Source organism: Kribbella sp. NPDC003505 (assembly GCF_040610875.1).
Lineage (GTDB): Bacteria > Actinomycetota > Actinomycetes > Propionibacteriales > Kribbellaceae > Kribbella.
Genome location: NZ_JBEXNA010000001.1, coordinates 552,058 through 607,487, shown reverse-complemented (window position 1 = coordinate 607,487; position 55,430 = coordinate 552,058). Strand labels below are relative to the sequence as shown.

General features: G+C 68.4%; 60 protein-coding genes (2 of these 60 only partly in view). 24 read left to right on the top strand and 36 right to left on the bottom strand.

Annotated features, from left to right (window positions below; translation table 11 throughout):
* The 3 genes from ABZX12_RS02795 to ABZX12_RS02785 all read left to right on the top strand — a co-directional run.
* A protein-coding gene (locus ABZX12_RS02795; protein ID WP_355689211.1) for a hypothetical protein crosses the window boundary here: on the top strand, window positions 1-180 show its end. It extends 435 nt beyond the left edge of the window; the window shows 180 of its 615 coding nt (coding positions 436-615); the start codon falls outside the window, past its left edge; its stop codon occupies window positions 178-180.
* Between the two features lie 385 nt (window positions 181-565).
* The gene (locus tag ABZX12_RS02790; RefSeq protein ID WP_355689209.1) at window positions 566-1,054 is read left to right on the top strand and encodes a hypothetical protein; all 489 of its coding nucleotides are present in this window, start codon (window positions 566-568) and stop codon (window positions 1,052-1,054) included.
* A gap of 218 nt (window positions 1,055-1,272) precedes the next feature.
* Complete coding sequence (locus ABZX12_RS02785; protein ID WP_355689207.1) at window positions 1,273-2,226, top strand: cyclase family protein; 954 nt, start codon at window positions 1,273-1,275, stop codon at window positions 2,224-2,226.
* A gap of 91 nt (window positions 2,227-2,317) precedes the next feature.
* Here the strand turns inward: ABZX12_RS02785 and ABZX12_RS02780 are convergent, their stop codons facing one another.
* The 13 genes from ABZX12_RS02780 to ABZX12_RS02720 all read right to left on the bottom strand — a co-directional run bounded on the left by ABZX12_RS02780 (window position 2,318) and on the right by ABZX12_RS02720 (window position 11,237).
* The gene (locus tag ABZX12_RS02780) at window positions 2,318-2,800 is read right to left on the bottom strand and encodes a hypothetical protein (protein WP_355689206.1); all 483 of its coding nucleotides are present in this window, start codon (window positions 2,798-2,800) and stop codon (window positions 2,318-2,320) included.
* Window positions 2,801-2,877: 77 nt separating this feature from the next.
* A complete protein-coding gene (locus ABZX12_RS02775) occupies window positions 2,878-3,423 on the bottom strand; it encodes a DUF2231 domain-containing protein (RefSeq protein WP_355689204.1) in 546 nt (181 codons plus the stop codon).
* Window positions 3,424-3,529: 106 nt separating this feature from the next.
* Window positions 3,530-4,120 (bottom strand): AAA family ATPase, encoded by a 591-nt coding sequence (locus ABZX12_RS02770; RefSeq protein WP_355689202.1) that lies wholly within the window; start codon window positions 4,118-4,120, stop codon window positions 3,530-3,532.
* Between the two features lie 32 nt (window positions 4,121-4,152).
* Window positions 4,153-4,512, bottom strand: coding sequence for a YciI family protein (locus ABZX12_RS02765; protein WP_355689200.1), 360 nt, complete (start codon window positions 4,510-4,512; stop codon window positions 4,153-4,155).
* Between the two features lie 167 nt (window positions 4,513-4,679).
* Window positions 4,680-5,165, bottom strand: a complete 486-nt coding sequence (locus ABZX12_RS02760; RefSeq protein WP_355689198.1) for an AAA family ATPase — start codon at window positions 5,163-5,165, stop codon at window positions 4,680-4,682.
* A gap of 5 nt (window positions 5,166-5,170) precedes the next feature.
* Window positions 5,171-5,725: a dihydrofolate reductase family protein gene (locus tag ABZX12_RS02755; protein WP_355689197.1), complete on the bottom strand. Its 555-nt coding sequence runs from the start codon at window positions 5,723-5,725 to the stop codon at window positions 5,171-5,173.
* 134 nt (window positions 5,726-5,859) lie between these two features.
* Window positions 5,860-6,291: a GNAT family N-acetyltransferase gene (locus tag ABZX12_RS02750; RefSeq protein WP_355689195.1), complete on the bottom strand. Its 432-nt coding sequence runs from the start codon at window positions 6,289-6,291 to the stop codon at window positions 5,860-5,862.
* Window positions 6,291-6,893 (bottom strand): D-Ala-D-Ala dipeptidase VanX, encoded by a 603-nt coding sequence (gene vanX, locus ABZX12_RS02745; RefSeq protein ID WP_355689194.1) that lies wholly within the window; start codon window positions 6,891-6,893, stop codon window positions 6,291-6,293. The genes ABZX12_RS02750 and vanX overlap by 1 nt, the downstream gene beginning before the upstream one ends.
* Window positions 6,890-7,957 (bottom strand): D-alanine--(R)-lactate ligase, encoded by a 1,068-nt coding sequence (vanA, locus tag ABZX12_RS02740; protein ID WP_355689192.1) that lies wholly within the window; start codon window positions 7,955-7,957, stop codon window positions 6,890-6,892. The genes vanX and vanA overlap by 4 nt, the downstream gene beginning before the upstream one ends.
* Window positions 7,950-8,942: a D-isomer specific 2-hydroxyacid dehydrogenase family protein gene (locus ABZX12_RS02735; RefSeq protein ID WP_355689191.1), complete on the bottom strand. Its 993-nt coding sequence runs from the start codon at window positions 8,940-8,942 to the stop codon at window positions 7,950-7,952. The genes vanA and ABZX12_RS02735 overlap by 8 nt, the downstream gene beginning before the upstream one ends.
* A gap of 9 nt (window positions 8,943-8,951) precedes the next feature.
* Window positions 8,952-9,515 carry a VanZ family protein gene (locus tag ABZX12_RS02730; RefSeq protein WP_355689190.1) on the bottom strand — a complete coding sequence of 188 codons (564 nt, stop codon included), beginning with the start codon at window positions 9,513-9,515 and terminating at the stop codon, window positions 8,952-8,954.
* A 4-nt stretch (window positions 9,516-9,519) separates the two neighbouring features.
* On the bottom strand, window positions 9,520-10,647 hold the full coding sequence (locus ABZX12_RS02725) for a peptidoglycan bridge formation glycyltransferase FemA/FemB family protein (RefSeq protein ID WP_355689188.1): 1,128 nt from the start codon (window positions 10,645-10,647) through the stop codon (window positions 9,520-9,522).
* Window positions 10,644-11,237, bottom strand: coding sequence for a M15 family metallopeptidase (locus ABZX12_RS02720; protein WP_355689187.1), 594 nt, complete (start codon window positions 11,235-11,237; stop codon window positions 10,644-10,646). The genes ABZX12_RS02725 and ABZX12_RS02720 overlap by 4 nt, the downstream gene beginning before the upstream one ends.
* Window positions 11,238-11,324: 87 nt before the next feature.
* Between ABZX12_RS02720 and ABZX12_RS02715 the strand changes: the two genes are divergently transcribed.
* Window positions 11,325-11,999: a response regulator transcription factor gene (locus ABZX12_RS02715; protein ID WP_355689185.1), complete on the top strand. Its 675-nt coding sequence runs from the start codon at window positions 11,325-11,327 to the stop codon at window positions 11,997-11,999.
* Entirely contained in the window at window positions 11,992-13,086 is a 1,095-nt protein-coding gene (locus tag ABZX12_RS02710) for a HAMP domain-containing sensor histidine kinase (protein WP_355689183.1), read from the top strand. Before ABZX12_RS02715 ends, ABZX12_RS02710 begins: the two co-directional genes overlap by 8 nt.
* A 3-nt stretch (window positions 13,087-13,089) precedes the next feature.
* Here ABZX12_RS02710 and ABZX12_RS02705 read toward each other — a convergent pair whose 3' ends face one another.
* A complete protein-coding gene (locus ABZX12_RS02705; RefSeq protein WP_355689181.1) occupies window positions 13,090-13,737 on the bottom strand; it encodes a dihydrofolate reductase family protein in 648 nt (215 codons plus the stop codon).
* A gap of 310 nt (window positions 13,738-14,047) precedes the next feature.
* Between ABZX12_RS02705 and ABZX12_RS02700 the strand changes: the two genes are divergently transcribed.
* The gene (locus ABZX12_RS02700; protein ID WP_355689179.1) at window positions 14,048-15,337 is read left to right on the top strand and encodes a family 43 glycosylhydrolase; all 1,290 of its coding nucleotides are present in this window, start codon (window positions 14,048-14,050) and stop codon (window positions 15,335-15,337) included.
* Window positions 15,338-15,344: 7 nt separating this feature from the next.
* Window positions 15,345-16,499 (top strand): hypothetical protein, encoded by a 1,155-nt coding sequence (locus ABZX12_RS02695; protein WP_355689177.1) that lies wholly within the window; start codon window positions 15,345-15,347, stop codon window positions 16,497-16,499.
* Window positions 16,500-16,539: 40 nt separating this feature from the next.
* Here ABZX12_RS02695 and ABZX12_RS02690 read toward each other — a convergent pair whose 3' ends face one another.
* From ABZX12_RS02690 to ABZX12_RS02665, 6 genes are all read right to left on the bottom strand, one after another.
* Window positions 16,540-18,027, bottom strand: a complete 1,488-nt coding sequence (locus ABZX12_RS02690) for a sulfatase-like hydrolase/transferase (RefSeq protein WP_355689175.1) — start codon at window positions 18,025-18,027, stop codon at window positions 16,540-16,542.
* Entirely contained in the window at window positions 18,024-19,031 is a 1,008-nt protein-coding gene (locus ABZX12_RS02685) for an aliphatic sulfonate ABC transporter substrate-binding protein (protein WP_355689174.1), read from the bottom strand. Before ABZX12_RS02685 ends, ABZX12_RS02690 begins: the two co-directional genes overlap by 4 nt.
* 8 nt (window positions 19,032-19,039) lie before the next feature.
* On the bottom strand, window positions 19,040-19,834 hold the full coding sequence (locus ABZX12_RS02680) for an ABC transporter ATP-binding protein (protein WP_355689172.1): 795 nt from the start codon (window positions 19,832-19,834) through the stop codon (window positions 19,040-19,042).
* The gene (locus ABZX12_RS02675) at window positions 19,831-20,649 is read right to left on the bottom strand and encodes an ABC transporter permease (RefSeq protein WP_355689170.1); all 819 of its coding nucleotides are present in this window, start codon (window positions 20,647-20,649) and stop codon (window positions 19,831-19,833) included. Before ABZX12_RS02675 ends, ABZX12_RS02680 begins: the two co-directional genes overlap by 4 nt.
* Window positions 20,633-21,904 carry an ROK family transcriptional regulator gene (locus ABZX12_RS02670; RefSeq protein ID WP_355689168.1) on the bottom strand — a complete coding sequence of 424 codons (1,272 nt, stop codon included), beginning with the start codon at window positions 21,902-21,904 and terminating at the stop codon, window positions 20,633-20,635. The genes ABZX12_RS02675 and ABZX12_RS02670 overlap by 17 nt, the downstream gene beginning before the upstream one ends.
* A gap of 196 nt (window positions 21,905-22,100) precedes the next feature.
* The gene (locus ABZX12_RS02665) at window positions 22,101-22,775 is read right to left on the bottom strand and encodes a DUF4097 family beta strand repeat-containing protein (RefSeq protein ID WP_355689166.1); all 675 of its coding nucleotides are present in this window, start codon (window positions 22,773-22,775) and stop codon (window positions 22,101-22,103) included.
* A 138-nt stretch (window positions 22,776-22,913) separates the two neighbouring features.
* On the opposite strand from ABZX12_RS02665, the gene ABZX12_RS02660 reads away from it, so the two are divergent.
* Both ABZX12_RS02660 and ABZX12_RS02655 read left to right on the top strand, forming a co-directional pair.
* The gene (locus tag ABZX12_RS02660; protein ID WP_355689165.1) at window positions 22,914-23,849 is read left to right on the top strand and encodes an ATP-binding cassette domain-containing protein; all 936 of its coding nucleotides are present in this window, start codon (window positions 22,914-22,916) and stop codon (window positions 23,847-23,849) included.
* Window positions 23,846-24,589 carry an ABC transporter permease gene (locus ABZX12_RS02655; protein WP_355689163.1) on the top strand — a complete coding sequence of 248 codons (744 nt, stop codon included), beginning with the start codon at window positions 23,846-23,848 and terminating at the stop codon, window positions 24,587-24,589. The genes ABZX12_RS02660 and ABZX12_RS02655 overlap by 4 nt, the downstream gene beginning before the upstream one ends.
* On the opposite strand, the gene ABZX12_RS02650 is transcribed toward ABZX12_RS02655, so the two are convergent.
* Together ABZX12_RS02650 and ABZX12_RS02645 are read right to left on the bottom strand one after the other, a co-directional pair.
* Complete coding sequence (locus ABZX12_RS02650) at window positions 24,573-27,686, bottom strand: BTAD domain-containing putative transcriptional regulator (RefSeq protein ID WP_355689161.1); 3,114 nt, start codon at window positions 27,684-27,686, stop codon at window positions 24,573-24,575. The genes ABZX12_RS02655 and ABZX12_RS02650 overlap by 17 nt on opposite strands.
* A gap of 58 nt (window positions 27,687-27,744) precedes the next feature.
* On the bottom strand, window positions 27,745-28,167 hold the full coding sequence (locus tag ABZX12_RS02645) for a DUF1801 domain-containing protein (RefSeq protein WP_355689160.1): 423 nt from the start codon (window positions 28,165-28,167) through the stop codon (window positions 27,745-27,747).
* Window positions 28,168-28,310: 143 nt separating this feature from the next.
* On the opposite strand from ABZX12_RS02645, the gene ABZX12_RS02640 reads away from it, so the two are divergent.
* On the top strand, window positions 28,311-28,841 hold the full coding sequence (locus ABZX12_RS02640) for a cupin domain-containing protein (RefSeq protein ID WP_355689159.1): 531 nt from the start codon (window positions 28,311-28,313) through the stop codon (window positions 28,839-28,841).
* The gene (gene sigJ / locus ABZX12_RS02635) at window positions 28,838-29,725 is read left to right on the top strand and encodes an RNA polymerase sigma factor SigJ (protein WP_355689157.1); all 888 of its coding nucleotides are present in this window, start codon (window positions 28,838-28,840) and stop codon (window positions 29,723-29,725) included. The genes ABZX12_RS02640 and sigJ overlap by 4 nt, the downstream gene beginning before the upstream one ends.
* Here sigJ and ABZX12_RS02630 read toward each other — a convergent pair.
* Entirely contained in the window at window positions 29,716-30,105 is a 390-nt protein-coding gene (locus ABZX12_RS02630; RefSeq protein WP_355689156.1) for a VOC family protein, read from the bottom strand. The two genes, sigJ and ABZX12_RS02630, sit on opposite strands and share 10 nt — an antisense overlap.
* 37 nt (window positions 30,106-30,142) lie before the next feature.
* Between ABZX12_RS02630 and ABZX12_RS02625 the strand changes: the two genes are divergently transcribed.
* On the top strand, window positions 30,143-30,652 hold the full coding sequence (locus ABZX12_RS02625) for an NUDIX hydrolase (RefSeq protein ID WP_355689155.1): 510 nt from the start codon (window positions 30,143-30,145) through the stop codon (window positions 30,650-30,652).
* Window positions 30,653-30,786: 134 nt separating this feature from the next.
* Here the strand turns inward: ABZX12_RS02625 and ABZX12_RS02620 are convergent, their stop codons facing one another.
* The 5 genes from ABZX12_RS02620 to ABZX12_RS02600 all read right to left on the bottom strand — a co-directional run bounded on the left by ABZX12_RS02620 (window position 30,787) and on the right by ABZX12_RS02600 (window position 34,779).
* Window positions 30,787-31,593, bottom strand: a complete 807-nt coding sequence (locus tag ABZX12_RS02620; protein ID WP_355689154.1) for a MauE/DoxX family redox-associated membrane protein — start codon at window positions 31,591-31,593, stop codon at window positions 30,787-30,789.
* Between the two features lie 10 nt (window positions 31,594-31,603).
* The gene (locus ABZX12_RS02615; RefSeq protein ID WP_355689152.1) at window positions 31,604-32,206 is read right to left on the bottom strand and encodes a cell wall protein; all 603 of its coding nucleotides are present in this window, start codon (window positions 32,204-32,206) and stop codon (window positions 31,604-31,606) included.
* A 13-nt stretch (window positions 32,207-32,219) separates the two neighbouring features.
* On the bottom strand, window positions 32,220-32,453 hold the full coding sequence (locus ABZX12_RS02610; RefSeq protein WP_238350537.1) for a septal ring lytic transglycosylase RlpA family protein: 234 nt from the start codon (window positions 32,451-32,453) through the stop codon (window positions 32,220-32,222).
* Window positions 32,454-32,737: 284 nt separating this feature from the next.
* Complete coding sequence (locus ABZX12_RS02605; protein ID WP_355689150.1) at window positions 32,738-34,234, bottom strand: MFS transporter; 1,497 nt, start codon at window positions 34,232-34,234, stop codon at window positions 32,738-32,740.
* Entirely contained in the window at window positions 34,231-34,779 is a 549-nt protein-coding gene (locus ABZX12_RS02600) for a helix-turn-helix domain-containing protein (RefSeq protein WP_355689148.1), read from the bottom strand. Before ABZX12_RS02600 ends, ABZX12_RS02605 begins: the two co-directional genes overlap by 4 nt.
* Before the next feature lie 275 nt (window positions 34,780-35,054).
* On the opposite strand from ABZX12_RS02600, the gene ABZX12_RS02595 reads away from it, so the two are divergent.
* A complete protein-coding gene (locus ABZX12_RS02595) occupies window positions 35,055-36,041 on the top strand; it encodes a TerC/Alx family metal homeostasis membrane protein (RefSeq protein ID WP_355689146.1) in 987 nt (328 codons plus the stop codon).
* Here the strand turns inward: ABZX12_RS02595 and ABZX12_RS02590 are convergent.
* On the bottom strand, window positions 36,025-37,266 hold the full coding sequence (locus ABZX12_RS02590) for an MFS transporter (RefSeq protein ID WP_355689144.1): 1,242 nt from the start codon (window positions 37,264-37,266) through the stop codon (window positions 36,025-36,027). The two genes, ABZX12_RS02595 and ABZX12_RS02590, sit on opposite strands and share 17 nt — an antisense overlap.
* A 351-nt stretch (window positions 37,267-37,617) precedes the next feature.
* Here ABZX12_RS02590 and ABZX12_RS02585 point away from each other — a divergent pair, with 351 nt between their 5' ends.
* The 9 genes from ABZX12_RS02585 to ABZX12_RS02545 all read left to right on the top strand — a co-directional run bounded on the left by ABZX12_RS02585 (window position 37,618) and on the right by ABZX12_RS02545 (window position 47,419).
* Window positions 37,618-37,800 carry a hypothetical protein gene (locus tag ABZX12_RS02585; protein WP_355689142.1) on the top strand — a complete coding sequence of 61 codons (183 nt, stop codon included), beginning with the start codon at window positions 37,618-37,620 and terminating at the stop codon, window positions 37,798-37,800.
* A gap of 345 nt (window positions 37,801-38,145) precedes the next feature.
* Window positions 38,146-39,144 carry an ABC transporter permease subunit gene (locus ABZX12_RS02580; RefSeq protein ID WP_355689141.1) on the top strand — a complete coding sequence of 333 codons (999 nt, stop codon included), beginning with the start codon at window positions 38,146-38,148 and terminating at the stop codon, window positions 39,142-39,144.
* A complete protein-coding gene (locus ABZX12_RS02575) occupies window positions 39,141-40,091 on the top strand; it encodes a carbohydrate ABC transporter permease (RefSeq protein WP_355689139.1) in 951 nt (316 codons plus the stop codon). Before ABZX12_RS02580 ends, ABZX12_RS02575 begins: the two co-directional genes overlap by 4 nt.
* A 28-nt stretch (window positions 40,092-40,119) precedes the next feature.
* On the top strand, window positions 40,120-41,781 hold the full coding sequence (locus ABZX12_RS02570; protein WP_355689138.1) for an ABC transporter substrate-binding protein: 1,662 nt from the start codon (window positions 40,120-40,122) through the stop codon (window positions 41,779-41,781).
* On the top strand, window positions 41,782-44,076 hold the full coding sequence (locus tag ABZX12_RS02565; RefSeq protein ID WP_355689136.1) for a glycoside hydrolase family 95 protein: 2,295 nt from the start codon (window positions 41,782-41,784) through the stop codon (window positions 44,074-44,076).
* A 100-nt stretch (window positions 44,077-44,176) separates the two neighbouring features.
* Window positions 44,177-45,190, top strand: coding sequence for an iron-siderophore ABC transporter substrate-binding protein (locus ABZX12_RS02560; protein WP_355689135.1), 1,014 nt, complete (start codon window positions 44,177-44,179; stop codon window positions 45,188-45,190).
* A gap of 116 nt (window positions 45,191-45,306) precedes the next feature.
* Window positions 45,307-45,936: a VOC family protein gene (locus ABZX12_RS02555; RefSeq protein ID WP_355689134.1), complete on the top strand. Its 630-nt coding sequence runs from the start codon at window positions 45,307-45,309 to the stop codon at window positions 45,934-45,936.
* A gap of 62 nt (window positions 45,937-45,998) precedes the next feature.
* A complete protein-coding gene (locus ABZX12_RS02550; RefSeq protein ID WP_355689132.1) occupies window positions 45,999-46,277 on the top strand; it encodes a carboxymuconolactone decarboxylase family protein in 279 nt (92 codons plus the stop codon).
* A 161-nt stretch (window positions 46,278-46,438) separates the two neighbouring features.
* Window positions 46,439-47,419: a hypothetical protein gene (locus ABZX12_RS02545; RefSeq protein WP_355689130.1), complete on the top strand. Its 981-nt coding sequence runs from the start codon at window positions 46,439-46,441 to the stop codon at window positions 47,417-47,419.
* A gap of 66 nt (window positions 47,420-47,485) precedes the next feature.
* Here the strand turns inward: ABZX12_RS02545 and ABZX12_RS02540 are convergent, their stop codons facing one another.
* Entirely contained in the window at window positions 47,486-48,100 is a 615-nt protein-coding gene (locus tag ABZX12_RS02540) for a hypothetical protein (protein WP_355689128.1), read from the bottom strand.
* 152 nt (window positions 48,101-48,252) lie between these two features.
* On the opposite strand from ABZX12_RS02540, the gene ABZX12_RS02535 reads away from it, so the two are divergent.
* Window positions 48,253-49,248, top strand: a complete 996-nt coding sequence (locus ABZX12_RS02535) for an endonuclease/exonuclease/phosphatase family protein (protein ID WP_355689126.1) — start codon at window positions 48,253-48,255, stop codon at window positions 49,246-49,248.
* Here the strand turns inward: ABZX12_RS02535 and ABZX12_RS02530 are convergent.
* The 6 genes from ABZX12_RS02530 to ABZX12_RS02505 form a co-directional block, all read right to left on the bottom strand.
* Window positions 49,237-50,076, bottom strand: a complete 840-nt coding sequence (locus ABZX12_RS02530; RefSeq protein ID WP_355689124.1) for an alpha/beta hydrolase — start codon at window positions 50,074-50,076, stop codon at window positions 49,237-49,239. The genes ABZX12_RS02535 and ABZX12_RS02530 overlap by 12 nt on opposite strands.
* A complete protein-coding gene (locus tag ABZX12_RS02525) occupies window positions 50,070-50,927 on the bottom strand; it encodes an acyl-ACP desaturase (protein ID WP_355689122.1) in 858 nt (285 codons plus the stop codon). The genes ABZX12_RS02530 and ABZX12_RS02525 overlap by 7 nt, the downstream gene beginning before the upstream one ends.
* 13 nt (window positions 50,928-50,940) lie before the next feature.
* A complete protein-coding gene (locus ABZX12_RS02520; RefSeq protein WP_355689121.1) occupies window positions 50,941-52,101 on the bottom strand; it encodes a hypothetical protein in 1,161 nt (386 codons plus the stop codon).
* 97 nt (window positions 52,102-52,198) lie between these two features.
* On the bottom strand, window positions 52,199-52,843 hold the full coding sequence (locus ABZX12_RS02515) for a response regulator transcription factor (RefSeq protein WP_355689119.1): 645 nt from the start codon (window positions 52,841-52,843) through the stop codon (window positions 52,199-52,201).
* The gene (locus tag ABZX12_RS02510) at window positions 52,836-53,948 is read right to left on the bottom strand and encodes a histidine kinase (protein ID WP_355689117.1); all 1,113 of its coding nucleotides are present in this window, start codon (window positions 53,946-53,948) and stop codon (window positions 52,836-52,838) included. Before ABZX12_RS02510 ends, ABZX12_RS02515 begins: the two co-directional genes overlap by 8 nt.
* Window positions 53,945-54,430 carry a hypothetical protein gene (locus ABZX12_RS02505; protein ID WP_355689116.1) on the bottom strand — a complete coding sequence of 162 codons (486 nt, stop codon included), beginning with the start codon at window positions 54,428-54,430 and terminating at the stop codon, window positions 53,945-53,947. Before ABZX12_RS02505 ends, ABZX12_RS02510 begins: the two co-directional genes overlap by 4 nt.
* 159 nt (window positions 54,431-54,589) lie before the next feature.
* Between ABZX12_RS02505 and ABZX12_RS02500 the strand changes: the two genes are divergently transcribed.
* Window positions 54,590-55,430, top strand: partial view of a sodium:solute symporter family protein gene (locus ABZX12_RS02500; protein ID WP_355689115.1) — the 5' portion only. The gene runs 839 nt beyond the window's last position; 841 of the gene's 1,680 nt are visible here — the first part of the coding sequence; it begins with the start codon at window positions 54,590-54,592; its stop codon lies beyond the right edge, outside the window.

Below are 55,430 nucleotides of genomic sequence, written 5' to 3'. Positions count from 1 at the left end.
GAGTTCGGGTTGTCGGTGGTGCAGCCGGATGGGCAGCGGGACGTGCTGACAGGGGTGTTCAGCCTGGCCGTGGCCGCGATGGACGGGCCGGCGGCGCGTGAGCAGTCGTGGCTCGATCTTGGTGAGACCATCGATCAGGCCGGGCCTCTCCTGGAAGAACGGCTGCTGTCGCTCGGCTGAACGAAGTACCCCCAGCGCTCGTAGAGAGCTTCAAACGCGCGGGGATGTCGAGCTGACGGCAGCGTGGCCGCCGTGACGGGGTGAGAGCGAGGCATTGGTCGGCGGTACGGCGAATGCGGGGCAGTCTTTCGCCAGGGCGAGCTGGTGGCGCGGCCGGCGCAGCGCGTCCGCTCTGCACGCGAATCTCCTTGCGCTGAGGGAACATGGCTTCGAGGGGCGCCGGTACCGGTCGGCCTCACGGACGGTGGCTGTGAGAGCTGACTTCATCCCCGGCGACGTGCCTCTGCCGCCGTACCCGGACTGGGCTTGCTCTCATCGAGCAGGCCACGGATGTATGCCGAGCGTTTGTCGCGGCACGCGTGGCCGACAGGGTGCCCACCGCTAAGTGGCCCAATCACCGGAGCACCGCCGGGTACTCTCGCTCTTCGACCCGGTGGCGGCCGAGCGAGGGCTGCCGGCCGACGCCGCACGTCGTACCCGCGAGGGCCTTGCCCAGTTCTCCGAGCAGGCGCACTCCGCGAGCTGGCTCGACGGGAGCGACTTGGCAGCGATCGACCTCGACGAGCCCGCGGTACGGGTCGATGCCAGGATCCACAGGTACACACGCGGCGCCGATAGCACGTGGGTGTACCACTCCAAGGCCGGTCAGGATCCCGCGTGGGCCGCTGCGACGGGTCACAGTCTGGATCAAGACGGCTCTGCGTTTCCCGAGGGCACCGAGTGGTTGGTCGGTGATCGCCTGTACCGAGTGGAACGCCTGCGCCGCCGCGACGTGATCGGCGGCGAGTGGTCACCCGTGTTCGAGGTCATGCGGGTCCTCGCCGGTCTGCACGGACCCCGCAACGTCCGGCTCGTGGTCTGGTTCGACGCCTGACCGACGGCGTGAGAGCGGACGTCAGACGAAGTGCGGCGAGCATCCAGATGTTCGAGAGTTCCCCGCTGCATCTCAGCCTCGCCGCACATCGTCGCAGGCTTCGAGAGGCGCTCCAGCGGTGGCGGCTGACCCGGTGGTCTGGTGTTGTGTCAGGGGAAGTGAGCGGCGGGGATAGCCTGCGTGCGGTGGTGCGGTGGTGCGGGAGCGGAGGAGTTGGGATGACGGCTGGGCGAGTGGTGCCTACTCAGGATGAAGTGCTCGGGTATTTCGACACGTTGTCCAACTGGGGACGGTGGGGTGAGGACGACGAGCTCGGGACGTTGAATCTCATCACGGACGACGTACGGCTCGCTGCGGCTCGGGGAGTGCGGTATGGGCGGAGTGTGTCGTGCGCGTGGGAGGTCGCCGTACCGGAGGAGATGGAGCGGGCGACCACGACGTGCCCGTGTGCCGCGGAGATGCCGGGTGCGGAGCACATGCCGGCGGCGTTTCACGCTGATCGGCATTGGGGGTTCTCCAACGAGCGGCTGGGGATCCTGTTCCACGGCAACACGATCACGCACCTCGATTCGCCGTGTCACATCTACTGGGACGGCGAGATGTACAACGGGCGCTCGCATTCGCTGGTCGACGCCGAGACGGGATCGGCGTGGGGCGCTGTGACGGCGGCGGCGGACGGGATCGTGACCCGTGGTGTCTTGCTGGACGTTGCGAAGGTTCGTGATGTGCCGTGGCTGGAGCCGGGGCAGGGTGTGTTCCCCGACGACCTGGAGGAGGCTGAGCGCCGCCAAGGGGTGCGGGTGCAGCCAGGCGATGCGGTGCTGCTGCGGACCGGGTACGGCCGCGCTCGGCACGAGTCCGGTCCATCGGGCGGTATCACGCAGGCCGGCTGGCATGCGTCCTGCCTGCCGTGGCTGCATGAACGCGGAGTCGCGCTGATCGGCGCTGATACCCCGCAGGATGTTCAGCCGTCGGGGTACGACGCCGTACTGATGCCGGTTCATGCCGTGAGCCTTGTCGCGATGGGGCTGTGGTTGCTCGACAACTGCGACCTGGAGGCGTGCGCGGCGACGGCTGCCGAGCTCGGTCAGTGGGACTTCCAGTTCGCGGTCGCACCGGTCCGCTTCGCGGGCACCTCCGGCAGCCCGGTCAACCCGATCGCGACGTTCTGATGGCAGTACGGCGCATCGAGAGGGCTGAACTCGGTGGTCGCCGCCGGTACCGACTGTGCCGCTGTCGGCAACGAGTTCACCAACACGTACGTCAGCCGGTCGTCGGCTGTGCCTGGTTGTAGTATCCGGGCCCGGCGACCAGTACGGATTCAAAGTAGTTGCCTTCGGCATCGTCGGGATCTTCGGGGGTCGTCGAGCGCCAGACGGCGAGCAGCAGCTCCGGCGCGGTGTACGAGTGTCCGTTCTCCTCTTCGACGACTCGGGTCGTGCGGCGCAGGGCTTCCACGAGATCCGCGGCAGGGGTCCGGAAGATGTCCAGGCCGCCGTACGTCACGGTGACACCCGGGTCCGTCGGTCGCCCGAGCTCGATGGCCTCGGCACGATCGTCCGCGTCGAAGTACGCGCTGAGGAACAAGCCGCTCGGATGCATCACGCACCAGCCCGCTCGGTCACCTGCAGCTCGGCAGAGCACCTCCGGGTCACCGAACTGCCTCATCGTCGCGATGACTTCGTCGCCGGTCGCGCCGAGTTCGAGCGGGCCGGCGGACCTCGGTGGGTGCAGCTTGATGATCACCAGCGCATCATCTCCGCTGGCTGCCGCTGCGCGGAGCGGGCGCCGCGGCGGATGGCGGGCGAGTGTGTTCGGGATGGCTAGTCAGGGTCGGCGGCAGGAGCTCGGCGGGCGGTTCCGCGGTGTAGGGCGAGGTGGCCGCCGAGGAATCCTGCGCCGGCTATGACCGCGTTGCCGGCCAGGGCAAGTCTGGCGCCGGTCCCGTGGTTGCCGCGGAGGCGTGCGACGAGGGAGCTGGTGAAGAGGAGGATCGCGGTGTCGGCGCCGAGGGCGTGAACCGCGCCGATGCGGCGTTCGGGGCCTGAGAGGCCGGCCCAGTCCGCGGCGCCTGCGAAGGCGGTCGGCAGAGACGCGAGTACGCCGAATCCGGCGAGCAGGGTCGACGCGCGACGCGAACCCGCTCCGCCGGCAATGTCCAGCAGGGACGTGCTGAGCCAGCAGCCCGTGGTCACGTCGGTGAGCGGTGGATGGAGTGAGTGGCCGAGTACGTCGCTGTGCAGCGGGCTGCGCTGCATCCGCTCGGTCAACCGCCCGTACGCCAGCTCCTGGGCGCGAGCGATCCGCTCGGCGACCGAGCTTTCCCCGACCGCTCGAGCTACGCGTTGCGGCAAGGACTTCGATGCCACGATTTCACGATAGCGCCGGGCGGCTCTGCCGTGGAAGGAGTCGGGATCCCGGCTCAGTGAAGCAGTGCGGCCGCGTGGCGTGCTGCACCGGTTGATCTGGCGTCGATCAAGGAGTTGCGCGTGCCGCGGTCAGGATTTGGTGGGCGGAGGTTTCTGGGGTCTGGTTGGTGGTGTCTACCCAGAGGTCGTAGTGCATTCCGTCGTGTACGCGTGCCTCGGACCAGCGGGAGAGGCCTGCTGGGCTCTTGCGGGTGACCTCTCGGCGTTCGAGTTCGGCCAGGTCGCAGCGGACTCCGACCGTGAGTACGTCGAGGTCTGCCAGGGTTGTGCGCCAGTGGTCTCTCACTTCGGGGCCGAGCATCATCTCGTCGACGATGACCGGATTGCCTGCCTGGACGAACTCGCGGACGGCGCGATGGAAGCCTTGCAGCATGCGTAGTCCGATCGGCCCGTACGCGATTCCGCAGACGGGTTTGCCGTTGTCGTCGGGCAGGTCGACGTACTGGAAACCCTGCGCGCGATGCGCCCCCATCGAGCCGCCGGCCCATTGGGAGGGGACCATCGCGAAGCAGGTGTCCAGACCCATCAGCAAGTACGGCTCGTCGAGGGCGTCTTGTAGTGCGGTGCCGAGCGTTGTCTTGCCGGCGGACGAGGCGCCGTTGAGAAAGATGACCGAAGGCTTGGAGGTTCGCGTCACACGCAGGAGGATATCCGCGAGGCGCGATCAGCTCAGATGTCCAGCTCCGGGTCGCGCATGAACTTGCGGACGTCCTGGGCACAGCGGCAGGCAGTGGCCTGCTTGGCGGCCCACTGCAGCGCGTCGTCGCGGGTGGGGACCTTGACGATCATGAAGCCGCCGATGAGCTCCTTGGTCTCCGGGAACGGGCCGTCGGTGATCATGCCGTCGGTGGCGACGACGGCATGCTCCACGTCGTTGTTCTCGTAGTCCAGACCGCCGCCGAACACGTACACCCCGGCGTCGATCGCCTCCTGGACCACCGCGTGCGCGGCCTTGCCCACCACGGGCCAGTCCTCCTCCGCGAAGTGGTCCATCGAACCCTTCTCGAACGAGATCAGGTAATGCGGCATCTCATCACTCCTGTCCGGCGGCCGATCCGCGCCCGCCTCTCACCTGTGCAACGAACGCCGCACTGCGAATCCGACATGCTGCCGGCCGGACACGCGGGCGGTTGCGGGTTGATCTGCCGGGCGCTACCAGTACATCCGGGTACGCCGTCGTACGGCTGCGGCCGCGATCAGGAGCCGGCGAGCTCCAGGACGGTGTCGACAACTTCGCTCAACGGGCGGGCGGTGTCGATGATCGTTCCTTCCGGCACGCCTGCTCTGGTGGCGTGCAGGCGGAGTATGAACTCCCTTTGCTGGGCGTCTGCACCCCAAGCGCCCCGGTTGCGGAGTCTGTGCTCGAGTGTCTCGGCGTCCACGTCCAGCACGATCACGTTGTCGAAGAGGTCGAGGAACTTGTGGAGGTTCCGCGATCCGCCGCAGAAGAAGGTGACGTCGTTCGTTGTGTCGGCGGCGATTTCGCGGACCTTGGCGACGTCCCAGATGTGGTGCTCGTAGCGGATGTCACCTTCGGTCGGCGTGCCGGTGTCCGGGTCTCCCTGATACGCCAGCTCGTTGTCGCCGTCGACGGCGTTGTACCCGCGCCGCCGGAGTTCTTGGCAGACCGAAGTCTTGCCGGTCCCGGAACCTCCTTCGACGAGGTAGTTGCGCTTCGCCATGCGCGTCATCGTAACGACCGGCGGTAGCGTTCGTAGATCAGGCGGGTGGCGACTGTTCTGGTCTCGATGAGGTCCAGGGGGATGGGCTTGGTGACCGGGGGGAGGAACGGGGTGCCGCCGCCGATGACGACCGGGTGTCGGAGCATGCGTAGTTCGTCGACGAGGTCGAGCTCGATGGCTGCCGCGGCCAGGGCGGCGCCGCCGATACCGACGTGCTTGTCGGTCGCGGCTTGCGCGGTGGCGATCTCGTCGGCCAGTGGTGCGGTGGCAAGCCGGGCGTTGCCGTCAACGCTGTCCAGCGTGCGGCTGAAGACGACCTTCGGGAGAGCGCACCAGACCTCGGCGAAGGCGGCTCCTCGTTCGGTGTCTCTGAGCGATTTGTCCGTGTCCCAGACCAGCATGATCTCGTACAGCCTGCGGCCGAGCAGCATGCAGCCCAGCTCGCTGGTCTCGGCGATGTGGAAGCGGTACTGCTCGTCGTTCGTGTCTCCCCAGTCGAGCCCACCGTCACGGTCGGAGATGTAGCCGTCCGCCGACACACCCATCGAGTAGATCAACATGCCACCACTCCTAGTCTCCGGCAGCCCGCTTCCGGCCACCTCTTACCTGTACTACGAACAGCCCGGCCCTGATCCGACAAACCCGCCGGATCCCAGATCCTCGGAGGTACGAAAGCCGTGGGGCCGGGTGCGGCCTACGTGAGGGTCCTCAGGAAGCGGGACGAGGTTGTGGACTGGTCGGTGTAGCCGTGGGATTGGTAGAAGGTGTGGGCGGGGGCGCGGTGGTTGGAGCTGGTTACTTCCAGGCGGAGGCAGCCTCGGCTTGCGGCGAAGGATTCGGCGGCCTCCAGGAGCAGGGTGCCTACGCCGTGGCGGCGGGCTCGGGATGAGACCACCAGGGCCACGATGCGGGCCCAGGTGCCTTCGCGTTCGAAGAACGGGATGACGTGGACGGCGATGACGCCGAGGAGACGGTTGTCTGCCTCGGCGACGTACGCCGCGCCGGCCGGGTCGTCGGCCCACGCCCGCAGGCGGGCTGCGGTGACGGCTGGGTCCGGTTGCGGATAGCCGAGTTCTTCGAGCAACGCGTCGACGGCGTCGGTACTGCCTGCCGGTCGGATCCGCATCACACGATCGGGAAGTCGAAGTACGTGTCGGGATACGGCTCGTCCCGCAGCGTGTAGTGCCACCACTCGTGGGCGCAGCCGACGAAACCGGCGGCCTCCATGACGGCACGGAGGTGTTGCCGGTTCTGTGCCTCGATACCCGAGATTCCGGGTGCGCCGTGGTGTGAGATCGGGTCCATCAGGTCGTGGCCGCCGCCCATGGCCGCGAGTTCACCGGTCTCCGACGAGTACAGCGTCAGGTCGACGGTGCTGCCCCGGCTGTGGCCGGATTTCGCGGCCACGTAGCCCGACGAGATCATGTCGGCCCGTGCGATGTTCGGGTAGTGGCGCGCCTTCGTCCTGCCGTCCTCCGGCTGCGACGACCAGCGCAGGAAGTGGTCCACGGCGCGCTGCGGGCGATACCCGTCCCACAGCAGCAGACCGAAGCCGCGCGCCGCGGCCTTTCCCGATGCCGTTTCCAGTGCCGCGCACAGCGCCGTGGTCCCGACGATGCGATTCACCAGATACCCGTCCACGGGTTTCCCGACGAAGTTGTCCCAGGTCGCGTACTTCGCGTCCCACCGGATCCCGGGCACGTCGACGTACCCGAAGTCGGTGTTCACTGGAGTTTCCCGGTCAGCGTCACCGACACCAGGCGGTCGATCACCTCGCCGAGCGGTACGCCGGCCGCCGCCATCATCCGCGGATACCGGCTGTACGAAGTCATCCCCGGGAACGTGTTCACCTCGTTGAGCACCGCCCGCCCGTCCGTCGTGAGGAACATGTCGACACGCGCCAGCCCGCGGCAGCCGAGCGCGCCGTACACCGCCTTCGCCGCCTCCTGGACGAGCACCCGTGCCTCGTCCGGGATGTCGGCGGGAACGATCGGCGTCGAGTTCTCGGAGCCGCTCTCCGGCGAGTCCTCCTGGTGGATCTTGAAGAACCCGTGGGTCAGCGCGATGTGGTCCAGCTCGCCCGTCATCAGATCCAGGTCGTTGCCCATCACCGCGCAGCCGATCTCACTGCCGACGACCGCTTCTTCGATCAGGATCTTCGAGTCGAACTGACGCGCGGTCTCCAGCGCACCCTGCAGCTCGTCACGATGCGAGACCTTGCTGACTCCGAAGGACGAGCCCGACCGGGCCGGCTTGACGAAAACGGGGTAGTTGAACTGCTCGGCCTCGACCGGCTGATCGGCCGTGACGATCCAGAAGTTCGGCGTCGCGATCCCCGCGCTCCGGGCGACGGTGTACGTCAGCGCCTTGTCCATGCACTGCACGGAGCTCTGGATGTCGCAGCCCACGTACGGAATGCCGGACAGCTCGAGCAGGCCCTGGATCGCGCCGTCCTCGCCGCGTTTGCCGTGCAGAACGGGAAGCACCACGTCGAGATTGATCGTCCGGTACTGCCCCACTCTGATCCGGGATCCCAACCGGTCGGATTCCAGGACGAGCAGGCCCTGCGTACTGCTGTCCGGCGACAGCACGACCGGGATCGACTTGCCGATCTCCCAGTCCGGACCGGGACCGTCGCACAACTTCCAGGCGCCCTGCCGGGTGATTCCGATGTAGTACGGCTCGTACTTGTCCAGGTCGAGGTTCCGGGCGATCTCCTGCGCGGACTTGACCGAGACCGGGTGTTCTTCGGAATCGCCGCCGAAGAGGATGCCGATCTTCAACTTATCCATGGTGCTCCCTGCTTCCGAAGTTCAGGCAATTGACGATGGAGTTCTCGACCGTGTCGCGGAGTGCGTGGTCGGTGTAGTAGGCGGTGTGCGGGCTGATCAGCACGTTGGGCAGCCGCTGCAGTCGCAGCAGCAGTTCGCTGTCGACGGGTTCGTTCCGGCGGTCGGCGTAGAAGATGCCTTCCTCGCCTTCGAGTACGTCGAGTGCCGCCCCGCCCAGTCGGCCGCTTTCAAGAGCGTCGATCAGGGCAGAGGTGTCGAGGAGTGCTCCGCGGCCGGTGTTGATCACATACGCGCCGGGCTTGAGCTGCTCGATCCGCCGGCGGTTCAGCAGATGCCGGGTTTCTGCGGTGAGAGGCGTGTGGAGCGTCACGATGTCGCTGTGCGGCAACACGTTCTCGAGCGGGACCCTCAGACGCTTGTCGTAGGCAACGACTTGGCAGCCGAAGCCTTGCAGCCGGTCGATCACCGCGGTGCCGATGCGGCCCGTACCGACGACGCCGACGGTCAGGTCGCGCAGTTCTCGCCCACGGATCGGCTCCAGGCGGTAGTCGTGGGCGTCGGTGCGGCGAAGGATGGATCTCACGTTCCGGATCGCCATCAGCATGAGCATCACCGTGTAGTCCGCGACGCTGTCGGGGGAGTAGGTGACGTTGCCGACCGTGATGCCGAGCCGTTCGGCGTACTTCACATCGATGTGATTGCAGCCGATGCTTCTGGTGGAGATGTACCTGACGCCGGCGCGGCCGAGTGCGCGAAGCGTGGGGTTCGTGACTCGGGTCTTGTGGCCGACGCTGATGCAGGCTCCGGTGACCAGATCGACCGTGGCCTCGGAGACCGGCGCTGCGGTGATGATCGGGGTGATCCCGAAGCGTGCCGACAACTCCTGGAACAGCGCGGCTTCGTCCGGTTCGCATCCGAAGATCGTGATGCCCGTCAGGCGTTCGGCACTGTGGACGGCAGTCCCTGCCGGTTCGCTGTGGGTCATGCCTTCAAGTCAAGGGGAGGTGGTGTTGCCGGTCCGTATCCGGTTTTCGATATGCCCACGAAATGTGGGATGCCACCAGGGGCGTGAGGCCAGTGCCGCCAGCCCGGCGCCGAGTGCGTTGAGGAGTACGTCGTCCACCGACGTCACCCGATCAAGCCGCAGGACGTACTGCGCGAGCTCGATCAGCACCGAGCAGCCCGCCGCGAGACCCAGGACCCGCGGGATCGACGCCAGCCTCGCGAACCGCAGCGGAGCGAAGAAGCCCAACGCCGCGAAGACCAGTAGATTGCCGACAATCTGCCAGGGTGACATCGACAACAGATCGCGCATCGGAATCAGGCTGAGCCGGCCGGGGACCTCACCTGCCCCGCTGCCTGGCAACATCGTCATCCAGACCCAGGGCACCGTCCCGTACACCATGCCAACCTCAGCGACCGCCATCCACCAGGCCCGCGCCGACGTTCGCCGTGAGGCCAGCGTGCACGTGAGGAGTATGGCCAGCGGGGCGGTTGCGACGGTCAGCAGCGCGACGCCGGTGTAGGTTCCGAGCAAGTGGTACCAGTCGCTGATCATCCCGCTACTTCCGCTTGCTTCTGAGGTGCTCGCGTCGCCTCATGTACAGGTCGAAGGCTCGATACATCACCGGGCGCAGCGGCAGGTCCCACTCGCCGACGTAGCGCGCCGCCTGGCCGCCGGTCCCGACCTTGAACTGGATCAGGCCGACGTGCGGATCGTCGGCAGACAGCGTGGGCGTGATGCCGCGCAGATCGTAGACGTCGCAGCCGGCCGCCAGTGAGTCGCGGATCATTGCCCACTGGCAGGCGTTCGAGCCGCGGACGTCGCGTTTCTCGGTCGCGGAGGCGCCGTACGAGTACCACGCGTACACGCCGACCCGAACCAGGATCGTAGCGGCGACGAGGTCACCGGAATGATGTGCCAGGTAGAGCTTGATCCGCTCGGAATCCTCGGCGCTCATCGCCGCGAACATCGTCTCGAAGTACTCCAGCGGCCGGGGCGTGAAGTGGTCGCGCGCAGCCGTGTGGACGTACAGATCGTGGAACGCCTTCAAGTCGTCCCCGACTGTGACCTCGACACCCGCCTTGGCCGCCTTCTTGATGTTGCGGCGCCACAGCTGGTTCATCCCCCTGAGCACGTCGTCCTGGCTCCGGCCGGCCAGCGGAAGCTCGTACTTGAACTGCGGCTGACCCGCGCCGAACCCGTCCTCCGGGCTCTGTGGCAACCACCCGGCCGCACTCAGCTGGCTCGTCACGTGAGCGCCCAAAGCATCGACGGCGCCAGGCACCTCGGTAAGCCGCCCGATCTCCGGATCGGCGATCCCCGCCTTGACCTGCTCGGCGCTCCAGCTGTGCGTGCGTAACGGCGGCACAAGCCGGATTGCGAACGCCCCGTGCGCCTTCAGGTACGCCGCCAGCGGATCGAGCCACCTGCTGAGCTCACCGGTCCAATCAATGGACGGCCCCTCGGGCAGATAGGCCAAGGTATGGCGTTCGAGCCGCGGCACCGGCCGATGCAGAACCAGCCCGGCCCCAACGAGCCGCGGGCCGTCGTACCAGCCGAGGGACTCGCTCCGCCACTCGGTCTTCACCCGGGCCCACGCCGGCGTCTGCAGGAAGCTGACCGACCGCTGTGTGCCGATGTACGCGAGGTGCTCGGCAGAGCTGATCGGCGCGACGCTGAGCGTCACCCCTGCATCCTCGGGTCGTGCGTCGGGTCGGCGTACCGCGGCGGGCAGCCGTGGGTGATGGCCTCGGGCCGCAGCTCGTAGTGCCACGGCTCGTTGTCGTAGATCTGGCACAGCCCGTACCGCGCGCCGTGCTCGGCCAGCCAGGCCGTGGCGTCGGAGCGCCCGATGTCGATCGCCTGACCCGAGACATGCGGCGACGTGGCAGGGGTGGCGACCCAGCGAGCGGCCTCCTCCCTCGAGCCGTACTTCGAGACCGCGTCGCGCAGCAGTTGCTCCTGGTACGCCGGTGTGCGCCACCCGCTGTTGACGTAGAACTTGACCCCCTCGTTCCCGGCGTCGGTCGCGGCCCGGCGCAGCGCGCCGAGCAGCGCGGGGTCGAGGTTGCCGACCGCCGGGATGTGGTCGTCGAAGACCGTCACACCCTCGGGTACGGCGCCGTCCGCCTCGCCGAGGGTCGCGCCGGCCGAGAACGACGGGAACGCCAGCGTCTGATGGACGAACACGCCGATGATCGCCACGTTCGCCACGACGAGGGCCGCGCGGATCGACAGTTTGGTACGGCGGCCTGGTGCCGGTGCGCTGACGGACATGGGTCCAGTCAAATCGGCGCGGTGTTGCCGGCGTGTATCCGGTTTTCGATACGTGCGCGATATGTGCCGCCTCGTACTATCGAGGATGTGCGGGTGCTGATCGTGGAGGACGAACCCGAGATGGCGGGCGCCATCCGCGACGGCCTGCGCCTGGAGGCGATCGCCGCGGACGTGGCCGGTGACGGCGACACCGCGCTGGAGCTGCTGGGTATCAACACCTACGACATCGCCGTTCTCGACCGCGACATCCCGGGCCCGTCCGGCGACGAGGTCGCCGAGCGGATCGTTGCCTCCGGCAGCGGGCTGCCGATCCTGATGCTGACCGCCGCGGACCGGCTCGACGACAAGGCGTCCGGGTTCGAGCTCGGCGCCGACGACTACCTGACCAAGCCGTTCGAGCTGCAGGAGCTCGTGCTGCGCCTGCGCGCCCTCGACCGGCGGCGCGCGCACAACCGGCCGCCGGTGTGGGAGATCGCCGGACTGCGCCTGGACCCGTTTCGCCGCGAGGTCTACCGAGACGGCCGGTACGTCGCACTGACCCGCAAGCAGTTCGCCGTACTCGAGGTGCTGGTCTCCGCCGAGGGCGGTGTCGTCAGCGCCGAGGACCTCCTGGCGCGGGCCTGGGACGAGAACGCCGACCCGTTCACGAACGCCGTACGGATCACGGTCTCGGCGCTGCGCAAACGCCTCGGCGAGCCGTGGCTGATCGCGACGGTGGCCGGTGCAGGCTATCGGATCGACACGGGGCCGAAGCATGGTTAGGGAGCCCGGGCTGAGCGTTCGGCTCAAGCTCACGCTCAGCTACGCGGGTTTCCTGATGCTCGCCGGCGCCTTGCTGCTGGCCGCCGTCTGGGCGTTCCTGCTGCGGTACGTGCCCGATCGGGCGATGCTCATCGTCCCCAACGGGATCGACGACGGCGTCTTCCCGGTCCGCTCCGTGCTGCTGCGCACGTTCGCGCCGCGGGCCGGCGTCGTGCTCCTGATCCTGCTGGTCTTCGGTCTGGCGGGTGGCTGGCTCCTGGCCGGCCGCATGCTCGCCCCGCTGACCCGAATCACCGACGCCACCAGGCTGGCCGCGACCGGGTCGCTCTCGCACCGGATCCGGCTTCCCGGGCCCAGTGACGAGTTCCGCGAGCTCGCCGACGGGTTCGACACGATGCTGGCGCGACTGGAAGCACATGTCAGCGAGCAGCAGCGTTTCGCGGCCAACGCGTCGCACGAGCTGCGGACGCCGCTGGCGATCACCCAGACCTTGCTCGACGTCGCCCGCAACGACCTGAACAGCGACAACCGCGTCCTCGTCGACCGTCTCCGGGCCGTGAACAACCGCGCGATCGACCTCACCGAGGCGCTGCTCCTGCTCAGCCGCGCCGATCAGCGGTCGTTCACGCCGGAGCCGGTCGACCTGTCGCTGCTGGTGGAGGAGGCCGTCGAGACCCTGCTTCCGCTCGCGGAGAAGCGCGGCCTGACGATCGAGGTGTCCGGCGGCGTCGCGATGGCCGAAGGCTCGCGTGCACTGCTGCTGCAACTGACGACGAACCTCCTGCACAACGCGATCGTGCACAACCTGTCCGACCACGGCACCGTGTGGATCACGACCGGCGTTCGCTCCGGCACCGCGGAGCTGGTCGTCGAGAACACCGGCGAGGAGCTCTCGCTGCGGCTGGTCGCCACGCTCACCGAGCCGTTCCAGCGGGGCGCCGAGCGGACCCGCACCGACCACGGCGGCGTCGGGCTGGGCCTGGCGATCGTCAACACCATCGCCCGCGCCCACGAGGGGAACCTGGCGCTGATGCCGCGGATCGGCGGCGGGCTGCGGGCCACGGTGCACGTGCCCGCCGCCCGGTAGGTCTCAGCCTTTCCTGAGCGTGAAGGTCAGGTGCGTGACACCGCTCGGAGACGCGACCACCTCGACGGCGTACCTGTCCTCGAGCGCCTCCAGGCCGTCCCACAGCCGCACGCCGCGGCCGAGCAGGATCGGGACCTGCGCGACGTGCAGGTAGTCGATCAGGCCTTCGGCGAGGAAGTCCCGGACGACGGTGGCCCCGCCCCCGACGCGGACGTCGGCGCCGTTCGCCGCGGCCTTCGCCTGCTCGAGCACCTCGGCCGGGGTCGCGTCGACGAAGTGGTACGTCGTACCGCCCTCCATCTCGACCGACGCGCGCGGGCGGTGGGTGAGGACGAAGACCGGTGAGTGGAACGGCGGGTTCGGGCCCCACCAGCCCGTCCAGGCCGGGTCGTCCTGCCAGCCGGGCGGGCCGAACTTGCCGGCACCCATGACCTCGGCCCCGATCCCCGGCTCGTGCTGCTCGGCGTACGCGTTGTCGACGCCGAGCGTGCCGCCGGGCAGCCCGTCCGCGGCGTGGAAGAACCGCGTTCCGACCAGCCACTCGTGCAGCCGCTCCCCGGCATGCCCGAACGGCGCCTCGAGCGACTGCCCGTCACCCGTGCCGTACCCGTCCAGCGAAATCGCGAAGTTGTGAACCCGCACCTCGGACATCTGAAGCTCCTTCACATCACCGGCACCGCCTCCCGGCGCCCTCACAGCAAGGTCGGATCCGCCGTCCCCACCTTGACATCGGCAGCTGGACAGTACGTATACGTCCACTGGCCCCGTCCTCAGGCGAGGCGCCGGCCGGATTACGGCGCAGTGGACGTATACGTACTGTCGACCTGCGGGTCTTCGGCGTTGGGCCAGGAGGGTGCCGTAGGCGAAGCCCTCAGCTCCGGCAAGGCTGGTCTCACACCGCTCAGCATGAACCTTTTTGCCGGTTCTTCACCGTTGAAATGAGTCTGATTAGCGTGCGCGCATGGAGATCAACAGGAGAACGGTTCTAGGCGGTTTGGCGGGTGTCGTGGGCGCGGCCGCGCTCCCTTCTACGGCGGCGTACGCGGCTGCGGGGCGGTACCCGGCGGCCTGGCCCGAGCCGGAGCCGTACGGCGCGGCCGACACGCGGCTCGATCTGTGGCCGCGGGACGACAACTCCTTCGTGCTGCCGCTCGAGCTGCGGCCGCGCGACGCGGAGCTCGGTCGGGTGTGGATGCGCGACACCTACGTGAACTGCTTCAAGGTCGACGGCCGCCCGCTGTACGTCGCAACTGGTACGACACGCGTACCGGGCCTACCCGCAGCCGGACCGTGGAACGACGGCATCTTCGTCTGGACAGCGCCCTCGTTGCACGGGCCGTGGACACTCGCCGACACGACCGGGATCCGGCCCGACGCCGAGCGGGGCAAGGTCTGGTCGCCGGAGTTCGTCGGCGAGAACACACCCGGCCGCACCGTCGTCGCGCCGTGGCAGGAGTACTGGTACGACACCCAGTTCGGCAAACGCGGCCAGGCGTGGGCGCCCGAGCTGCACTACTTCCGCGACACCTGGTACATCGTGGCCTGCATGGGCGACCACTCCCGCAAGGTCGGCTCGTTCCTGCTGATCAGCGAAGGCGGCGTCGAAGGCCCGTACCGGCTCGCCGAAGGCAACCTGGACAAGCCGTTCGGGGACTCCTTCATCGGCGGACCGGGCTTCATCCTGCCCGGTGCGTACCACCACATCGACGGCGGCCTGTACTCCGAGGGCGATCAGGCCTGGCTCGTGCTGCACAACAACCTCTACGCACAGTTCCGCGACGACATGGAGGACATCGTCCCGACGACCGGTCTACCGGCCTTCCAGCAGAGCCCGTACATGCCCGAGCCCTACTTGGAGGGCGCATACGTCTTCAAGCACGGCGGGAAGTACTACCTCCTGCACGCGGCCTGGGACCGGGCGTCGACGAACCCGGACGGCACCGCCCGGAACGCCTACGATCCGCCCGCGCCGGGCCGCGTCCAATACCAGTACGACCTGATCATGGCGGTCTCCGACCACTTCGAAGGCCCGTATTCGCACAGGTGGACTGCGGGTGTCGGTGCCGGGCACAACAACATCTTCACCGACGCGGCAGGCCGCTTGTGGGCGACCTTCTTCCGCAACCCGGCCGCCGGCTACTGGGCGGATCCGGCCCGCGTCGGTGACGCCGCCGTACCAGGCGTCGTGCGGATGGAATGGACCGGACCGGGCAGCGACCGGATCTACGTCCAGCGGCGGAAGAACGGCTGAGCCCACGATGCCACGTGTCCTCAACCGCCTTCTGACGGTCGCCGGCGCGTTGGTCCTGGTGAGCGGCGGCTCCCTCAGCGGAGCCGCCGCGACCACACCGACGCAATCGCTGCCGGCCCTCGGTGCCCTCGGCGCCAACTACAACGAGAACCTGGACCAACTCGACTACCGCGAGCTGCGTACGGCGCGCGCGAGCTGGGTCCGCGGCTTCTACGTGCTGCCCGAAGCCGACACGGTGCCGCCCGCGCAGAGCGAGACGCTGCGCGTGATTCGGCAGGCGCACGAGCGCGGCTACAAGACCGTGCTCAGCCTGAAGTTCCCGAAGACGAACACCTCGTTCCCGCGGCCGGGCAGCGCGGAGATGGCCGCCGAGCTGGCGCGGCTGGATCGCGTTCTGCCGCTGGTTTTCGGGACGGTCGACGTCGTCACGATCGGCAACGAACCCTTCATCGAGAGCCTCCCGGCCGAGCGCGACGAGCACCTCAACGACTTCTACGAGACCATCGCCCGTCACGTCATCGAGGCCCGGCCCGCGAACAGCGTCACGCACCTGTTCATGGGCGCCTTGAACCGGCTGGATCTCCCGCAGAACCGGACTCCGGCGGTCGAGCGCTACCTGCGGTTCGTCCGCGAGACGCCCGAGCTCGAAGGCGTCGACCTGCATCCGCACGTCGCCGAGGAGGCCGCGATCCAGGCCTTCCTCGACTACACACTGCCCCGGCTCCGGCCCGGCCAGACGTTCCTGGTCACCGAGTTCTCGCTCGTCTGGTACTGGCAGCAGCACCTGACCGACCGCATCCCCGCGGCTTTCGCCAGGCGGTACGGCTATTCGCCCGACCGGCAGGTGTGGGAAGTCATCGGCGACGCCGTCAAGCAGCCGTTCCCGGCCCGCAAGTGGAACGACCTGCTGTCCGAGAGCCCGTGGTTCGAGTCGAAGAAGCACTTCCTGCGCGACGAACTCGAACGCTTCCGCGCCACGGGCCGGCTCGCGGTCGCGACGTACGGCTTCCGGCAGATCCCGTCGATGACGGCCGGCTGGAGCGCCACGAAGGCGCCGTGGCTGCTGAACAGTGTCTTCGCATCGCTCACCGTGCAGCCTCGGGCCGACGCGATGTCGACGCCGGGCTACGCCTGGATCGACGACTTCCGCGCACTGCAGTAACCGAATCGTGGGGCCCTCCCGAAAAGAGGGCCCCACGGCTTCACTTCTGGTACGTCGTCTCGTCGAGGCCGCTCATCGTCGGGTCGTAGCCGACATCGCCCACGTCGTACATGGACGTCATCCAGTGATAGAAGTTGTCGCCCCGCTCGCGCAGCACCGTGTACAGCCGCCGCATCAGCTGCGACCGTACGCCGGCCTGCTCCGGGTGCTCGTACACGTTGAGCAGCTCGTCCGGGTCGAGCTCCAGGTCGTACAGCTCGTTCACCGAGTCCGGATTCACCACGAGCTTGTACCGGTCCGTGCGCAGCATCCGCTGCGGATAGGGGAAGTGGTGCCCGTGGAACTCGCAGACGATGTCGTCGTCCCACTCGGCCGGCTCGCCGCCCACCAGCGGCAGCAGGCTCCGTGAGTCGACCGCGTTCTTCGGATCGGCCCCGGCCAGTTCGAGGATCGTCGCGGTGCAGTCGAGCAGGCTGACGAACTCGTTCCGTACGACGCCCGCCGGCTGCCCGGGCACCCGGAGCAGACCGGGCGTGCGGTAGATGTCCTCGTACATCGCCGGCCCCTTGTCGTGCAGCCGGTGCGAGCCGGTGAACTCCCCGTGGTCGCACGTGAAGAACACCGACGTGTCGTCGGCCAGCCCGAGCCGTTGCATCGCGTCCAGCACCCGGCCGAGCTCGAAGTCGATCAACGCGACGTAGCCCTGGTAGATCGCGATCAGCTTGCGCGTGGTCTCGATCGGCATCGTGTCGAACGTCCAGTGCGCGCTGTAGTTCTTCTGCACCATCGGCTTGCCCTGGAACGTCTCCGCCACCGACCGCGGCAGCTCGACGTCCGCCGGGTCGATCAGGTCGAAGTACTCGTCCGGCAGGATGTACGGCAGGTGCGGCCCGAAGAAGTGCAGCGCCAGGAAGAACGGCTTCCCGCCGTCCGCGGCGTACCGCTCGAGCATCTCGATCGCCCGGGTCGCCAGGTAGTGCTCGAACGTCGCCTCGACCGGCTGGTGCAGGCGGGCGGCGAGCAGGTTGCCCGGCCCGCCGTTCGGCAGCGTGCCGCGGATCCGGTCCGAGATCTCGTACGGCGGGAGGTCCCGCTCCGCCAGGTACGCCAGGTAGTCCGGGTGATCGACCGGGTTGTGCCAGCCGGGCAGGTCGGGCCCGTCGAAGCCGAAGTCACCGGCCGACTTGTCGGTGCCGACGTGCCACTTGCCGATCAGCCCGCAGTTGTACCCGCGGTCGCGCAGCGCCTGGGAGAACGTGAAGGTGCCCTCGCCCAGGTCTTCGAGGTAGCCGACGTTCCGCTCGTAGTTCGCCAGCAGCTTGTGCCGGAACGGCGCCTGCCCGGTGAGCAGGCTGGCCCGGGCCGGCGTACAGATCGCCGTCGGCGTGTACCACCGGTCGAAGCGGGTTCCGGTCCGGGCCAGCTCGTCCAGGTTCGGGGTGGTCCCCAACTGGTTGCCGTAGGCACCGAGTGTGTCCACCCGGTGCTGGTCGGTCATCAGGAAGAGGATGTTCTTCGGCTGGGTCACTTGGAGGCCGCCGCGGTGAAGAGGTCGCCGGTGTAGTAGGTCTTCGGGTCGACCTTCGACTTCAGCTTGCCGGCCTGGACGAAGTAGTCGGCCATCCCGTTCAGCCACTTGTCGATCGTGCCGTCCTTGGTCTTGGCGTCCAGGTCGTCGACCGACAGCACCTTGACGTTGCCCGCGTCGGCCTTGACCTGGTCGACCGGCACGTTGAGCATCTTCGCGGTCAGCTCGATCGACTTGTCCATGTTGGCGGAGCGGTAGGCCATCGCGTCGCGCAGGACGGCGATCGTCTTCTCGGTCTTGTCCTTCTGGCCGGACACGACGTCGTTGCCGGCCACGAAGGCTGTCGGGAACGAGACCTGGGACTCGAAGTCGGAGTTCTTCGCGAGCTCGGTGAGATCCGGGACCTGCTTCTTGATCGTGCCGATCGCCGGGTACCAGAAGCCGGCTGCGTCGATCTTCTTGGACGCGAACGCCGACACGATCGTCGAGGCGTCCATGTTGACGACCTTCACGTCGCTCTTCGTCATCCCGGCCTTCTGCAGCGCCAGCGTCAGGATCATGTCACCCGACGTGCCTTCCGGTACGCCGACGGTCTTGCCGCGCAGCTGGTCGATCGACGTGGTCCCGGAGCGGGCGATCACCCGGTCGGCGTTGCCGAGCGTGTTGATCGCGATCACCTTGGCTTGCCCGGAGGCGGGCAGCCAGAACGCGCCCGGGCCGATGTAGCCGAAGTCGAGGTCGCCGGTGCCGAGCGCCTGGATCTGCAGCGGGCCGTTCGTGAACACCTTGGTGCTCGCCTTCAGGCCGTGCTTCTGCCAGAGCTTCTGGTCGTTCGCGATCGCCAGCAGGCTGGTGCCGTTGTAGTCGGCGATGTAGCCGAAGTTCACCTCCTGCAGCGGGCCGCCGTCGGCGGCCTTGTCGTCCGACCCGCCGCAGCCGGCGAGCGCGAGCGTGAGAGCAACGGCGCCGGCAGCGAGGGCCGAGAGCTTGCGTGAGACAGACATGAGGTTCCTTAGGGTCGAACGGTGACGGTGGATTCGGCGGCCGTGCGGCCGTCCTGGTGGTAGACGGAGTGCCAGACGCGGTTGCGCAGGTCGGCGAACTCGGCGCTGAGCCGAAACTCCTCCGACCGCGGGTAGGGCAGGTCGACGTCGATCACGTCGTAGATCCGCCCGGGCCGCGCGGCCATCACGATGACGCGGTTCGCCAGGAAGACCGCCTCGTCGACGTCGTGGGTGATGAACAGGACCGTGCGCTGCTCCTGGCTCCACGTGTCGAGCAGTTGCTCCTGCAGCTTCACGCGCGTGAGTGCGTCCAGGGCCCCGAACGGCTCGTCCATCAGCAGGATCGACGGGTTCACGGCGTACGCGCGAGCGATCGCGCAGCGCTGCCGCATCCCGCCGGACAGCATCTTGGGCAGCGCGTCGGCGAAGTCGCCGAGCCCCACCACGTCGATGAAGTGCTGGGCCCGTTCGCGGCGCTCGGCCTTCCCGACACCAGCGGTCTTGAGACCGAACTCGACGTTCTTGCGCACGGTCAGCCAGGGGAAGAGCGCGTACTGCTGGAAGATGACGCCGCGCTCCGGCCCGGGCCCCTCGACCGGTACGCCGTCGACCAGCGCCCGCCCCGAGGTCGGTTCCTCCAGGCCGGCGAGGATGTTCATCAGCGTGCTCTTGCCGCAGCCGGACGGACCCACCACGGTGATGAACTCGTTGGCGGCGATGTCCAGCGACACCTGGTCGAGCGCCGTGAACGTGTCCTTGCCCAGGGCAAAGGTCTTGGTCACGGACCGGACGGAGATCTTCATCGGCGCTCCTGCCATCCGGTGAGTTTGCGTTCGGCGGTCAGCAGGATCCGGTCCATCAGCAGGCCGAGGATGCCGATCGAGATCAGGCCGACGAAGATCGTCGGCAGGTCGTAGTAGAGCTGCGCGTTCTGCATCCGGAAGCCGAGGCCCTGCTGGGCGGCGATCAGCTCGGCGGCCACCAGGGTCGCCCAGGCCGATCCGAGGCCGACCCGCATGCCGACCAGGATGAACGGCGTCGAGGCCGGCACCACGACCCGGGCGAAGATGCCGGCATCCTTGGCGCCCAGCACCCGGGCGGCGTTGATCAGCGTCCGGTCGACGTTGACCACGCCCTGGAACGTCGAGATCACGCAGGCCAGGAAGGCGGCCAGGAAGATCACGAAGATCTTCGGCGCCTCGCCGATCCCCATCAGCACGATCGCCAGCGGGATGATCGCCAGCGGCGGGACGGTGCGGAAGAACTGAATCCAGGGCTCGACCAGTCCGCGCACCACGGCGTACCAGCCCATCAGGAAGCCGACCGGAATCGCCGCGGCGGTGCCGAGCGCGAAGCCGATCAGCACCCGCGTCAGGCTGGCCAGCACGTCCTTGCCCAGCGTGCCGTTTCCGATCAGGGTGATCGCCTGCGCGACGACCTCGGGCGGGGTGGGCAGTTTGAGCCCGGCGAGCGCCAACGCCCACCACACCGCGATGCCGACGCCGACCGACACCGCGTTCAGCAGCAGCGGAAGACCACCGGCCCGGGTGCGCGTTCGTCCTCCGGCGCGGTCGCGCGGCTTCGCGCCGCGGGCGGTCTGGTCACTGATCACGGCCATCGGCCACTCCTCGGGTCTGCCGCGGGCGGATCGCCGCCCGCGAACCGGCGCCGGCGGGCGCCGGCGTCTCTGGGTAGCCCGCCAGCAGCGGCGAGCTGTGGAACACCGCGGCGAGGGCGCCGAGCGCGCCGTCGTCGTCGGCGAGGTGCGCTGCGCGGACGCCGGGGGAGGCGGCGCCCGGGAAGAGCTCGTACGCGACGGTGGCGGCGGCCTGCTCGACGATCACCGGCGCGATCCGGGTGATCTCGCCGCCGATCACGATCTCGGCGGGGTTCAGCGCCATCGCGACAGCGGCGAGGACGCGGCCGACCGCGGCGGCAGCGTCACGCAGTACGCGGTCGGCGAGCGGATGCGAACGGGCGACCGCGGCCGCGAGGTCGTCGAGGCTCTCGGCCCGCAGCCCGGCGGTGCGGCAGGCGGCCAGGATCGCGGGGACCGAGGCGATCGTCTCGAGACAGCCGTTCTTGCCGCAGCGGCAGGAGTCGCCGTCGGCGCGGACGGTGACGTGGCCGAGTTCGCCCGCCAGACCGGCCGATCCGGAGACCAGGCGGCCGCCGACGACGAGGCCGCCGCCGACGCCGTCGGACAGGCGGACGTACAGGAGATTCTCGATCGTCTTCGCGCCGAAGATCGCCTCCGCGAGCGCCGCCAGCCGGGTGTTGTTGTCGACGATCACCGGCGCGCCGAACCGCTCGCAGAAGGCCTCGTCGACCGAGGCCTCGTGGAAGCCCTCGGCCGCGGCCCGGTGCGACGGGTAGTCGCGGACGCCCGGCTTGCCCGAGTACGGGCCCGGGATCCCGATGCCCACACCCTGCAGGGCGCCGTAGTGGACGCCGTACTCGTCGCTCAGCCGCTCCACCAGGCCGAACGCGACGTCGAGCCGGGTCGGCCAGTCCACGCGGTCGTCGTACCGTCCGGAGCCGGAGGCCACGATCTCGTGCGAGGCGTCGGCCACGACGACATGCACGCGGCGGTGCCCGAAGTCGACGCCCATGAACTGCCCGGACGCCGGGTCCAGCGCCAGCCGCTCGGCGGGACGCCCGCTGCCCTCCCGGTGCGCCGCGTCGGTGTCGGTCACCACGATGGCGCCGCGCTGCAGCAGGCTCCCGGTGATCTCGGACAGCGTCGTCCGGGACAGACCGACCGCGCGGGCGATCTGGTTCCGGCTCAGCGCCCCCTGCTCACGCAGCACCTGGAGGACCCGTTCCTCGTGGGTCCTCCGCACCAGCGCCTGCACTCCTGGAAACGTCTGCACGCTGGCGACGGTAGGAACCGGGAATTATTCCGTCAACACTCCGACAAAATTCACCTCGCTTTTCGACGGTGACCCGACGCTCACACCAACGGTGTGCAGCTCGACAGGTAGTGCACCGGTGAGACGCTGTACACGCAGACCCGTCCCCGCTCAGGTGCACTAGGTGCCGCCCGAGACGTCCTGCTGTAAATGCACGTCAGGCGCGGGTGAGGGTGATGTTGCCGCCGTGGGTGCGGGCGCGGACCGGGACGGTGCGGGTGGTGGCGTCGGCGGTGTCCAGGTGGTTGAAGACCCGTCCGACCGAGGTGTGTGCGTCCAGGGCGGCCGCGGTGCCGGCGGGGACGCCGATCGCGACCTCGCCGGTGGCGGTGTAGAGGTCGACGGAGCCGGTGCCCAGAGTGCCGACGCGGATGTTCCCGCTCGCCGTCCGGGCGTTGATCTCGGCGCCGGCCACTTCGACGGTGATATGCCCGGTGGCCGACTTGGCGCGCAGGTTGCCGGTCACGGTGCCGACCCTGATGTCGCCGTTGGCGGTCTTCAGCTCGCCCGAGCCGATCTCGCCCTCCACGACGTACTCTCCCTTGGCGGTGTAGCCGTGCAGCTGCGAGCCGGTCGGCAGTTCGATCAGGACCTGGATCGCGCCGTACCGCTTGCTGAAGATCGATCGCAGCTTCGGGTGCCTGACCTGCAGCTTGCCGTCGGTGAACTCGACGAGCACCTGCTCGGCGGCCTTGACGTCCAGCTCCCAGGCGGGGTCGGCCGGCCGGATCTCGACGACGGTTTCGGTGCGGTCGCTCGCCTTCACGGTGATGTTGCCGAAGATGATGTCGACGGTGGCGGAGATCGGCGCGGGGGTGGTGAAGGTGGACATCTGAGCTCCTCGGGGGTCGGTTGCCGACAACTCTCGCCGCGCGCACTGACAAGGCCCTGCGACGGGCGCGGACACGAGGCCGACACCGTGTAGGCGGCGTGTCAGGTGCGTGTCAGGGCTCCCGCCGACGGTGGTTACATGACAACTTCGGCGATCGCGGTCACAGGACTGCGCAAGGCATTCGGCGACAAGACCGTGCTCGACGGGATCGACCTCGACGTCCCAGCGGGCACCGTCTTCTCGCTGCTCGGCCCGAACGGGGCCGGCAAGACGACGACGGTGAACGTGCTGACCACGTTGACCAAGGCCGACAGCGGTACGGTCCGGGTGGCCGGGCACGACGTCGCGACCGACGCCAAGGCGGTCCGGTCCGCGATCGGCGTCACCGGCCAGTTCGCGGCCGTGGACGAGCTGCTGACCGGCCGCGAGAACCTCCAGCTGATGGTCGACCTGACCGCAGGCGCGGCCAAGGGCACGGTCAGCCAGCTCCTGGAGCGCTTCGACCTGACCGAGGCCGCGGACAAGTCCGCGGCGACGTACTCCGGCGGCATGCGCCGCAAGCTCGACCTGGCCATGACGCTGGTCGGCAACCCGCGGATCATCTTCCTGGACGAGCCGACGACGGGCCTCGACCCGCGCAGCCGGCGCACCATGTGGACGATCATCCGCGAGCTGCTGGCCGACGGCGTGACCATCTTCCTGACCACGCAGTACCTGGACGAGGCCGACCAGCTGGCCGACAAGATCGCGGTGCTCGACAAGGGCCGACTGGTTGCCCAGGGCACCCCGGAGGAGCTGAAGCGGCAGATTCCCGGCACCCACGTCCGGTTCCGGTTCGGCTCGGCGGCCGACCTCGGCAAGGCCGCGGAGATCATGCCCGGCTCGACCCGCGACGACGACGCGCTGACCCTGCGCGTCCCCAGCGACGGTGGCACCCGGTCGGTCCGCACGCTGCTCGACCGGCTCGACGAGCACTCGCTCGATGCCGACGAGTTCTCCGTCAACACCCCTGACCTCGATGACGTTTTCCTCGCCCTGACCGGGCACGACACCGCGGAGGTAGTCGCGCGATGAAGAACCCCTCGATCGTGATGCTGCGCCGGAACTTCAAGCACATCGCGCGGAACCCGACGTCGGTGTTCAACGCCGTGCTGATGCCGGTCGTGGTGATGCTGATGTTCGTCTACATGCTCGGCGACGCGTTCAGTGTCGGCGTCCCGTACGTCGACTACGCGACCCCCGGCATGCTCCTGCTCGCGGTCTGCTACGGCCTCGGCGCCGTGGCGACGTCGGTGAACTCCGACATGACCAAGGGCATCATCAACCGGTTCAAGGTGATGGACGTGCCGCGCGGCGCGGTCCTCACCGGGCACGTGATCGCCAGCGTGCTCACCAACCTGATCGCGGTCGCCGCGATCATCGGGGTCGCGTTCGCGCTCGGCTTCGACCCGTCGGCGAGCTTCGGGCAGTGGCTCGGCGTGATCGGTCTCGTCGTCCTGCTGGGACTGGCGACCGGCTGGCTGACCGTCGCGCTCGGCCTGTTCGCGAAGACGCCGGAGACCGCCGGCCTGGCCTCGGTGCCGCTGGTGATGCTGCCGTTCTTCAGCAGCGCGATCGTGCCGGCCGACAAGATGGGTCCCGGCGTGAAGCAGTTCGCGCAGTACCAGCCGTTCACACCGATCATCGAGAGCCTGCGCGGTCTGCTGAACGGCGCGCCGCACACCGGTGACATGATCGCCGCGTTCGCGTGGTGCCTCGGGATCGCCGTGGTCGGCTACGTCTGGGCGACCTCGACGTTCAAGAAGCGAGCGTGACCTCGACGAGCTCGCGCCAGCTCGCCCGCCGGCCCTCTTCCGTCGCCTCGGTGAACTTCGCGTCACCGAGGCGGCGGCGCGTCTCCTGCTCCAGCGCGGCCACATCCGGGTTCGAGCGATCCGGCAGACCGCGGACGACGGCACTCGCCGCGAGCAGCCGCGCGGCCTGCTCGTCCTGGCCGGAACGCAGCGCCAGATCCGCGATACCGACCAGCATCTGGGCGATCCCAGGGACGTGTCCGCCCTCGGCCGCCGCCTGGAATGCCGCGCTGCGGTGCTGCCAAGCCTGGTCGAGATCCGTGGCCAGATACCCCAGCGCGTCCTGGATCGTCGCGCGCAGGGTCGCCTGCTCCGCCTCGCGGCCGAGCATCGTCGTCGCCTGGTCGAGCTGGCGGCGCGCCTCCTCGGCGTCACCGCGCCAGCGCGCGAGCTCCGCCTTGCACAGTGCCAGCTCGACGAGTGCCTCCGGCCACGCGACCCGCTCGGCCAGTCGCTGGGCGTCCGCCATCGCGGCCGAGCTCGCGTCCTGGTCGTCGGCCAGCCAGTACAGCTGTGCCTGCCGGGACCGCATCCGGACGACGTCCTCGCTCGCGCCGACCTCGGTGGCGACCGCGACCGCTCGCTCGTAGTACGCGCACGCGTCGGCGAACTCGCCGCGGACCGCGAGCCGGTCGGCCAGCTCGGTGAGCGCGAACGACATGCCCCAGCGTTCGCCGATCGCGCGGAACTCGGACAGCGCGGTTTCGAGCGCCAGGTCGGCGTCCCGGTCGCCGTCGCCGAGCAAGATCCGCATCTTGCCGGTCTGCAGCCGCGCCAGCGCCCGTACCCAGGGGTCCTTGTCCGTGAGCAGCGGCTCGAACGTGGACACGAACGAGCCGGCCCCTTGCAGCAGGCCTTCCAGCGCGGTCGACAGGGTCACCGCCGGGTGCGGGCTCTCGACCCGCCGGCTGAGGTCCGCGGTCTTGCGGATCCACTCCTCGGCGTCGAACTGGTCGCGGCCGCGCCCCGACGTCATGAAGTTGGCGACGAACGCGTACACCACGGCGCGGCTCTCGTCGGACGCCTCGCCCGGCACCTCCGGGGCCGCCATCAGGAACTCGCTGCCCTCGACCTTGTGCCCGGCGAACCACCAGTACCACCCGGCGGCCGCGGCGAGCCGCATCGAGCCCTCCGCGTCACCCGCCGCCAGCGCCCCGCGCATCGCGCCGGCGATGTTGTCGTGCTCGGCCTCGACGATGGCCAGCCACTCGAGCTGCTCGGTGCGCCGCAGGTGCGGGTCGGCGGTCTCGGCCAGCTCGGTGAAGAACGCGAGGTGGGTACGGCGGGCCGCGTCGGTCTCACCTGCCTCCTCGAGACGTTGCTGCGCGTACTCCTTGATCGTGCCGAGCAGCCGATACCGCGGCGCGCCCTCGTCCTTCGTGACCACCAGCGACTTCTCGGTCAGCGCGGTCAGCAGGTCGAGCACCTCCCACGACTCGACCTCGCCGCCCGCACAGACCTGCTCGGCCGCCTCCAGACCGGCGCCGCCCGAGAACACCGCGAGCCTGCGCAGCACCGACCGCTCGGCGTCGGTCAGCAGCTCCCAGCTCCAGTCGACCACCGCGCGCAGCGTGCGGTGGCGGGGAAGCGCCGTACGGCTGCCGCCGGTCAGCAGTCGGAAACGGTGGTCGAGGCGGGTGGCGAGCTGCTCCAGCGACATGGTGCGCAGCCGGGCCGCGGCCAGCTCGATCGCCAGCGGCATCCCGTCGAGCGCACGGCAGATCCGGGCCATCGTCTCCGGGTCGAGCGCGAGGTCCGCGCGGACGGCCCGGGCGCGGTCCTGCAGCAGCCGAACGGCGGGCGACGCGGCGATGTCGCTCCCGTCCGCGGGCACGGCAAGCGGCGCGACCGGCCACAGCGCCTCGCCGGTGATCCCGAGCGGTTCCCGGCTCGTCGCGAGGATCCGCAACCGCGGGCACTCGCCGAGCACCCGGTGCGCGAACGTCGCGGCGGACTCGATCACGTGCTCGCAGTTGTCCAGGATCAGCAGCATCGCCCGCTCGCGGACCGCGGCGACCACCCGGTCGGTCGGGTCGGTGTCCGGTACGTCGCCGAGCAGCGCGTCCCGCAGCGCGAGCGCCCCGAGCGTCGCCTGCGCCACGTCCCCGTCGGCGCCGATCGCCGCGAGCTCGACCATCCAGACGCCGTCGGGCAGATCACCGAGCACGGTCCGGGCCGTCTCCGACGCGAGCCTGGTCTTACCCGATCCGCCCGGCCCGATCAGCGTCGTCAAGCGGTGCCCGGCGATCAGGTCGCGGACCGCGGCGACGTCGGTCTCCTTGCCGACGTACGTCGTCAGCTCCTCGCGGAGGTTCGTGTTCCGCTTCTCGTCGCGCCGGACCAGCTCGCCGCGGAGCAGCGCGACGTGCAGGGCGGACAGCTCCGGCGACGGGTCGACGCCCAGTTCGTCGGCGAGGATCTCGCGGGTGCGCTCGTACGTGCGCAGCGCCTCGGTGTCGCGGCCGGAGGCGACCAGCGCACGCATCAGGGCGGCGACGAGACGTTCGCGGACCGGGTGCGCGGCGACCAGGTCGGTCAGCTCGGTGACGAGTTCCGCGCCGTGGCCGAGTGTGATCTCGGCGTCGTACCGGTCCTCGGTCGCGGTCAGGCGGAGCCCGTCCAGCCGGGTCACGGCCGCGTCGAACGCACCGCTCTCGGTCAGGCCGACGTCCCGCATCGCAGGCCCGCGCCACAATGCGAGCGCCTCCCGCAGCAGGCGGATGCCCTGCGGGTCCTGATCGATGCGGGCACGGGTGACGAGCCGCTCGAACCGCACGGCGTCGACGGCGTCCGGATCGAGTTGCAGCCGGTAACCGTCCGTGTGTCCCTCGACCGGCAGCAGTTTGCGGAGGCGGGAAACCAAGCGCTGCAAGGCGTTCGCCGCGTCCGCCGGCGGCTGTTCACCCCAGATCCAGTCGACGAGCGTTGCCTTCGGCACCACACGTCCCGCGTCGAGCGCCAGGGCGACCAACAGCCCGCGCAACCGCGCTCCAGGCACGTCGACGACGCTCCCGTCGTCGGCCCGCACCTCGAACGGCCCCAGCATCCCGATCTGCACCCGCCAGATTTTGCCACGCAGGCAGTGCCGGACCGGCCGCCCGGGTCCGGCCGGCTGTCTAGCCGGCGGCCTTCTTGACCAGGGCGACGATCTTCTTCTCGACGGCCGGGGTGAGTTCGAGCAGGGCGTACGAGGTCGGCCAGAAGTCGCCGTCGTCGAGGGCGGCCGGCGGGTTGAACCCGAAGGTGGCGTACCGGGCCTTGAACTTCGCGGCGTCCTGGAAGAAGCAGACGATCTTGCCGTCCTTGGCCCAGCCCGGCATGCCGTACCACAGCTTCGGGGTGAGGTCCGGCGCGATCTGCGGGATCAGCTCGTTGAGCCGCTCGGCCATCACCCGGTCGGCGTCGGCCATCCCCGCGATCTTCGCCGCCTGCGCCTCGGCCGGGTCCTGCTTGCTCTTCAGCTCCTTCGCGTGCTCCTTCATCGCGGCCTGCTCTTCCGCGGTGAACCCGTCGTACGACTTCTTCTTCGTGGTGGCCATCGGAGTGCCTTTCTGCTCGTCGGTACTCCAAACACTAGAAGCCGCCGGACCGCAGCTGCTTCTCGAAAACTGATCGATCGCGCAGTGACGGCCGTCACATCCGGCGTCGTCACGAATCGGGGCGGCCGCCCGGTCAGGTGGGCATGAACGCAGACCAGACCGCAGTCCTGACCCGTGGCGCCGGTGCCGAGCGGCTCGGCGAGGCGCCGAACCAGACCTGGCTGATCGCCGACGCCGACCGGACCGGCGGGACCATGAACGTCGTCCGGACCACGCTCGGCCCGGGCATCGACGGCCCGCCGCCGCACTTCCACCGGGAGTCGCCGGAGATGTTCTATCTGCTCGACGGCGCGCTCCGGATCCTCGCCGGCGACCAGGTCCTGACCGTCCGCAAGGGCGACTACCTGTTGGTGCCGCCGCTGATGCACCACGCCTGGGGTACGCCGATGGACACCGGCGCCGACGTGCTGATCGTGAAGGCCCCGGGCAACAACCGGTTCGAGTACTTCCGGCTCGGCGATCGCATCCGGCGCGGCGCGGCGTCGCCGGCCGAGGTGCTCGCGACCGCGGAGCGCTTCGACAACCACTTCGTCGACAACCCCGTCTGGCGGCAGGAGCTCGCCGTACGGGAAGGGGACCGCGAGCAGCTCGTCCCGTTCGCGGAGCGTCCGTGACAATTGAGGCCGTGGACGAGGTCGCCGAGTTCGAGCAGCAGCGGCCGCGCCTGTTCGGGATCGCGTACCGGATGCTCGGCGAGGCGACCGAGGCGGAGGACGTCGTGCAGGACGCGTACCTGCGCTGGCGATCGGGGCACGGACCGGTGCAGACGCCGGCCGCCTGGCTGACCACCGTCGTCACGAACCTGTGCATCAACCGGCTGACGTCGGCACGGGCCCGGCGGGAGCGGTACGTCGGTCCGTGGCTGCCCGAGCCCATTGCTACGGGCAACGACCCGCAGGAGCTCGTCGAGCGGCGGGACACGATGTCGCTCGGCTTCCTGGTGCTGCTGGAGAAGCTGACCGCGCCGGAGCGGGCGGTCTTCGTGCTGCGGGAGGCGTTCGGCTACACGCACCGGGACAGCGCCGAGGTGCTCGGGGTCGACGAAGGGCACGCGCGGCAGCTGTACCACCGCGCGCTCGCCCGCCTCGGCGACGAGCGGCGACGCTTCGAGGCGCGACCCGCGGACGCGACGGCCCTGGTCGAGCGGTTCGTCGCGGCCACCGTCGACGGCGACGTCACGGGTCTGGAGGCGATCCTGACCGAGGACGCGGCAATCTGGGCCGACGGCGGCGGCAAGGCGACCGCGGCCCGCGAACCGATCTTCGGCCGCTCCGACGCCGCCCACTACCTGGCCGGCCTCGCCGCCGGCCCCCGCGCCCTGGCGGCCCGGCTGTCCGTGATCGAGGTCAACGCCGCGCCCGCGATCCTGGTCCACGAGTCCGGCAACCTCACCGGCGTACTCGTCCCCGAGCTCCGGGACGGCGCCATCGCCAGGATCCGCGCCGTCCTGAACCCCGGCAAACTCACCTACCTCCGCACCCAACTGGATCAGGTGTAGAGACAGAACGGATGCCCCGCCGGATCGATCAGGACCCGGACATTGCCCTGCGGCTGGAAGTCGGCGAGCGTGGCGCCGAGTTCCAGGGCGTGCTCGACGGCGGTCTCGAGGTCGCCGACCTCGATGTCCAGGTGCATCATCATCTGCTGCTGTCCTTCAGTCGCCGGCCACACCGGCCGAGCCCAGGGCGCGGACGTCTGCGGCTGGAAAGCCAGATACGTCTCGGAGTTGCCCGGGACTGCCAGCGTGAACTCGTTCGGCTCGTTCTTGTAGATCTCCCAGCCGAGAATCTCGTGGTAGAACAGCCCGAGCGCCTGCGGGTCCGGCGCGTCGATCACCGTCCCGAACCAGTGGCCCTTCGCGGATCGCCCTCTGAGCATCGTGGCACCTCCTTCGTCGGCGTACGACACTAGTGCGGTGAACCGACAAGACGATCTTGCCGCCGAGGGGGAGCCGGAGCAGGAGTTCAACCCGGGGATCGCAGGCCGGATGCCGCGGAAGACCGCCGCCGGGGGTGCGCTGATCCGGGACCGTGACGGGCGGATCCTGTTTCTCGAGCCGACGTACAAGCCGACGCTCGACATCCCGGGCGGCATCGTCGAGATGAACGAGTCGCCGTACGAGGCGTGCTGCCGGGAGGTGCGGGAGGAGATCGGCCTCGTCCTGGAGATCGGCCGCCTGCTGGTCGTCGACTGGGTCCCTGCCAGCGGGCTGTGGTCCGACTCGCTGGCGTTCGTCTTCGACGGTGGCGTCCTGGACGGCGACACCCTCACCCTCGACCCGACCGAGGCGCGTGCTCACCACTTCCTCACTCTCCCTGAAGCAGCCCCACGCCTCCGCCCCTCCATGACCCGCCGCCTCACCCTCGCCGAACAGGCCCTCACCACCGGCATCCCCGCCTACGCCGACTTCGGCCGCCCGGTGTAGCAATCCGCAGCTCGACAGACATCCCGCCGGAGGAGCTGCAGGGGACTATTAGGAGTGCGTCCTAACTACCGGAGTCGCTGTCAACCGCACGAAAGCCCCCGCGGAAGGTCCGCGGGGGCCTTCGGCCTCGGCTGCTAGGCGGTGGCGAGCACCGTCGGGCGGTACAGCGTCAGGCCGGTCGTCTCCTCGACGACGGCGACCCGGATCGCCGACGGTGTGGAGTCCTGGTGCGGTACGGCGAAGACGGCGGTCGCGCGGCGGCCGTCGTACCTGGCGGCGTAGCTCACGAACCGCCAGTCCTCGTCGTCCCAGTAGTCGTGGATGTCGGAGCTCAGCATCCCGTCGACCGCGCGGTACGCCGGGCTGAGGATCACGCGCCGCTGGGTCGCGACGAGTGGTGTGGTGCTGGAGGCCGTACCGGCGTACGGGTGGCTGAGCCGGATCCGGAAGCGCCGCAACGGCAGCAGCCAGTACCGGTCGAGCTCGGCGGACAGCATCGCGAACGCCGCCGCCTCGACGACGAGCACCAGCAATCCGGCGCCGGCCGACCACCAGCCGGCGGCTGCCGTGGTCGCGAGCCCGGCGGTTGCCAGGAGCAACAACGCGCGACCGATCGCCCGGTAGCCGACCGGCTTCGCGGAAGCCTTCAGGCACCCGCAGGAGGCCTCGGGGACGACGACCTTCGAGTAGATCAGGAATCCGGTGAAGCCGACGGACAGTGCGACAGCGGCGAACGCCTCGACCGGCCAGGAAGGCGGCAGGAGAAGCGCCAGTGCCAGCAAAGCCTCCACGGTGGCGACGGTCCGGTAGACAGGTTCGGCTCGGGACTCGCCGACCAGGGTCGGTAGGGCGGTGCGGTCGGCCTGGTCGGGGGCCTTGAACTTGCCGTAGGCCGACCAGAGCAGGAGCAGTCCGATCAAGAGCGGCTGCGCAGCCGCCACGGCGCCCATGTCAGTTCGACGTGTAGATGGTGGCGATGTCGATCTCGTTCGTCCCCGGCCGCCAGGCGCCGATCACCTGGGCGTGCCGGCCGACCTTGAGCATCGACAGGTCCGACACCGCCGGCGTGCCGTTGTACACGGCCGCGGTGGTCCCGGCTTGGACATGCCCGACGACCTTCTGCCCGTGATGGTCGAGTTGGACGCCGTTGCGCCCGATCGAGGTGATCGCGACGGTCAGGTTGACGATGTTCACCCAGACCGCCTCGGCAGCCAGGACCCCGTCGGGCAACAGCACACCGCGCGCGTACAGCCCGTCGCCGATCTTGGCCTGGTCGATCGTGGTCGGCCGAAGCTTCCAGACACTCGTCACACCGGTCAGCTGGATCCGGTGCAGCCGGCCGTCGGATCCCTGCACCTGCAGGAGATCCTGGTTCCGGCCGATGATCAGGCCTTCGGCGAAGTTCGGGTCCGGCTGCCCGGCGTCGGGGAACTGTGCACCGGCCGCGAACGCGGTCTCGGGAGCCAGCGATCCCATCGCGCTCGCGGCGACCAGGCCGGTCGCGCCGAGCGCGGCGCGGGTGAGCAGGGCGCGGCGATCCATCGTTGCAGTCATCTCAGCTCACTCCTCAGCCGACGTCGATGTTCGCGGGGATCAGACCGGCGCTCAGGCTGGCGATCGCGGAGAACGCGGCCGGCGTGAGGTCGAGCAGGCGGTTCGCGGCGCACGTGCCGCCGCAGCAGGCGCGTTCTCCGCAGAACAGGTCGGTCTGCGGACCGCAGTCCGCGATCGAGGTGACGACCCGTTTTCCGTTGCACAGGTTGGTGGTGGCGTGCCGGAAACCGCAGGTACGCCGGGACATCCCGGTGAAGCCGCAGCGATCCGGACGGGTGATCGACAGGCACGCGTCCGAAGTGTTCGGCCACGCGTGCTGGAAGCTCCCGGAATTGCACGTGCCGCAGGCACCGTGACCGGTGCTCGCACAGGGTCCCCATGCGTTTCCGCAACAGAACCAGGATGCTTCGCCGTTGAATCCGGCCATGACAGTTCCTCCTAGGCCTAGGGGCGGACAGACCTACAGAACTTCTTTGTACTCCGATCCGGCGAAATCTCCCAGGGCTCATCGAAGAAACGGAAACTTTTTGCCTAGCGTTCGGTGCCGAGTCGTTGGCCGCGGAGCAGGAACCACGCCGCGACCGCGGTGGCCAGCAGGACGACGGCGCCCACGCCGGCCGCGATCGAAACGCCGTGCGCGAACGACTCCCGGGCGGCGTCGAGCAGGGCGGCGGCGGTCTGCGGCGGAAGCTTGGCGGCGGCCTCGACCGCACCGCCCAACGACTCGTGAGCCGCCTCGGGCGTGCCCGCGGGTCCGGTGAAGGTGCGGTACACCCCGGTCACGATCGAGCCGAGCAATGCGATACCGAGCGCCGCGCCGAGCTCGTACGCCGTCTCCGACACGGCACTCGCCGCGCCTGCCTCCTCCTTCGGTACGGCGGCCAGGATCACGTCGGCCGTCACGGTGAAGGAGAACCCGGCGCCCGCCCCGACGACGAGCAGCGCAGTACCGAGCAGCGGGTAGCCCGTGTCCGCGCCGATCGTGGTGAGAGCCGCCAGCGCCAGGCCGATCGCCGCGAGCCCGCCGGCCACGACGACGCGCACCGAGAACCGCCGCGCCACCTGTCCCGCGAGCAGACCGGCGACGATCGACCCGATCGCAGCCGGCAACTCCGCGAGCCCGGCCTCGATCGGCCGCAGCCCCTGCACCAGTTGCAGGTACTGCGACAGGAAGAAGATCAGCCCCGACAACCCGAGGATCGTGAGCAGGTCCGCGAGGACGGCGCTGCTGAATCCGCGGCTCCGGAACAGGCTCAGGTCCAGCAACGGGATCGGCAGCCGGCGCTGCCGCCGGACGAATCCGTAGAGCGCGATCGCGCCGGCCACGGCCGCGGCGACCGGGACCCAGCCGAACCCGTGCGCCGCGAACTCCTTGATCGCGTAGACGATCCCGACCATTCCGACCATCGACAGCACGACACTGACCAGGTCCCACGGACCGGGCTCCGGGTTCCGGGACTCGGGCAGCAGCCGAGCGCCGACGACGACCAGCACCGCCATCACCGGCAGGTTGATCAGGAACACCGAACCCCACCAGAAGTTCTCGAGCAGGACGCCGCCGACGATCGGGCCGATCGCCATCCCGGCCGACGCAGCGGCGCCCCAGATGCCGATCGCGAGACTGCGCTCGCGTGGATCGTGGAACAGGTTGCGGATCAGCGCCAGCGTGGCCGGCATCAGCGTCGCGCCCGCGACCCCCAGCAGTGCGCGTGCCAGGATCATCACCTCGGCCGAGTTCGCGTACGCGTTGAGCACCGAGATCGCGCCGAACGCGGTCGCGCCGATCAGCAGGATGCGCTTGCGGCCGATCCGGTCGCCCAGGCTGCCCATCGAGACGAGCAGCCCGGCGAGCACGAACGAGTACGCGTCGCCGATCCACAGCAACTGGTTGCCCGACGGCTGCAGGTCCTCGGACAGGAACGGAGTCGCGAGGCCGAGAACGGTCGCGTCGACCGCGACGAGCAGCACGGCGAGCACCAGGACCGCGAGCGCGAGCCAGCGCCCGGGCCGCGTCACTTGCTGCTTCACACCTGTCTCCGTGTCGCGCCACCGAGCAGCAGCTCGGTGATGTTCGTCGTGAAGTCGTTGGGGGCCACGCGTCCTTCGCTGATCGCCCAGGCCGCCGAGACCAGCAGCCCGTAGAGCGCCTCGGTCAGCCAGACCGGGCTCAGATCGATCCGGAACTCACCGGCCTCCTGGCCGCGCCGGAAGAGGCCGACCATGCGGGCGTCGAGCCGTGCCCAGCCCTTGTTCTGCTCGTCGCCCTCGAACAGCTGGTTCTCGGAGTACAGGAACGCGAGCAGCCCGGCGGCCGGCTCCAGCTCGCGCACCAAGCGCCGTACGGCGTCCGGGGCCGGACCGTCGTCGACGACGGCCCGCGTCGCGGCGGCCTCGCACTCGGCGATGCCGAGCTCCTCCAGCGCGCGGATCAGCGCGTCCCGCCCGGCGAACTGCCGGTTCAGGGTGGCGCGGCTGATCCCGGCCGCCCGGGCGACCTCGTCCATGGTCGCGGTGGACTTCCGCATCAACAGGCTCGCGGCGGCCCGGAGTACCTGCTCTCGGTCGACTGCCATGAGACAACTGTATCTCATATGAGACATTGATGTCTCATATTGGTCTTCGATCTAGTTCTGCAGTCAGTATGCGGTATACCATGATCGCAAATGCGTTGGGTACCTATACACTTGGCGCGTTTGTGGAGGGGAGTATCCCCGAAGCGGCAGCGTCGTCATCACGGGAGGCCTGGGCGGCCGAACCGGTGCTGCCGGCCCGGAGTCATCCGGGTGGGAGAGACCTCCGGACCAAGCAGCTGTTCGCCGACGTCCGGAGGTTCGTCATGGTCTCTGTCATGTCCCCCGCCGTCTGGGTGCTGACGATCGTCGGGTTGCTCGCGATCGTCGCGTTCGACCTGATCGTGATCGCTCGCCGCAACCACACCGTGACGATCAAGGACGCCACCCGCTGGGTGCTGTTCTACGTCGGCCTGGCCGGGCTGTTCGCGCTCGGCCTGTTCCTGTTCAGCCCCGGACAGTCGGGCAGCGAGTTCGTCGCCGGGTACATCACCGAGTACAGCCTGAGCGTCGACAACCTGTTCGTGTTCGTGATCATCATGGCCCGGTTCGCCGTCCCGAGCCTGGCGCAGGACAAGGTGCTGTACATCGGCATCGTGGTCTCGATGCTGCTCCGCGCGGTGTTCATCCTGGCCGGCGCGGCGGCCATCTCGGCGGCGAGCTGGGTGTTCTACATCTTCGGCGCGTTCCTGGTCTACACCGCGGTCCGCCTGGCGATCGAGGGCGAGAACGACGACGAGGACTTCCAGGAGAACGCCGTACTGCGCGGGCTGCGCCGGGTTCTGCCGCTGTCGCACGACTACGACGGCGCCAACCTGACCACCCGGATCGACGGCCGCCGGATGCTGACCCCGCTGGTGATCGTGATCTCCGCGATCGGGATGGCGAACGTGATCTTCGCGCTCGACTCGATCCCGGCGATCTTCGGGCTCACCCAGGACGCGTACATCGTGCTGACCGCGAACGCGTTCGCGCTGATGGGCCTGCGGCAGCTGTACTTCCTGATCGGCGGGCTGCTGGAGCGGATCGTCTACCTGAACGTCGGCCTCTCGGTGATCCTCGCGTTCATCGGCGTGAAGCTGATCATCGAGGCGCTGCACGGTTCGCACATCGACGACATCGGCGCGATCCACCTGCCGCACATCGGCATCCTGACCTCGCTCGGCTTCATCGTCGGCACCCTGTTCGTCACCACGGTCGCCAGCCTGATCAAGTCGTCGTACGACAACCGCCGCGAAGCCGTCCGGATCAAGATCGACGAGTGACGGCCTCGTCCGGGACCCGGGTGCGCAGGTAGAGCGCGGGGATCGGGACCAGGATCAGGCCCGACGCGAGCAGCGCCGCCCGCAGCGACGACCGGCCGACCGCGCCCAGCGGCGGGCCGCCGGCCACCTGACCGATCGCGTTCGCCTGCGACACCATCGACAGGACGGTCGCGCGGGACCGGGAGTCGATGTGCCGGTTCAGCCACGCGGACTGGACCGGGTACGCGACCGTGCCGGCGACGGTGGTCAGCCACAGTGCCGCCAGCGTCGGCCAGAGGCTGCCGGACAGCGCGAAGCCGACCACGCCGACGATCTGCAGCAGCGCGAACGTCGCGAGGATCCCGGTCGGGTGCGCCGCCGACAACCGCTCCGGGGAGAGCCGGTCGAGCGTCACCGACGTGCCGAGCGACAGCAGCGTGCCGATCAGGGCCAGGACCGTGAACCAGAACGCCGGGTCCGACGTACCGAACACGGTCGGGAAGGTGAAGGTCAGCATCTTCACCGACCACAACCGGTCGAACGCCTCGCTCGACAGGCCGCCGATCAGGCTGACCACGACCAGCGTCCGTACGACGGGGCGCCGCCGGGCGACCCCGAGACCGTGCTTGAACGTCTCCGCCAGGTGCCGGAACGTCTCCCGCTCCGCGCGCGGGGTGCGGTGGAAGTTCTGCTCGCGCATGAACAGCGCGAGCAGCAGACCGAGCAGCATCATCCCGGCGCCGGAGATCACCATCGGCAGCGGCAGGCTGATCAGTCCGAGACCGCCGGCGGTGACGATGCCGGCGATCTTCGCCGCGAGCTCGAACTGCTGCGCCCGGACGAACACCCGGCCGGCCCGCTCGGCGCCGATCTCGTCGGTGATCCAGGCCTGGTCGGCGCCGGAGGTGAAGGTGAAGCCGACGCCCCACAGCACCTGCGCGGCGAGGATCGCCAGGAACGCGGGCACCAGGCCCTGGAGCAGGAAGCCGGCGCCGATCAGCAGGAAGCCGATCACGATCGAGAGCCGGCGGCTGTACAGGTCGGCGACGATGCCGGTCGGGATCTCGAAGAGGAAGCAGGCGACCTCGAGCGTGGTCCCGACCAGGACCATCTGCAGCGGGTCGAGTCCGGCGTCGCGGACGTAGTACACCAGGTTCAGGGTGAAGGACAGCGCGGCCAGGAAGGACCAGGCGGCGTTGTAGACGTAGTACGTCCGGGCCGGGTCGGCCGATCGGTACGAAGGCATCGCGGGGTGCTCCTGAGGACGCGTGCGGACAGGACGAAGCGCGACCAGAGGTCAAACGCTTGGTTTCGGCGCACGCCGTGGTGCGCTGTCAGGAGCGGGTTCGCATGCCCCCAAGAGTAGGGGAGCACCCGGCGCGTCCGCCCTCGAATTACCCGGCCCCGCCTGGTCATCAGGAGTACTATCGGTAGTGCCTGGCCCGGCCGTTCCCCCGTGATGGTCGGGTCAGGTTCCTGTCTGGCCCCTCCCGAGCTGCGACCATGCTCGGATGCTGCGCACACCCCCACTCGACGCCTTCGGCCTCGACCTCGGGCGTCGCCAGGGGTTCTTCCAGGCGGCAGACCTGGATGCGAGATGATCGGCGCCTACGAGCGCACCGCCGCGGATCCGCTCGGTGAGCGGGAGCTGGCTGCGATCGAGCCGTTGCAGGTCGTGCTGCGCGTCCTGATGGTGATGGCCGAGCTCTGGAACGGTCAGCGCGCCGGCCGGTTCGACGAGGCGGCGATCGGGCGACAGCTGACCAAAGCCAGGTCTTGACATGGGCCGCCGTGGGCGGGTTGACTGCGACATAGTTAACACGAGAAATAAATTGTGGATCGGTCCGGTGTCGGTGGCTCAGAGCGACCCCGGGTGTGATCGGCGTGTGCCCGGATCCGGTGGCTGGCCACCGGATCAGCTGGCGTTTGCCGACCGATAGTTGCTGAGAGCAACGCCGCGAATCCCTTGTCGGCAAGGGATCTGAGCACATCGGTCACCGTCCGGTATCGACCGGCCGGGGAACTCTTCCGCTGTCCTTGGATCTGTGTCATCCTCCGGGATAGCGAAACCCGAGATCCTATCGGATATCGGTTCCACTCCAGCGCGTGAGGGAAAGGATGCGGAGTGAGCGCAACCTTCGAGGTGAAACCGGCGCCCGCGGCACCGGCGCCGCCGGCGGCGGCAACCGCCCGGAAACCACCGCGAACGAGTCGCCGGACCCAGGCCCGGCGCAGTCTTCGGCGGCACTGGCAGCTCTACCTGCTCGTCGTCGTACCGCTCGCGTACTTCGTGATCTTCAAGTACGTCCCGATCGCGAACGCGGTGATCGCGTTCAAGAACTACAGCCCGATCAAGGGCCCGTGGGGCAGTGACTGGGTCGGCTTCCGCAACTTCGAGCTGTTCTTCCAGAACCCGGTCTTCTGGACCTTGGTGAAGAACACCTTCCTGCTCTCGGTCTACACGGTGCTGGCGAGCTTCCCGATCCCGATCATCCTGGCGATCGCGCTGAACGAGATCCGCAACGGCCGCTTCAAGAAGATCGTCCAGCTGGTCACCTACGCGCCGTACTTCATCTCCACCGTGGTCGTGGTCTCGATGACGATCCTGGTGCTGTCGCCGCGGCTCGGCTTCGTCAACGACGCGATCGGGCTGTTCGGCGTACCGTCGGTCGACTTCCTCGGGCGGCCGGACTACTTCCGCCACATCTACGTGTGGTCGGACGTCTGGCAGACCACCGGATACTCCGCCGTGATCTACCTGGCCGCGCTGTCCGGGATCGACCCTGCGCTGCACGAGTCGGCGCGGATCGACGGTGCCAGCCGGCTGCAGCGGATCCGGCACGTCGACCTGCCCGGCATCATGCCGACCGCGGTGATCATCCTGGTGCTCGGCGTCGGCAACATCATGTCGATCGGGTTCGAGAAGGCGTTCCTGCTGCAGAACCCGCTGAACACCGCGCAGTCGGAGATCATCGCCACCTACGTCTACAAGACCGGTCTGCTGAACGCCGACTTCAGCATGGCGACCGCCATCGGGCTCTTCAACTCGGTGATCAACCTCTTCCTGCTGCTGGGCGTGAACTTCGCCGCCAAGCGCATCACCGGAAACGGACTCTGGTCATGAGTGTCACGTTGCAAGGATTCCGCCGTACGTCGTCGCGCCGGCACGAGTCGCAGCGCACGACGATCGAGGAGACGCGCGCCGACAAGATCTTCCTCACCGGCGTGAAGATCATGCTCTGGCTCGCGCTGATCGTCGTGGCCGTCCCGCTCATCTACATCGTCGCGAACTCGTTCAGCAGCCCGTCGGCGGTCAGCGCCGGGCGGGTGCTGCTGTGGCCGATCGAGCCGTCGCTCAAGGCCTACAAGGAAGCGTTCAGCGACCCGCTGATCATGAAGGGCTACCTGAACTCGTTCATCTACGCGATCGGCGGCACGCTGATCAGCGTCACGCTGACGATCGCGATCGCGTACCCGCTGTCCCGCCGGACGTTCTTCGGCCGGAACGTGATCATGAGCGTGCTGATCTTCACCATGCTGTTCTCCGGCGGCCTGATCCCGACGTACCTGGTGGTCCAGGACCTCGGCCTGCTGAACACCCGCTGGGCGATGGTGATCCCGAGCGCGATCGGGGTCTGGCAGGTGATCATCGCGCGGACGTTCTTCCGTAGCACCATCCCGGAGGAGCTGTACGAGGCGGCCACCATCGACGGGGCGAGCGACCTGCGGTTCCTGTGGTCGATCGTGCTCCCGCTGTCCAAGCCGGTGATCGCGGTGATCGCGCTGATGTACGCGATCTTCCAGTGGAACAGCTACTTCGACGCGCTGATCTACCTCAAGGACCCCGGCCTGTACCCGCTGCAGATCGTGCTGCGGAACGTGCTGATCCTGAACACCCTCACCGGGTCCACCACCACGACGAGTCTGGCCCAGCAGCTCGAACAGCAACAGCTGGCCAACGTCCTCAAGTACGCGCTCATCGTCATCTCGAGCCTGCCCGTACTGATCATCTACCCGTTCGTCGCCCGCCACTTCACCAAGGGCGTGATGGTCGGCGCGGTCAAGGGCTGATTCAGCCACTTCAGAGAGGAACACAGCAATGCGCTCATCCGTGAGCAAGGTGGTCGCGCTGGCCGCCGCCGGCGCGCTCGCCCTGGCGGCGTGCAGCTCGGACAAGTCGAGCAAGGGTGCGGCGAACGAGACGTCGGCCGACGGCAAGGTCGTCATCGACACCTTCACGCCGTCCGACCAGAGCACCAACATGGACACCAACGCGGTGACCAAGATCATCAGCGACAAGTTCAAGATCCAGTTCCGCTGGCAGACCACGACGTACGACGCCGGGCCGGCCAAGGAGAAGCGGCAGATCGCGCTCGCCAGCGGCGACTACCCGGACCTGTTCTTCCTGATCCCGTGGATCGACGCGTTCACCCAGGCGGAGGTGCTCAAGCTCGGCCAGCAGGGCATCGCGGTGCCGCTGGAGGACCTGATCAAGGAGAACGCGCCGAACATCCAGAAGGCGCTGGACTCCAACAAGGAGTACAAGGAGATGTCGACCGCGCCCGACGGTCACATCTACGCGCTGCCGCAGTGGGCGGACTGCTTCCACTGCACCTACCCGGACAAGCTGTGGATCAACAGCGCCTGGCTGAAGAAGCTCGGCCTGCAGGTGCCGAAGACGACCGACGACCTGCGCAACGTGCTCCAGGCGTTCAAGACCAAGGACCCGAACGGCAACGGCAAGGCCGACGAGATCCCGATGACCACCGACACCCAGGACAGCAGCCTGATCGCGTACCTGATGAACGCGTTCGCCTACGACCCGGTCGGTGCGAACAACGGCGTCCGGTCGCTGATCACGCTGAACGGCGACAAGGTCGTCACGCCGGTCACGTCGGACCAGTGGAAGGAAGGCCTGAAGTACATCCACGGCCTGTACAAGGACGGCCTGATCGACCAGGCCGCGTTCACCCAGAACGCGCAGGCGCTGCAGGCGCAGGGCAACAACCCGAAGGCTGTCGTGCTCGGCTCCGTGCCGGTGCTGTGGCCGGGCATCTTCGTCCAGCTCGACTCCAAGGACGGCCGGGACAAGCAGTACGACGCGGTCCCGCCGCTGACCGGTCCCGAGGGCAAGAGCTACACCGGGTACAACCACCCGACGTCGACCGGCTACACGTTCATGCTGACCAACAAGGCCAGCAAGGAGGCCCAGGTCGCGGCGATCAAGATGCTCGACTGGATCTACAGCGACGAGGGCCAGATGATCACCAACATGGGCCCGGAGGGTGTCGGCTGGACCAAGCCCGCCGCCGGTGACATCGCGCTCGACGCGAGCACCAAGGCGCTGTACAAGCCGAAGCAGGACGCGCCGAAGAACATCAGCTGGGGCGCGCTCGGTCAGTACAACAACACACTGGCCTACCGGAACGCGCAGGTCGTGCCGAAGGACATCTACACCGGCGCCGGCCTGGAGCGGCGGCTGTGGGAGGCCACCAAGCTGTACGAGGGCCACGAGGACAAGGCGCAGTGGTTCCCGCAGACCTCGGTCTGGCCGGACCCGAGCCTGAGCGGCGAGCTCGCGACGCTGCAGACCAACCTGAACACGTACGTCAACCAGAACCAGCTGGCCTTCATCACCGGTTCGAAGAACATCGACACCGACTGGGACGCGTACGTGAAGGGCCTCGAGAGCACCGGCATGCCGCGCTACCTGGAGATCAACCAGCAGGCCTACGACAAGTACAAGTCCGGGAGCAAGTAGTTGTCACACCTCCTGTGGTTCCGTAGCCCCGCGGCCGACTGGTTCGAGGCGTTGCCGCTCGGCAACGGGCACCTCGGCGCGAAGGTGTACGGCCGGGTCGCCGACGAGCGGATCGCGCTCAACCTCGACGACGTCTGGTCCGGTGACGGTCCGCGCACGCTGACCGTGCCGGACGGACCGGCGGTGCTGGCCGACGTACGCCGGTTGTTGCTGGAGGACGGCGATCAGCTGGCCGCCACCGAGCGGACCCGTGCGTTGCAGGGGCCGCTGGTGGAGTCGTACCAGCCGCTCGCCGACCTGGTGATCCGGTCGGCTTCGGGTGACCCTGCGGACTACAGGAGGAGCCTGGATCTGCGCACCGGGATCGCCGCCGTCGACTACACGGTCGACGGCGTGCGGTTCCGGCGCGAGACCTTCGTGTCCGCGCCGGACCAGGTGCTGGTGTGGACCGTCACGGCCGACCGGGCCGGCGCTGTCGATCTCGATCTCGCGCTCGACAGCCCGCATCCGGTCGCCGCGGAAGTTGCCGGCGGCAGCTACGGCGTGGTCGGCCGGGCGCCGTCGGACCTGACGATCGAGTACCGCGAGCGGCCGGACCCGATCCGGTACGAGGACGGGCGCGGCATCGGCTTCGGCGTCGCGCTCCGCGCCCACGCCGAGGGCGGTACGGTCACGTCCTCGCCTGACGGGGTCGCAGTTCGCGGGGCGGATCGGCTGACCGTACTGGTGGCCGCCGCCAGTACGTTCGCCGGGTGGACGGTGCCGCCGGGCCGCGATCTGTCCGTCGCGCTCGCGGAGGCGACCGCGGCTCTGGACGCGGTGACCGTGGACAAGTTGCGTGCGCGTCACGTCGAGGACCACGCCACCCTCTACGACCGGGCCGAGTTGCAGCTCGGCCCGGTCGTCACTCTGCCGACCGACGAGCGGATCAAGGCGGTCGCTGCCGGCGGCAACGATCCGGACCTGGTCGCGCTCGCGTTCAACCTGGGCCGGTACCTGTTGATCGCCTCGTCCCGGCCCGGGACCCAGGCGGCCAACCTGCAAGGCGTCTGGAACCAGGACCGTCGGCCGATGTGGGCCAGCGACTGGACCAACAACATCAACACGCAGATGAACTACTGGCTCGCCGACCTGACCGGGTTGAGCGAGTGTTTCGACCCGCTCACCGACCTGTTGGAAGGCCTGGCGGCGTCCGGCGCCGAGACCGCAAGGATCCTGTACGACGCTCCCGGCTGGGTGTCGCACCACAACGCCGACATCTGGAGGGCGACCTGGCCCGTGGGCGAGGGCGGTGACGATCCGGTCTGGGCGATGTGCGCGACGTGCGGGGTGTGGCTGACCGCGCACCTCATGGAGCACTACCGGTTCACCGGCGACGTGGCGTTCTTACGGGAACGCGCGTATCCGGTGATGGCGGGTGCGGCCGAGTTCGTCCTGGCGATGCTGGTCGAGGATCAGCGCGGTGTCCTGCAGTTCGTCCCGTCGACCGCTCCGGAGCATCACTTCGTCCTGCCTTCCGGTGCGAAGGCGTCGGTCGATCTCACGTCGACGTACGACATCTGGCTGATCCGCGAGCTGTTCGCGAACCTGGCCGAGGCCGCGTCGGTCCTCGGTCTGTCCTCCGAGCTCGTGGAGCGGGCGACCGTCGCCCGGGAACGCTTGCCGAAGATCCGTACGGCGTCCGACGGGCGGCTCTTGGAGTGGCCGACCGACTGGCAACCCTCGGAGCCGCAGCACCGTCACCAGTCGCATCTCTACGGTCTGTATCCGGGCGCGGAGATCGACCCGGTGCGTACGCCGGAGTGGGCCGCGGCAGCGCGTGCTTCGCTGGAGTTGCGGACGGAGGGTGCGGTGAACGGCGGCTGGACCGCCGCCTGGCTGGTCGCGCTCTGGGCCCGGCTGTTCGAGCCGGCGCGCGCGGTCGCGGTGATCCAGGACTACCTGAGCCGGTTGGTGTCGGACAACCTCATGCACCGCGACGGCGACATCTTCCAGATCGACGCGAACCTTGGCATCACCGGCTGCATCCCGGAACTCCTCCTGCAGAGCCACACCGACGTCGTTCGCGTCCTGCCCGCGCTGCCGGCCGAGTGGCCCGACGGCTCGTTCCGCGGCCTGCGCGCCCGCGGCGGCCTCGTGTTCGACGTGACCTGGCGCGACGGAATGCTGACCGAGGCCGTCGTACACGCAACCCAGGCCGGCACCCACCGCATCGCCGTCACGCCCCACGACGTCCGCACCCTCACCCTCGACCCCGGCCAAAAGGTCACTTTGTGCACCACATCCGCGTCGTGAGCCCGCCGGCGTACGGATCTGGTGCACAAACTGGTGGCCGGACTCGTGGGCCGTGGGTGGTTAGGGCTGCCTTACCTGAGTTGTTGTAGGGTCAGCGGTCGTGAGGAAGCTGATCGGGATCGTTGTGGCGGGTGCGGTGCTGGTGCTGGCCGGGTGTGGCGGCGGGGACACCAAGAGTTCGGACACCGGCGTCGGTGACAGGGACGTGGCGACCGGCGGGCGGCTGTTCAAGACCGCCGACGCGGAGACCGCGAAACTCGGCTCGGACGCCGCGCCGGGGGCGTTCCCGCGGACGGTGAAGGGCGCGCTCGGCTCGGTGCAGCTCGACAAGAAGCCGTCGCGGGTCGTCGTGCTGGACAGCGGCGAGCTGGATGACGTGCTGGCGCTCGGGATCACCCCGGTCGGCATGGCGACGACGGCCGGGCAGAACGGCGTACCGTCGTACCTTGCGGACAAGGCGCAGGGCATCAAGACCGTCGGCGGGATCAGCGAGCTGAACCTCGAGGCGATCGCGGCGCTGCAGCCGGACCTGATCCTGGGCAGCAAGCTGCGGGCCAACGACCTGTACGAGAAGCTGAGCGCGATCGCGCCGACCGTGTTCAGCATCCGGCCCGGGTTCCCGTGGAAGGAGAACTTCCTGCTGGTCGCGGACGCGGTCGGTGAGGAGGAGAAGGCGACCGGCCTGCTGAACGACTACCAGAAGCGCGCCGACGAGGTGAAGTCGAAGGTCGACGGCGCCCCGACGATCTCGCTGGTCCGGTTCCGCCCCGGGCAGATCCGGCTGTACGGCAACCTGTCGTTCATCGGCGTCATCCTGAAGGACGTCGGGCTGCCGCGGCCCAAGCTCCAGGACGTGCAGGACCTCGCCGTCGAGGTCTCCCAGGAGAACATCGGCCAGGCCGCCGGCGACTGGATCTTCTACTCCAGCTACGGCAAACCCGACACCACCGACGAGAACAAGGTCGTCAACGGCACCCTGTGGAAGTCCCTGGCCGCGGTGAAGGCCGGCAAGGCCGAACGCGTCGACGACGAGGTCTGGTTCCTCGGCCTGGGCCCGATCGGCGCCATGAAGGTCCTGGACGACCTGCAGAACCTCCTCGCCGCCAAGGGATAACACCCACGCGTGCTCGCGCCTGGGTTGTCAGTGGGGGCTGCAAGGATTCGGCCATGGAACATGTACTGAGTCGGCCGGAAGCGTCGGAGGCGGTTCAGGGATCTGGGTGGCGGTTCTTGCTGGGCAGTCTGCGGACAGCGGTCCCGGTCGAGTCTCTGGCGCGGGCGATCGGCTTGGCAACGGATGCTGCCGCGGTGTGCGGTGACGACGCAGACGGGCATCTTCGGGTCGACGCTCGCCCCGATCGCGTCGTCTTCACCCTGCAGTCGGTGGAGCGCGCAGCAGTGACCACCACGGATGTCGAACTCGCCCTCCGGATCACCGCCGCCGCAGAAAAGTCCGGCTTGCACACGGAGCCCGAGATCGGCACGGAAGCACCGCGGTCCGTCCAGGTTCTGGAGATCGCGATCGACGCACTCGACATTGCCGGGATCCGGCCGTTCTGGAAGGCGGTGCTGGGCTACGCAGACGAAGTGGGCAGAGAAGGGCCGGAAGATCCGCTCGTCGACCCGGTCGGTCAGGGCCCGGCCATCTGGTTCCAGCAGATGGATCAGCCGCGCCCGCAGCGCAATCGCATCCACTTCGACATCTGTGTCCCGCATGACGAGGCAACTCGACGTATCGAGACCGCACTCGCAGCCGGCGGCCGACTTGTATCCGCGACCCGTGCCCCCGCGTTCTGGGTGCTCGCCGACCTGGAAGGAAACGAAGCCTGCGTGACCACATGGCAGGGCCGAGACGGCTGAACCACGCGCAGACAGTGCCTACACCAGCCTTGCCTGGACCGGTCGGAGATTAGCGTCGAGGCATGACGGCTCCCGACATCAACAGTCCCGAAGAGCAGTTGCGGTACGAGCGCGGCCTGACGGTCCTCACGCCCGGCGTACTGACTGCACTGGGCGGTTGCGAGCGCCAGCTCGAGGTCCACCTCCGTACGTCGCTGAACGTCGGACTCACCCCGCAGGAGATCGTCGAGACGCTGATTCACGCCGCCGGGTACGCCGGGTTCCCTCGCGCGCTCAACGCCGTCGCTGTCGCCAAGAAGGTCTTCATCGAGCAGGACCTACTCCCAGTGCAGAACGGCTGAGAGCGGCGCACCGACGCCGACCGCGGACACAGGCCCACCTTCGAGCGTGCGCTTCGCCAGGCGAACGGGCACCTGCCGCGATGACCGTTGTCGAGAGGAGGAGACGGGTCACCTGATGCTTGGCACACTTTCGGATGGTCGTCGATGACTTGAGAGGCGCGATGTTTCCCCGATCTCGGAGCAAGGACCGTCAGCCGCGCGTGCGGTGGCGCGGCGCATTGGCTCCGCCGTCCGGCTTCGACTCTTTGGTCTCCGTCGGCGTCGGCCTCAGCGGTCCGGTTGCCCTGTGGACGTCGGGAGAGGACGCGCCGAAGCTTCACGAGCGCGACGAACAGCCGGGAGGGGCATCCTTCCCGCGGACCCGGCCTTCGGCCGCACCTGCAGTGGCGCTCGCGGCGTACGACGAATCCGGGACGGCCTCCAGGGTGGTGGCGGTCCCGGCGCTGTCGGTCGCCTACCCGCACGTCCAGCAGTTTCCCGACGGGTCCTTCTTGGTCGTGGGCACCCGCTGCCGCTGGACTGATCTCGGTCCCGAGCAGAACGCCACGGTGATCGGGGAGGACGGGCGGATCATCCGCCGCGGATGCCTGGGCGATGGGCTGCAGCACGTGCAGGTGGCCGCCGACGGAACGATCTGGGCCGGGTACTTCGACGAGGGCGTCTTCGGCAACCTCGGCTGGGGCGAACAGAACAGCCCCGACCCTCTGGGTGCGGCGGGGATCGTCGCGTGGTCACCAGCGTTCCAGAAGACTTGGGAGCTGGACCCCGACGAGGGTCTCGTGGCCGACTGCTACGCCCTCAACGTAGCCCCGGACGCGGTGTGGGCCTGCACCTACACCGACTTCCCGGTGGTCCGGATCGCTGACGGACACGAGAAGATTCACGATACCGAGAACGTGACCGGACCCAGCGGAATCATCACCGCACACGACCGAGTCGGACTCATCGGCACGTATCGCGACCCATCCGTCCTCATCGTCGGCAGTCTGACGGATGGTGTCTTCACCGAGACCAGCCGCACGAACCTGTGGGCACCCGACGGTGCAGCACTGCCGATGGCTCGGGTCCACTGCCGCGGTTCGGTCACACACTTCTTCTCCAACCGCGACTGGTACACCTTCGACCTCAACGAGTTCGAGTAGGGAACGCCCCCGTGCCTTCGCCGCACCTGTCGTCCGCCGCTTCCGCTGACAGCAGGCGCAGGTCAGTCAGTCCTCGACTCGCCCGCGATTGCTGACCGGCACATGCGGTGCGTGCTGAGCCACAGCGGTGGCGAGGGCGTCGTACGGCAGGCTGCGCCCCAGGATCTCGTGAGCGCCCGGCCACGGGCACGACGGTCCCCAAGCCTTCGTACTGCGGGGGAGGGCGTCCTCGTCGAGGAGCATGACGACCAGGTGCGGCTCCCAGGTGTCCTCGCCCTCGTCGTTGACCTCGTGGCGTTCGAGCCGGCACACCCCGCGGACCTGGTCCCACGGGATGGTGCGGGGCTGCTCGCCGCCGAGGCGGATGCCGGCGTCGTCGACGGTCAGCAGGACGTCGTCCTCGTCCTCCTCGCGCCGTTCCTCGAGCGCCGTGATCGCGCCGACGAGCAGCAGGATCGGCAACCCGACCGCGAAGATCAGCGGCGTCCCGCCCCAGGCCAGCCAGACCGCCTCGAGCGGTTCCCGGATGGACTCGCCGCGGATCGCCTGGACGACGACGATCGTCAGGGTCAGCGCGACCATCAGGCCGAAGATCACGGTGCCGACCGCGAGCGCGGTCCTGGTCGTGCCGAGCCCGTGGCGCTTGACGACGAACGGTGCGGTGACCTGCGCGGACGGCATACGGGCATTGTGGGCGCTGTCACCCGAAGGCACCAGTACCCCCACGGATTCCTCATCATTGCGGCGCAGTCCGGTCGTCCGTACGGATGAAATCGCCGCACCCGCCCGGGCATGGACTTTGGTCCGGCCCGGCCGTCCGCCACAATCGCTGCATGCCGGACCGCCAAACCGCTGTCGCCACCCGCCAGCCGTCGTCGCCCAGGAACGCGCGCCGCCGCAAGGGCGGCATGTGGCGGCGCGGCTGGGTGATCGCGGTGCTGGCGATCCTGTCGGCGCTGCCGCTGCTGTTCCACCGCTACGTGCCGAACTCGATCGGCAACCTCGGCAGCCTGCTCGACACGTTCCTGCCGTGGGTCGGTGTCGCGATCCCGGTCCTCGCCGTTGCGGCGCTGGTCCGGCGGTCCGCGACGGCCGGTGTCGCGCTGCTCGTCCCGGCGGTGATCTGGGCGCTGATGTTCGGCGACCTGCTGATCCCGGGCAAGGGCGGCGGGGGAGCGTACGACCTGCGCGTGCTGACCCACAACGTCGACGCCGCGAACCCGGATCCGGAGCGGACCGCGCGGGACCTGATCGCCGCCGACGCCGACGTGATGGCGCTGGAGGAGCTCACCGCGGGGGACCTGAAGATCTACAAGTCCGCGTTCGCCGAGCTGTACCCGTACCAGGTGTCCCGGGACACGGTCGCCCTGTGGTCGAAGTACCCGGTGGTCGAGACGAAGTCCGTCGACGTCGGCTTCAGCTGGACGCGCGCTCTGCGTGCCGAGGTCAGCACGCCGGAGGGCAAGGTCGCGGTGTACGTCGCGCACCTCGCCTCGGTCCGGGTCGGCACCAGCGGGTTCACGTCCGACCAGCGCAACAACACGATCAAGGCGCTCGGCCGGCAGATCGCCGACGAGCGGCTCGCGGGCGTGATCGTGATGGGCGACTTCAACGGTACGGCGAACGACCGGAGTCTCGCGCCGCTGACGACCGGCCTCCGCTCGGCGCAGGGGGCGGCCGGCACCGGCTTCGGGTTCACCTGGCCGTCGGCGTTCCCGATGGCGCGGATCGACCACATCCTGGTGCGCGGCGTCACCCCGACGAAGGCCTGGGTGATGAGCCCGACCGGCAGCGACCATCGCCCGGTGGTCGCCGAGCTACGAATCTGACGTGGCTCCCGCTCTGTGCATCATTTCCTCGATCAGGATCTCGGCTACAGCCTTGGCGTTGTAGTCCAGCAGCCAGTGGCCCGCATCCGGAAGACGGTGAACAGAACAGCTGGAGTTCGTCCATTGGCAGGTGAGGTCGACGGATCGCGCGTTGGTGAAGGGATCAAGCTTCCCCCAGATCACGGTCGCCGGCACCTCCGCTTTCGTCCAGACGCTGCGGGGATCGTTGAGCGGCATCGCCTGGTACCAGCGCAGCGCAGATTCGAACCGACGATCGCTGCGGAGATAGTCGATGTAACGGTCGACTTCCGGCGAGACCAAACCTCGCTCGGACAGAAAGGTGACGAGCCGTCGCGCGGAGCCCGCATCCCTCGGGGAGAACAACTTCAGGGCCAGTGTGCTGGATTGTGCGCCAAGGACATACCATGCCCGCAGCAGTTGAGCACTGGAGACACAGGCCTGCACGAAAGCCGCAGGATGCGGAGCAGCGAGTGAAAAGATCCTGCTCACTCGGTCGGGCGCGATCCGCGCGACCTCCCAGGCAACCGACGCTCCGAGATCGTGCCCGACGACCGCGGCCTCTGGGATCTCGAGTTCCGACATGAGCGCCAGAACATCCTCGGCCAGCTTCGTCGAGGTGTAGTTCGGTCGCGGGCACAACTCGGACCCCGTCCGGTAGCCGCGCATGTTCGGAGCGATGACTCGGAAGCCAGCCGCGGCGAGCTGATCGGCGACGTGATCCCATGCGGACATGTTCTGGGGGAAGCCGTGCAGGCAAACAAAGGTGGGACCGCTGCCCCGGTCCAAAATGTCTGCAGCGCCTACCACTCTGACGCTCCTTGGACCTCCCGCTGGGCGACCGCCGCCAGCGGTACTGGAAATCCGTGCGTGCCGAGATACTCCCGCATAACGCCTATCGAGCCGATTCCGGGGAGTGCCGAGACGATTCGATCGACCCGCAGCAGCGCGGACGTGTACTGAGGATCGCGCAGAATCGGACCGAAGATCTCTTCGTACCAACCCTTGCCGATGAGGTCCATGCCGGGCGGTCGCCAGAGCTTACTGATCAGGACGCGAGTCGTCCGCTGGGCGGCCGGTGAGGCGCCGAGAAAGATGTCGGCTGCGGTGCGATAGAAACGCATGTGGCGAGATTCCTGTTTTGCGATTGCCCTCAGCACCAACGAGACCGGCGGCGTGTCGCAGCGCTGCGCGAGGTGGTTGTAGGTGGTCAGCGCCACCAGTTCCTGCATGGCGCCCAACGTACAGTAAGCGGCCTTCAATCCGGGGATTCTCCGGCCCAGGTACAGACTCGGCCAGGTGATGAATGCTCGAACGTCGCGTGACCAGCGACGCTCGTCGATCGCCAGGTCGGTCGTCCCGTAGTTGCGAGCCAGGTGCTTCAAAGCGCGGCTGTGCTCGCCCTCTTCCGCGAGCCAGACGGCGATGAACTCGAGCAACTCAGGCGACCGATCCGCTCCGGATGCGGCCAGTTTGCGCCGCATGACCTGAGAGTCCGCCTCGATCATCGACAATGCCAGCAGCATCCTGCCCAGTTCGGGATCGACGCCGAGGCCGGAAACCTCACGAGCCGCCGTCCAGTCGACCGGGCCCCACGAACTCAGGTACCAGTCGAGCAACTCCTGCAGGTCGCTTTCTCGGCCAATAGGTTGTTCAGGCACCTCGCCACCCCCATCAGTAGATGATGCGCAGAATCTGAATGACGACCGTCAGTGAGGACACGAAGCCAAGAAGGTAGACGATGCGTGCCGTCATGCCTGCGTACGGATTCACACGAACCTTTCTGATTCGATCCGCCATCGCCCCTGCGGCGGTGACCTGCTGCGCGCTTGCCGCAGGACCCTGGACCAGCATGAGTTTGGTCAGTTCGGCGCTCTTCCAGTTCGCGATGTTCTTCCTGATCAGATAGATCGGAATGCCGACATAAAATGGCGTTGTCGCCAGCCATTGAATGAGTAGTGGCGAGAGCACGATTGCAGGATGATTCGGCAACGAGATCGCGACCATTGCCATCGCGATGCCGTGAATGATGATCGCTGTCCAGGTGCAGAGCAGGATTCTCCGGACGTCAGACCAGCCGAAGTGGCCGTCCAGGTTGTCGACGTCGGCGGTGTAGCCGATCGATTTCCTGGTGCGCCAGAGGAGTACGACGGCGCGACCGCCATAGACATTTTGCAGAGCGACTGAGTACACGAAGAGGGTTCCCCAGCCGACGTAGCCGAGCCACGCCCAGCCCTCTGAAGAGATAGCTGCCCACCACAAGGAGTACTTGACGGCGCCGCCGTGCCCGGCGGGGTCCAGAACCGGGTAATCACTGCCGACCGCCAGCGCCTTGCACACGACGCTGACCGAGAGGAACGAGAATGCAAGGATCGCGAGGCTCGTTCGTGACGCCCGGCGAAAGTACGTGTTGCAGGACCGCACCTCTTGAAGGACCGCGGCTCGTCCCTTCGGCCACGTGAGGATGTTCCGCCGCTCCATCGAGTCGAGGAACGACTCGATGCCCAACCATTGGCGATACATGAGGCCTGGCGTCAAGGACAGCAGAGTTATTGTGATGAGCAATGGTAGGTCTCTGAGGAAACTCATCCGCTCCGAAGGAGGCGCCGAGTCGCAGAGCTTGTCATTTGCGTAGATGTACGCCTTAACGTCGTGGCAGAGCAGCCCTGCGAGATGAGCCTGACCGAGATCTTCGCCAGCCGCCGCAAGCACAGCGAACGATCCGAGTGCGACGAGCGGCAAACAGAACAGGAAGTTGCCGCTTGAGTTCCGTCGTCGCAAGTGCTGAAGTAGTGGCGCTCCTTGGAATATCCAAAGTCTCAGATCTTGTGCCATCCAGGTGTTTCCCCCAGCGCTTCGCGGCCCTCGACGTTCTGATTATCGGACATCGAGGAGACGGTCAACCCAGCTGAGCGTGTCGCCCGCACGACCGTCACGAATCTGACGCGATCCCTTTCCGGTAGGCGTACCGCACCGCCTCGGCGCGGTGCCGGGCGCCGATCTTGGCGAACGTGTTGTTGATGTGCGTCTTGACGGTCGCCTCGCTGATGAACAGCCGCCCGGCGATCTCGGGGTTGCTCAGTCCCCGCGCGATCAGCCGCAGGACCTCGGTCTCGCGCGCGGTCAGCCCGTCGCCGCCGGGATCGGCCGCCGGCGCCAGGCCTGCCACGAGCCGTTTGGTCACCTCCGGGTCGAACGTCGACTGACCGGCCGCGGTGGAGCGCAGTGCGGCGCCGATCTCGGCCCGGCCGGCGTCCTTGGTGAGGTAGCCGCGGGCCCCGGCGCGGAGCGCGTTCGCGATCGACGCGTCGTCGGCGTACGTGGTCAGCACGAGGACGGCGACGTGCGGGAAGTCGGCGGTGATCCGCGCGGTCGCCTGCGTGCCGTCCAGGACCGGCATCCGCAGGTCCATCAGCACCACGTCGACGTTGCCCCCGGCAACCAGGTCGACGGCCTCGACGCCGTTCGCGGCCGCGCCGGTCACCTCGACGCCGTCGATCAGCCCGAGCAGTGCGACCAGTCCCTCCCGCACGACCTGCTGGTCGTCCGCCACGACGACCTTGATTGCGTCACTCAACCTCTGCCACCACCAACCAGTCGTCGCCGTCCGGACCCGCTGTCAACGTCCCGCCGACCAGTGCCAGCCGCTCCCGCATCCCGGTCAAGCCGAACCCCTCGCCGCTCGTCACGCCCTTGTTCCGAACCGACAACCGTACGCCGTCGAGCCGCATCTCGACCGTCTGGCCGGGTGCGTGCTTGGCGGCGTTGGTCAGCGCCTCACGAGCGGCGCCGAGCAGCGCCACAGTGACGGCGGAGTCCAGCTTCCGCGGGTGGCCCGTGACAGCGAGCTGTACAGCAGTCCCGTGGTCCTTCTCGTGCTGCTCCGCCAGTCCGGCGAGCGCTGCGGGAAGCTCCGGCACAGCATCGGCCCGCAGGGCAGCCACGGCGTTCCGCGCCTCGGTCAGCCCCTGGACGGCGAGCCGGCGCGAACGACGTACCCGCTCGAGCGCACCGGCCGTGTCGCCACGCTCCTCCAGCAACGCCTCGGCCACCTCGAGTTGGACGCTCAGCGCGCCGAGCGAGTGCGCCAGTACGTCGTGCAGGTCCCGCGCGATCCGCCCGCGCTCCTCCAGCGTGGCGGCGCGGGCGTGCTCGCTCTGCGCCAGCCGGGTCTGCGCGAGCAGCTGCTCGGTCTGTCGCGCCTGCACCTCGTACTGACGCCGGTTCAACCCGAAGGCGACCAGTACGGCCGTCCACAGCAGCTGGGTGAAGTACCAGCTGTCGGACTGGTCGAACAGCCAGGCCGACCCGGCGTAGGCGGCTGCTACGCCGATGCCGGCAGCAATGATCGGGCGATTGCCGTGCCGTTGGAAGTCGAGCACTGCAATGTCGGTGATCGCGACCAGCACCAGGACCAGCGCGTTCGACTGCGGGTAGCCGGCGATCAGAGCACTGGCGACGGTCACGACGGACAGCAGTGCGAAGGAGACGTACGGCCTGGCTGTCATCAGGACTGAACCAGCCAGGAACAGGGCGAAGCTCACTCCGAGCACGACCCAGACCCAGCTGTCCGCAGGGCGGGCCGTGGAGAGCACCGCGACTGCGACGCCGCTGGCGAGAACCCGGCCGACCCAGCCGCTCTCTCCGTGCGGACGGGGCGGCAGCAGCGCCTTCAGCTTCACTGGTTGGTGTACTCCTCGGCCATCTGGCTCGCCTTGCTCTGGATGATCAGCGACTGGGTCAACAGGTTCGCACCCATCGAGACCATCAGCGCACCGCCGCCGGCGACCGAGGCGCCGAGCAGGTGGCCGAGACCCGCGAGCCCGAGCCGGACGACCAGGTAGGCCACCATGATGCCGAGTCCGGGCAGGCCGAGCCGGAAGAACACCTTCCCGGCGCGCCGCTCGACCTGGGCGACCCGTCCGGAGCCGACGCCGGCCACGAGGGCCAGCACGGCGCCGGCGACCAGCAGGACGATGTCGAGGGCGCCGAGTCCGGTGTGCCGGTCGTACAGCTGGTAGACGCCGACCCCGATCAGCACGAGCGGGCCGCGCCAGACGTCGGTGTCGGAGTTCTCCAGCTCGGACCAGGACAGCCGCCGGGCGAGGACGACGACCACGACGGCGACCACGACTAGTGCGTTGGGCAAGGTTCCGAGGCTCATGTCACGGACGGTAGGCCGGTCCGGTCATCGCTGGGTACCGACCAGGGGTGGAGATCCGGGTGGAGAACCGGCCGGGTCACCGACGGTTTGGTTGAAAGTAGGAGTAACGTTCCTCAGCGGTAACAACACGATCAGTCACAGCGGTGATCCGGAGGCCCGATGCTTGCCCAACAATCCATCCTCAGACTGGACGCGACGGCGATCGACTACATCATCATCGCCCTGTACTTCGTCTTCGTGCTCGGCATCGGCTACCTGGCCAGACGGGCGGTGTCCAGCAGCCTGGACTTTTTCCTGTCCGGACGCTCGCTGCCCGCCTGGGTGACCGGCCTGGCGTTCATCTCGGCCAACCTGGGCGCCATCGAGATCATGGGCATGTCGGCGAACGGCGCGCAGTACGGCATGCCGACCGTGCACTACTTCTGGATCGGCGCGATCCCGGCGATGCTGTTCCTCGGCGTCGTGATGATGCCGTTCTACTACGGCTCCAAGGTCCGCAGCGTGCCGGAGTTCATGCTCCGCCGGTTCGGGAAGCCCGCGCACCTGGTGAACGCGATCAGCTTCGCCCTGGCGCAGGTGCTGATCGCGGGCGTGAACCTGTTCCTGCTGGCCACCATCGTGAACGTGCTGCTCGGCTGGCCGATCTGGGTGTCGGTGATCGTCGCCGCCCTGATCGTGCTCAGCTACATCACGCTCGGCGGGCTGTCCGCCGCGATCTACAACGAGGTGCTCCAGTTCTTCGTGATCGTCGCCGCGCTGCTCCCGCTGACCCTGATCGGCCTGCACAAGGTCGGCGGCTGGGAGGGCCTGGTCGACAAGGTGACCGCGTCGCCGGGCGGCGGCGAGCAGATGAGTGCGTGGCCCGGCAACGCCCTGAGCGGCTTCAGCAACGACTTCCTGTCGGTGATCGGCATCGTGTTCGGCCTCGGCTTCGTGCTCTCGTTCGGCTACTGGACGACGAACTTCGTCGAGGTCCAGCGGGCGATGGCGTCGAAGAACA

Excerpts from the sequence above, each read along its gene's own strand:
- ABZX12_RS02785 (WP_355689207.1), top strand. The coding sequence starts at position 1,273 with ATGACGGCTGGGCGAGTGGTGCCTACTCAGGATGAAGTGCTCGGGTAT.
- ABZX12_RS02765 (WP_355689200.1), bottom strand. The coding sequence starts at position 4,512 with ATGCCGCATTACCTGATCTCGTTCGAGAAGGGTTCGATGGACCACTTC.
- ABZX12_RS02760 (WP_355689198.1), bottom strand. The coding sequence starts at position 5,165 with ATGGCGAAGCGCAACTACCTCGTCGAAGGAGGTTCCGGGACCGGCAAG.
- ABZX12_RS02755 (WP_355689197.1), bottom strand. The coding sequence starts at position 5,725 with ATGTTGATCTACTCGATGGGTGTGTCGGCGGACGGCTACATCTCCGAC.
- ABZX12_RS02750 (WP_355689195.1), bottom strand. The coding sequence starts at position 6,291 with ATGCGGATCCGACCGGCAGGCAGTACCGACGCCGTCGACGCGTTGCTC.
- vanA (WP_355689192.1), bottom strand. The coding sequence starts at position 7,957 with ATGGATAAGTTGAAGATCGGCATCCTCTTCGGCGGCGATTCCGAAGAA.
- ABZX12_RS02735 (WP_355689191.1), bottom strand. The coding sequence starts at position 8,942 with ATGACCCACAGCGAACCGGCAGGGACTGCCGTCCACAGTGCCGAACGC.
- ABZX12_RS02730 (WP_355689190.1), bottom strand. The coding sequence starts at position 9,515 with ATGATCAGCGACTGGTACCACTTGCTCGGAACCTACACCGGCGTCGCG.
- ABZX12_RS02720 (WP_355689187.1), bottom strand. The coding sequence starts at position 11,237 with ATGTCCGTCAGCGCACCGGCACCAGGCCGCCGTACCAAACTGTCGATC.
- ABZX12_RS02710 (WP_355689183.1), top strand. The coding sequence starts at position 11,992 with ATGGTTAGGGAGCCCGGGCTGAGCGTTCGGCTCAAGCTCACGCTCAGC.
- ABZX12_RS02705 (WP_355689181.1), bottom strand. The coding sequence starts at position 13,737 with ATGTCCGAGGTGCGGGTTCACAACTTCGCGATTTCGCTGGACGGGTAC.
- ABZX12_RS02700 (WP_355689179.1), top strand. The coding sequence starts at position 14,048 with ATGGAGATCAACAGGAGAACGGTTCTAGGCGGTTTGGCGGGTGTCGTG.
- ABZX12_RS02695 (WP_355689177.1), top strand. The coding sequence starts at position 15,345 with ATGCCACGTGTCCTCAACCGCCTTCTGACGGTCGCCGGCGCGTTGGTC.
- ABZX12_RS02685 (WP_355689174.1), bottom strand. The coding sequence starts at position 19,031 with ATGTCTGTCTCACGCAAGCTCTCGGCCCTCGCTGCCGGCGCCGTTGCT.
- ABZX12_RS02680 (WP_355689172.1), bottom strand. The coding sequence starts at position 19,834 with ATGAAGATCTCCGTCCGGTCCGTGACCAAGACCTTTGCCCTGGGCAAG.
- ABZX12_RS02675 (WP_355689170.1), bottom strand. The coding sequence starts at position 20,649 with ATGGCCGTGATCAGTGACCAGACCGCCCGCGGCGCGAAGCCGCGCGAC.
- ABZX12_RS02665 (WP_355689166.1), bottom strand. The coding sequence starts at position 22,775 with ATGTCCACCTTCACCACCCCCGCGCCGATCTCCGCCACCGTCGACATC.
- ABZX12_RS02660 (WP_355689165.1), top strand. The coding sequence starts at position 22,914 with ATGACAACTTCGGCGATCGCGGTCACAGGACTGCGCAAGGCATTCGGC.
- ABZX12_RS02655 (WP_355689163.1), top strand. The coding sequence starts at position 23,846 with ATGAAGAACCCCTCGATCGTGATGCTGCGCCGGAACTTCAAGCACATC.
- ABZX12_RS02645 (WP_355689160.1), bottom strand. The coding sequence starts at position 28,167 with ATGGCCACCACGAAGAAGAAGTCGTACGACGGGTTCACCGCGGAAGAG.
- ABZX12_RS02640 (WP_355689159.1), top strand. The coding sequence starts at position 28,311 with ATGAACGCAGACCAGACCGCAGTCCTGACCCGTGGCGCCGGTGCCGAG.
- ABZX12_RS02630 (WP_355689156.1), bottom strand. The coding sequence starts at position 30,105 with ATGCTCAGAGGGCGATCCGCGAAGGGCCACTGGTTCGGGACGGTGATC.
- ABZX12_RS02615 (WP_355689152.1), bottom strand. The coding sequence starts at position 32,206 with ATGACTGCAACGATGGATCGCCGCGCCCTGCTCACCCGCGCCGCGCTC.
- ABZX12_RS02610 (WP_238350537.1), bottom strand. The coding sequence starts at position 32,453 with ATGTCCCGGCGTACCTGCGGTTTCCGGCACGCCACCACCAACCTGTGC.
- ABZX12_RS02600 (WP_355689148.1), bottom strand. The coding sequence starts at position 34,779 with ATGGCAGTCGACCGAGAGCAGGTACTCCGGGCCGCCGCGAGCCTGTTG.
- ABZX12_RS02595 (WP_355689146.1), top strand. The coding sequence starts at position 35,055 with ATGTCCCCCGCCGTCTGGGTGCTGACGATCGTCGGGTTGCTCGCGATC.
- ABZX12_RS02590 (WP_355689144.1), bottom strand. The coding sequence starts at position 37,266 with ATGCCTTCGTACCGATCGGCCGACCCGGCCCGGACGTACTACGTCTAC.
- ABZX12_RS02585 (WP_355689142.1), top strand. The coding sequence starts at position 37,618 with ATGATCGGCGCCTACGAGCGCACCGCCGCGGATCCGCTCGGTGAGCGG.
- ABZX12_RS02575 (WP_355689139.1), top strand. The coding sequence starts at position 39,141 with ATGAGTGTCACGTTGCAAGGATTCCGCCGTACGTCGTCGCGCCGGCAC.
- ABZX12_RS02570 (WP_355689138.1), top strand. The coding sequence starts at position 40,120 with ATGCGCTCATCCGTGAGCAAGGTGGTCGCGCTGGCCGCCGCCGGCGCG.
- ABZX12_RS02550 (WP_355689132.1), top strand. The coding sequence starts at position 45,999 with ATGACGGCTCCCGACATCAACAGTCCCGAAGAGCAGTTGCGGTACGAG.
- ABZX12_RS02545 (WP_355689130.1), top strand. The coding sequence starts at position 46,439 with ATGTTTCCCCGATCTCGGAGCAAGGACCGTCAGCCGCGCGTGCGGTGG.
- ABZX12_RS02540 (WP_355689128.1), bottom strand. The coding sequence starts at position 48,100 with ATGCCGTCCGCGCAGGTCACCGCACCGTTCGTCGTCAAGCGCCACGGG.
- ABZX12_RS02535 (WP_355689126.1), top strand. The coding sequence starts at position 48,253 with ATGCCGGACCGCCAAACCGCTGTCGCCACCCGCCAGCCGTCGTCGCCC.
- ABZX12_RS02520 (WP_355689121.1), bottom strand. The coding sequence starts at position 52,101 with ATGGCACAAGATCTGAGACTTTGGATATTCCAAGGAGCGCCACTACTT.
- ABZX12_RS02505 (WP_355689116.1), bottom strand. The coding sequence starts at position 54,430 with ATGAGCCTCGGAACCTTGCCCAACGCACTAGTCGTGGTCGCCGTCGTG.